This is a genomic window from Paraburkholderia sp. SSBN10T (assembly GCF_056619545.1).
On the sequence record NZ_JBWQQI010000035.1, the window covers coordinates 1 to 56,776 of the forward strand.

General features: G+C 62.1%; 51 protein-coding genes (1 of these 51 cut by a window edge). 36 read left to right on the forward strand and 15 right to left on the reverse strand.

What is annotated here, in order from left to right:
* Positions 1–1,072, forward strand: a 1,072-nt coding sequence (locus tag AC1ECK_RS34275; RefSeq protein ID WP_480327355.1) for a dihydroxy-acid dehydratase domain-containing protein, incomplete at its 5' end; no start/stop codon positions are given.
* Positions 1,073–1,143: 71 nt separating this feature from the next.
* Here AC1ECK_RS34275 and AC1ECK_RS34280 read toward each other — a convergent pair.
* Positions 1,144–1,749, reverse strand: a complete 606-nt coding sequence (locus tag AC1ECK_RS34280) for a short chain dehydrogenase (protein WP_480327357.1) — start codon at positions 1,747–1,749, stop codon at positions 1,144–1,146.
* A 249-nt stretch (positions 1,750–1,998) separates the two neighbouring features.
* Positions 1,999–2,451 carry a DUF3005 domain-containing protein gene (locus AC1ECK_RS34285; RefSeq protein WP_480327475.1) on the reverse strand — a complete coding sequence of 151 codons (453 nt, stop codon included), beginning with the start codon at positions 2,449–2,451 and terminating at the stop codon, positions 1,999–2,001.
* Positions 2,452–2,731: 280 nt separating this feature from the next.
* Here AC1ECK_RS34285 and AC1ECK_RS34290 point away from each other — a divergent pair, with 280 nt between their 5' ends.
* Both AC1ECK_RS34290 and epsC read left to right on the forward strand, forming a co-directional pair.
* Positions 2,732–2,965: a hypothetical protein gene (locus AC1ECK_RS34290; RefSeq protein ID WP_480327359.1), complete on the forward strand. Its 234-nt coding sequence runs from the start codon at positions 2,732–2,734 to the stop codon at positions 2,963–2,965.
* A 104-nt stretch (positions 2,966–3,069) separates the two neighbouring features.
* The gene (gene epsC / locus AC1ECK_RS34295) at positions 3,070–3,996 is read left to right on the forward strand and encodes a serine O-acetyltransferase EpsC (RefSeq protein WP_480327361.1); all 927 of its coding nucleotides are present in this window, start codon (positions 3,070–3,072) and stop codon (positions 3,994–3,996) included.
* A gap of 42 nt (positions 3,997–4,038) precedes the next feature.
* Here the strand turns inward: epsC and folE are convergent, their stop codons facing one another.
* From folE to AC1ECK_RS34315, 4 genes are all read right to left on the reverse strand, one after another.
* Positions 4,039–4,674 (reverse strand): GTP cyclohydrolase I FolE, encoded by a 636-nt coding sequence (gene folE / locus AC1ECK_RS34300; protein WP_480327363.1) that lies wholly within the window; start codon positions 4,672–4,674, stop codon positions 4,039–4,041.
* Between the two features lie 156 nt (positions 4,675–4,830).
* On the reverse strand, positions 4,831–5,754 hold the full coding sequence (locus tag AC1ECK_RS34305; RefSeq protein ID WP_480327365.1) for a LysR family transcriptional regulator: 924 nt from the start codon (positions 5,752–5,754) through the stop codon (positions 4,831–4,833).
* Between the two features lie 113 nt (positions 5,755–5,867).
* Positions 5,868–7,637, reverse strand: a complete 1,770-nt coding sequence (locus tag AC1ECK_RS34310; RefSeq protein WP_480327367.1) for a hypothetical protein — start codon at positions 7,635–7,637, stop codon at positions 5,868–5,870.
* 8 nt (positions 7,638–7,645) lie between these two features.
* Positions 7,646–9,598: a S8 family serine peptidase gene (locus AC1ECK_RS34315; RefSeq protein ID WP_480327477.1), complete on the reverse strand. Its 1,953-nt coding sequence runs from the start codon at positions 9,596–9,598 to the stop codon at positions 7,646–7,648.
* A gap of 915 nt (positions 9,599–10,513) precedes the next feature.
* On the opposite strand from AC1ECK_RS34315, the gene AC1ECK_RS34320 reads away from it, so the two are divergent.
* From AC1ECK_RS34320 to AC1ECK_RS34345, 6 genes are all read left to right on the forward strand, one after another.
* Positions 10,514–11,218 carry a 3-oxoacid CoA-transferase subunit A gene (locus tag AC1ECK_RS34320; RefSeq protein WP_480327369.1) on the forward strand — a complete coding sequence of 235 codons (705 nt, stop codon included), beginning with the start codon at positions 10,514–10,516 and terminating at the stop codon, positions 11,216–11,218.
* 21 nt (positions 11,219–11,239) lie between these two features.
* A complete protein-coding gene (locus AC1ECK_RS34325; protein WP_480327371.1) occupies positions 11,240–11,899 on the forward strand; it encodes a 3-oxoacid CoA-transferase subunit B in 660 nt (219 codons plus the stop codon).
* A gap of 106 nt (positions 11,900–12,005) precedes the next feature.
* Positions 12,006–13,385 carry a 3-carboxy-cis,cis-muconate cycloisomerase gene (locus AC1ECK_RS34330; RefSeq protein WP_480327373.1) on the forward strand — a complete coding sequence of 460 codons (1,380 nt, stop codon included), beginning with the start codon at positions 12,006–12,008 and terminating at the stop codon, positions 13,383–13,385.
* A 4-nt stretch (positions 13,386–13,389) separates the two neighbouring features.
* Positions 13,390–14,181, forward strand: a complete 792-nt coding sequence (gene pcaD, locus AC1ECK_RS34335; RefSeq protein WP_480327375.1) for a 3-oxoadipate enol-lactonase — start codon at positions 13,390–13,392, stop codon at positions 14,179–14,181.
* Entirely contained in the window at positions 14,178–14,567 is a 390-nt protein-coding gene (pcaC, locus tag AC1ECK_RS34340) for a 4-carboxymuconolactone decarboxylase (protein ID WP_480327377.1), read from the forward strand. The genes pcaD and pcaC overlap by 4 nt, the downstream gene beginning before the upstream one ends.
* Positions 14,568–14,655: 88 nt before the next feature.
* The gene (locus AC1ECK_RS34345; protein ID WP_480327379.1) at positions 14,656–16,023 is read left to right on the forward strand and encodes an MFS transporter; all 1,368 of its coding nucleotides are present in this window, start codon (positions 14,656–14,658) and stop codon (positions 16,021–16,023) included.
* Between the two features lie 45 nt (positions 16,024–16,068).
* Here the strand turns inward: AC1ECK_RS34345 and AC1ECK_RS34350 are convergent, their stop codons facing one another.
* The 3 genes from AC1ECK_RS34350 to fdxA all read right to left on the reverse strand — a co-directional run bounded on the left by AC1ECK_RS34350 (position 16,069) and on the right by fdxA (position 18,472).
* Positions 16,069–16,770 carry a TetR family transcriptional regulator gene (locus AC1ECK_RS34350; RefSeq protein ID WP_480327381.1) on the reverse strand — a complete coding sequence of 234 codons (702 nt, stop codon included), beginning with the start codon at positions 16,768–16,770 and terminating at the stop codon, positions 16,069–16,071.
* A gap of 145 nt (positions 16,771–16,915) precedes the next feature.
* A complete protein-coding gene (locus AC1ECK_RS34355; protein WP_480327383.1) occupies positions 16,916–18,016 on the reverse strand; it encodes an NAD(P)/FAD-dependent oxidoreductase in 1,101 nt (366 codons plus the stop codon).
* A gap of 132 nt (positions 18,017–18,148) precedes the next feature.
* Positions 18,149–18,472 carry a ferredoxin FdxA gene (gene fdxA / locus AC1ECK_RS34360; RefSeq protein WP_480327385.1) on the reverse strand — a complete coding sequence of 108 codons (324 nt, stop codon included), beginning with the start codon at positions 18,470–18,472 and terminating at the stop codon, positions 18,149–18,151.
* 265 nt (positions 18,473–18,737) lie between these two features.
* On the opposite strand from fdxA, the gene AC1ECK_RS34365 reads away from it, so the two are divergent.
* The 11 genes from AC1ECK_RS34365 (at position 18,738) to AC1ECK_RS34415 (ending at position 33,041) form a co-directional block, all read left to right on the forward strand.
* Complete coding sequence (locus tag AC1ECK_RS34365) at positions 18,738–20,351, forward strand: 6-hydroxynicotinate reductase (protein ID WP_480327387.1); 1,614 nt, start codon at positions 18,738–18,740, stop codon at positions 20,349–20,351.
* 5 nt (positions 20,352–20,356) lie between these two features.
* Positions 20,357–21,352, forward strand: a complete 996-nt coding sequence (locus tag AC1ECK_RS34370) for a UPF0280 family protein (protein ID WP_480327389.1) — start codon at positions 20,357–20,359, stop codon at positions 21,350–21,352.
* A complete protein-coding gene (locus AC1ECK_RS34375; protein ID WP_480327391.1) occupies positions 21,328–21,918 on the forward strand; it encodes an amino acid synthesis family protein in 591 nt (196 codons plus the stop codon). Before AC1ECK_RS34370 ends, AC1ECK_RS34375 begins: the two co-directional genes overlap by 25 nt.
* Before the next feature lie 79 nt (positions 21,919–21,997).
* Positions 21,998–22,582, forward strand: a complete 585-nt coding sequence (locus AC1ECK_RS34380) for an amino acid synthesis family protein (RefSeq protein ID WP_480327393.1) — start codon at positions 21,998–22,000, stop codon at positions 22,580–22,582.
* 84 nt (positions 22,583–22,666) lie between these two features.
* On the forward strand, positions 22,667–24,652 hold the full coding sequence (locus AC1ECK_RS34385; RefSeq protein WP_480327395.1) for an ABC transporter permease: 1,986 nt from the start codon (positions 22,667–22,669) through the stop codon (positions 24,650–24,652).
* Positions 24,649–25,458 carry an ABC transporter ATP-binding protein gene (locus AC1ECK_RS34390; protein WP_480327397.1) on the forward strand — a complete coding sequence of 270 codons (810 nt, stop codon included), beginning with the start codon at positions 24,649–24,651 and terminating at the stop codon, positions 25,456–25,458. Before AC1ECK_RS34385 ends, AC1ECK_RS34390 begins: the two co-directional genes overlap by 4 nt.
* Positions 25,455–26,168, forward strand: a complete 714-nt coding sequence (locus AC1ECK_RS34395; protein ID WP_480327399.1) for an ABC transporter ATP-binding protein — start codon at positions 25,455–25,457, stop codon at positions 26,166–26,168. The genes AC1ECK_RS34390 and AC1ECK_RS34395 overlap by 4 nt, the downstream gene beginning before the upstream one ends.
* A 79-nt stretch (positions 26,169–26,247) precedes the next feature.
* Positions 26,248–27,447, forward strand: a complete 1,200-nt coding sequence (locus tag AC1ECK_RS34400) for an amidohydrolase family protein (protein WP_480327401.1) — start codon at positions 26,248–26,250, stop codon at positions 27,445–27,447.
* Positions 27,448–27,476: 29 nt separating this feature from the next.
* A complete protein-coding gene (locus tag AC1ECK_RS34405) occupies positions 27,477–27,995 on the forward strand; it encodes a (2Fe-2S)-binding protein (protein WP_480327403.1) in 519 nt (172 codons plus the stop codon).
* Complete coding sequence (locus AC1ECK_RS34410; protein WP_480327405.1) at positions 27,992–31,672, forward strand: molybdopterin cofactor-binding domain-containing protein; 3,681 nt, start codon at positions 27,992–27,994, stop codon at positions 31,670–31,672. Before AC1ECK_RS34405 ends, AC1ECK_RS34410 begins: the two co-directional genes overlap by 4 nt.
* 160 nt (positions 31,673–31,832) lie before the next feature.
* Positions 31,833–33,041 (forward strand): ABC transporter substrate-binding protein, encoded by a 1,209-nt coding sequence (locus AC1ECK_RS34415; protein WP_480327407.1) that lies wholly within the window; start codon positions 31,833–31,835, stop codon positions 33,039–33,041.
* Between the two features lie 92 nt (positions 33,042–33,133).
* On the opposite strand, the gene AC1ECK_RS34420 is transcribed toward AC1ECK_RS34415, so the two are convergent.
* On the reverse strand, positions 33,134–33,385 hold the full coding sequence (locus AC1ECK_RS34420) for a hypothetical protein (protein WP_480327409.1): 252 nt from the start codon (positions 33,383–33,385) through the stop codon (positions 33,134–33,136).
* A gap of 600 nt (positions 33,386–33,985) precedes the next feature.
* Here AC1ECK_RS34420 and AC1ECK_RS34425 point away from each other — a divergent pair.
* The 4 genes from AC1ECK_RS34425 (at position 33,986) to AC1ECK_RS34440 (ending at position 38,222) form a co-directional block, all read left to right on the forward strand.
* Positions 33,986–35,260, forward strand: a complete 1,275-nt coding sequence (locus AC1ECK_RS34425) for a NupC/NupG family nucleoside CNT transporter (RefSeq protein WP_480327411.1) — start codon at positions 33,986–33,988, stop codon at positions 35,258–35,260.
* A gap of 116 nt (positions 35,261–35,376) precedes the next feature.
* Entirely contained in the window at positions 35,377–36,696 is a 1,320-nt protein-coding gene (gene deoA, locus AC1ECK_RS34430) for a thymidine phosphorylase (RefSeq protein ID WP_480327413.1), read from the forward strand.
* A gap of 37 nt (positions 36,697–36,733) precedes the next feature.
* Positions 36,734–37,147: a cytidine deaminase gene (locus AC1ECK_RS34435; protein ID WP_480327415.1), complete on the forward strand. Its 414-nt coding sequence runs from the start codon at positions 36,734–36,736 to the stop codon at positions 37,145–37,147.
* 100 nt (positions 37,148–37,247) lie between these two features.
* Positions 37,248–38,222: a nucleoside hydrolase gene (locus AC1ECK_RS34440; RefSeq protein ID WP_480327417.1), complete on the forward strand. Its 975-nt coding sequence runs from the start codon at positions 37,248–37,250 to the stop codon at positions 38,220–38,222.
* A 311-nt stretch (positions 38,223–38,533) separates the two neighbouring features.
* On the opposite strand, the gene AC1ECK_RS34445 is transcribed toward AC1ECK_RS34440, so the two are convergent.
* Positions 38,534–40,282: a serine hydrolase gene (locus tag AC1ECK_RS34445; RefSeq protein ID WP_480327419.1), complete on the reverse strand. Its 1,749-nt coding sequence runs from the start codon at positions 40,280–40,282 to the stop codon at positions 38,534–38,536.
* A gap of 320 nt (positions 40,283–40,602) precedes the next feature.
* Here AC1ECK_RS34445 and AC1ECK_RS34450 point away from each other — a divergent pair, with 320 nt between their 5' ends.
* Both AC1ECK_RS34450 and AC1ECK_RS34455 read left to right on the forward strand, forming a co-directional pair.
* Positions 40,603–41,013: a HepT-like ribonuclease domain-containing protein gene (locus tag AC1ECK_RS34450; protein WP_480327421.1), complete on the forward strand. Its 411-nt coding sequence runs from the start codon at positions 40,603–40,605 to the stop codon at positions 41,011–41,013.
* Between the two features lie 28 nt (positions 41,014–41,041).
* Positions 41,042–41,383 carry a DUF2314 domain-containing protein gene (locus tag AC1ECK_RS34455; protein WP_480327423.1) on the forward strand — a complete coding sequence of 114 codons (342 nt, stop codon included), beginning with the start codon at positions 41,042–41,044 and terminating at the stop codon, positions 41,381–41,383.
* A 78-nt stretch (positions 41,384–41,461) separates the two neighbouring features.
* On the opposite strand, the gene aptA is transcribed toward AC1ECK_RS34455, so the two are convergent.
* Positions 41,462–42,790, reverse strand: a complete 1,329-nt coding sequence (gene aptA, locus AC1ECK_RS34460) for an omega-aminotransferase AptA (protein WP_480327425.1) — start codon at positions 42,788–42,790, stop codon at positions 41,462–41,464.
* A 256-nt stretch (positions 42,791–43,046) separates the two neighbouring features.
* Between aptA and AC1ECK_RS34465 the strand changes: the two genes are divergently transcribed.
* Positions 43,047–44,450, forward strand: coding sequence for an aminotransferase-like domain-containing protein (locus AC1ECK_RS34465; protein WP_480327427.1), 1,404 nt, complete (start codon positions 43,047–43,049; stop codon positions 44,448–44,450).
* 242 nt (positions 44,451–44,692) lie between these two features.
* On the opposite strand, the gene AC1ECK_RS34470 is transcribed toward AC1ECK_RS34465, so the two are convergent.
* Positions 44,693–45,307, reverse strand: coding sequence for a LysE family translocator (locus AC1ECK_RS34470; RefSeq protein WP_480327429.1), 615 nt, complete (start codon positions 45,305–45,307; stop codon positions 44,693–44,695).
* A gap of 315 nt (positions 45,308–45,622) precedes the next feature.
* Between AC1ECK_RS34470 and AC1ECK_RS34475 the strand changes: the two genes are divergently transcribed.
* Complete coding sequence (locus tag AC1ECK_RS34475) at positions 45,623–46,246, forward strand: HD domain-containing protein (RefSeq protein ID WP_480327431.1); 624 nt, start codon at positions 45,623–45,625, stop codon at positions 46,244–46,246.
* Here AC1ECK_RS34475 and AC1ECK_RS34480 read toward each other — a convergent pair.
* Positions 46,174–47,049 carry an AraC family transcriptional regulator gene (locus AC1ECK_RS34480; protein ID WP_480327433.1) on the reverse strand — a complete coding sequence of 292 codons (876 nt, stop codon included), beginning with the start codon at positions 47,047–47,049 and terminating at the stop codon, positions 46,174–46,176. The two genes, AC1ECK_RS34475 and AC1ECK_RS34480, sit on opposite strands and share 73 nt — an antisense overlap.
* A gap of 231 nt (positions 47,050–47,280) precedes the next feature.
* On the opposite strand from AC1ECK_RS34480, the gene AC1ECK_RS34485 reads away from it, so the two are divergent.
* The 5 genes from AC1ECK_RS34485 (at position 47,281) to AC1ECK_RS34505 (ending at position 53,395) form a co-directional block, all read left to right on the forward strand.
* Positions 47,281–48,048, forward strand: coding sequence for a crotonase/enoyl-CoA hydratase family protein (locus tag AC1ECK_RS34485; RefSeq protein WP_480327435.1), 768 nt, complete (start codon positions 47,281–47,283; stop codon positions 48,046–48,048).
* A gap of 209 nt (positions 48,049–48,257) precedes the next feature.
* Positions 48,258–50,165 carry an asparagine synthase (glutamine-hydrolyzing) gene (gene asnB / locus AC1ECK_RS34490; RefSeq protein ID WP_480327437.1) on the forward strand — a complete coding sequence of 636 codons (1,908 nt, stop codon included), beginning with the start codon at positions 48,258–48,260 and terminating at the stop codon, positions 50,163–50,165.
* Positions 50,166–50,288: 123 nt separating this feature from the next.
* Complete coding sequence (locus AC1ECK_RS34495; protein ID WP_480327439.1) at positions 50,289–51,191, forward strand: EamA family transporter; 903 nt, start codon at positions 50,289–50,291, stop codon at positions 51,189–51,191.
* Between the two features lie 176 nt (positions 51,192–51,367).
* Complete coding sequence (locus AC1ECK_RS34500) at positions 51,368–52,294, forward strand: diiron oxygenase (protein WP_480327479.1); 927 nt, start codon at positions 51,368–51,370, stop codon at positions 52,292–52,294.
* 99 nt (positions 52,295–52,393) lie between these two features.
* A complete protein-coding gene (locus AC1ECK_RS34505; protein ID WP_480327441.1) occupies positions 52,394–53,395 on the forward strand; it encodes a 2Fe-2S iron-sulfur cluster-binding protein in 1,002 nt (333 codons plus the stop codon).
* Between the two features lie 230 nt (positions 53,396–53,625).
* Here AC1ECK_RS34505 and AC1ECK_RS34510 read toward each other — a convergent pair whose 3' ends face one another.
* Entirely contained in the window at positions 53,626–54,399 is a 774-nt protein-coding gene (locus AC1ECK_RS34510; RefSeq protein WP_480327443.1) for an SDR family oxidoreductase, read from the reverse strand.
* A 27-nt stretch (positions 54,400–54,426) separates the two neighbouring features.
* Between AC1ECK_RS34510 and AC1ECK_RS34515 the strand changes: the two genes are divergently transcribed.
* The 3 genes from AC1ECK_RS34515 to AC1ECK_RS34525 form a co-directional block, all read left to right on the forward strand.
* Entirely contained in the window at positions 54,427–54,660 is a 234-nt protein-coding gene (locus AC1ECK_RS34515) for a hypothetical protein (RefSeq protein WP_480327445.1), read from the forward strand.
* Positions 54,647–55,567: a LysR family transcriptional regulator gene (locus tag AC1ECK_RS34520; protein ID WP_480327447.1), complete on the forward strand. Its 921-nt coding sequence runs from the start codon at positions 54,647–54,649 to the stop codon at positions 55,565–55,567. Before AC1ECK_RS34515 ends, AC1ECK_RS34520 begins: the two co-directional genes overlap by 14 nt.
* 184 nt (positions 55,568–55,751) lie before the next feature.
* Positions 55,752–56,776, forward strand: partial view of an oligosaccharide flippase family protein gene (locus AC1ECK_RS34525; RefSeq protein WP_480327449.1) — the 5' portion only. 223 nt of this gene lie beyond the right edge of the window; the window shows 1,025 of its 1,248 coding nt (coding positions 1–1,025); it begins with the start codon at positions 55,752–55,754; its stop codon lies off the right edge, out of view.

A 56,776-nucleotide genomic window follows, 5' to 3' on the forward strand; every position in this document is an offset into this window, starting at 1 on the left:
CGCCTCGATTCCCGCACCCGATTCGCGCCACGCGCAGATGTCGGCGAAAACCGGCATGCGCATTGTCGAGATGGTGTGGGAGGACCTGAAGCCGTCGGACATCCTCACGGCCGGCTCGATCGACAACGCGGTGACGACGTGCCTGGCGCTGTCGGGCTCGACCAATGCGATCGTGCACATGATCGCGCTGGCGCGCCGCGCGGGCATCGACCTGAGCCTGGAGCGCTACGACGCCATCTCGCGGCATACGCCGGTGCTGGCGAACATCCGCCCGACCGGCGCGTACCTGATGGAGGATTTCTTCTACGCGGGCGGGCTGCAGGCGATGCTGGCCGAACTGGGCGAGCTGATCGACCGCACGCAGAAGACGGTGAACGGACGCACGATAGGCGAGAACCTCGAAGGGGCGAAGATCTTCAATGACGACGTGATCCGCCGGCGGGCGACACCGCTGCTGCCGGACAACGGGCTGGCGGTGCTGCGCGGCAACATCGCGCCGGACGGGGCGGTGATCAAGCCGGGGGCGGCCGATCCGAAGCTGCACGTGCATACGGGGCGGGCGGTGGTGTTCCGGGACTACAACGACATGGCGGCACGCATCGACGACGAGGCACTCGAGATCGACGAGAGCTGCGTGATCGTGCTGCAGCATGCGGGCCCGGTGGGAGCGCCGGGGATGCCGGAGTGGGGCCAGTTGCCGATACCGAAGAAGCTGCTGCAAAAGGGCGTGCGCGACATGCTGCGCATCTCGGATGCGCGCATGAGCGGCACGAGCTACGGGGCGTGCGTGCTGCATGTGGCGCCGGAGTCGTTCATCGGCGGGCCGTTTGCGCTGGTGCAGGACGGCGACCTGATCGAACTCGACGTGCCGCAGCGCAGGCTGAACGTGCTGGTGCCGGACGAGGAGCTGGCGCGCCGCAAGGCCGCGTGGGTGGCGCCGGCGCCGCGCTTCACGCGTGGCTACGGAGCGATGCACCAGGTGCACGTGATGCAGGCCAACAAGGGGTGTGATTTCGACTTCCTGCAGCGCGACGGCACGACCCAGGCGGGCGGCGAGCCGGAGATTCACTGAGCGATTCGCTCAGGGCCGCGGGACGTTTGCATCATGTCTCGCGGCCGTTGCATGCCTGATGCCGCTAGGCATTAATAGCCGACGCGGTACACCCGTCCCGTCTGCGCCCCTTCGACGCTACGCACATACGCCTGCGCGGCGCGCTGCGCCGTTACTGCTTCGAAGCCGCGGAAAAACGGCGCGTATGCTTCGAGCGATTCCGTCAGCACGGTTGGGCTCACCACGTTGATACGAATGCCGCGCGGCAATTCGATCGCCGCACCGCGTACGAAGCCTTCCAATGCAAGATTGACGGTGGTCGCGTTCGCGCCCAGGCGGATCGGCTCATCGCCGACAATGCCGCTCGTCAGCGTGAACGAGCCGCCGTCGTTCACATACTGCTGCGCAGTGAGCACGACATTGATCTGGCCCATCAGCTTGTCGCGTAGGCCCACCCAAAACTGCTCGACCGTCATCTCCGGCAGCGGCCCGAAATGCAGCTTGCCGGTGGTGGTGACGACGCCATCCACCTTGCCGATCTCGCGGAACAGCTTTTCGATGCTCGCGGGGTCTGTGCTGTCGACGCGATATGCGCCGCGTGTCGAACCCACCTCGATCACTTCGTTGCGAGCTTTCAATTCAGCGCTCACGGCCTGGCCAAGCGTACCCGTTGCACCAATGACGACGATCTTTTTCATGTGCCACCCTAAATGTTAAATGTGGCCTTCATTGTCCGCATGACGCGCGACGGGAAACAGGGGCTGTGGTTTGCAGGTCCTTAAACTTGGGGTTTCGAATTAGCAAAGTGCAAACCGCAAGACGCGAAGCTCACCGTCACGTGTGCAACCTGTTGCCCTTCAAACGCTGCGCACAACGCGCACCCATGCTGGAGCGGGTTACAGAGCAGGCAATCAAACGCATGTCGCATGCGAAGCCACGCGGCGTACCTATTTCACGCGCTGCAATTCGATCAGGCGCGTGGGCCGCATATGGTTGAGCGCATAATGAATTCGCCCACGGTCCCGACGGCTGCCTGCAGGGCGTGGATCGTCGAACTGATGGTCTTCGTCGTACGCCGCTTGCGGCTCGATCATGCCTTTGTCCACTACCGCATAGCCGGGCTCCAGCGCGAGCAGCAGATGATTGCCGCCCACCCGGCTATCGAAACCGGCAAGGCCGTCGCGCGCTTCAGGCACGCTGTTTACGAGCGTGGCGTTGCTGGTGGTGATCTCGTCCGGCCCAATCGGACTGTATCCGGCGAGCCGTGCTGCTTCGAGATTCTTGCCGTCGGTCCCCACGGTACTGTCGTGGGTGCTGTCGTTGTACAGATCCATGTTGCTTGGACCGCCGACGCCAGATTTGCTAACGGTGTTGGCAGGCTTGCCAGTGTCGCTGTTCATCATGCTTTCTCCTCGAAGACGACATCGGAAACAAACAGCAAAACTTGTTCCCGGGATCCCCGATGCGAGGTGCACACCTTCCGGTTTATGCCTCCCGCGCGCGCCGACATTCTTTTGATTTTTTTTTAATCAAGGCGTATTTTCTACAGAGTATGATCATACTCCGACGAGCAGGCGGGGTTTCAATAAACGGCTTCTGCCAAGCCGTTATTAGAGAGCCGGTGAGAGACGGCGCCGCGCTGCTCGGACCCCTACATGAGGCAGTCAGGGTGGGTGACACATGCACTTCGATGCTGCATTTACACATCGCGGCTACTTACTAAACTGCGCGCCGGCGCGAGCGGGAGACGGAACTTGGCAACCTTATGTGGTGATCTCCCGTTCGAGCGACGGCGAGCTGGTCGCCAACCGGTTTTTCCCGACCGATTTCCGCTTTGTCGACGAAGCCGCCGCGATCGCGCATGCGCGCGACTGGGCGGTGCGCTGGATCGACGCCAGCAGCGTCACGATATGACGCAGCTTGCGTGGATGTAGCGCTGCACGAGCAGCGGGAAAACGCGGTAATCTCTGGGGACAATTCACTCTAACCGTGCTTGCCGCACGGCCGCCGTCCTCACCATGTCAAATCGTCCTTCCCGCAACTGGGGCCTCGAGCAGATCGTCGCGGAGTTGCGCGCCTCGCGCGAGCAACTGCATCGCACCCGCCATCCGCGCGGCATTCGCGAACTGCCGTCACGCGATGCGGTGATCAGTATCGTCACCGGCCTGCGCGCCGCGCTTTTCCCGACCCACTATGGTGCACCCGACCTGACCGACGAGACTGTCGATTATTACGTCGGCCACACGCTCGAAAGCACCTTGCGGTTGCTTGCCGAACAGATTCGCCGTGCTTTGCGCTTTTTGCCCGAACATGGCGAGACACCCGATGCGATGCTCGCCGAGCGCGCCTTCGAAGTGGCGCGCGAATTCGGCAACCAGTTACCGGCTATCCGCGCGCTGCTGGTCAGCGACATCCAGGCCGCTTTTACCGGCGACCCGGCCGCGCAGCACATCACCGAAATCCTGCTCTGCTATCCAGGCGTCTGGGCGATGACGCATCATCGTCTCGCCCACGCGCTGCACCGGCTCGGCGTGCCGCTGCTGGCACGCTTTATCAATGAGATCGCACACTCGGCCACCGGCATCGACATTCACCCCGGCGCGCAAATCGGACCGAGCTTTTTCATTGACCACGGCACGGGTGTGGTTATCGGCGAGACCGCCATCATCGGCGAGCGCGTGCGCGTGTATCAGGCCGTCACGCTCGGCGCGAAGAGCTTTGCGGCGGATGTCGACGGCACGCTCGTCAAGGGCAATGCGCGCCATCCGATCGTCGAAGACGACGTGGTGATCTATGCGGGCGCGACGATTCTTGGCCGCGTGACGATTGGGCGTGGTTCGGTGATCGGCGGCAATGTGTGGCTCACGCATAGCGTGCCGCCGGGCAGCAGCGTCTCGCAAGGCAAGGTTCGCGAAGGCGATCGCAACGACGAAGCGCGGCGCTGATATCGGCACTGCCGCGTCCTCGCTAGCACGCTCGGCCTGGCTTTAAGTATTCGCCACCGCCACGACACCGGGATTGCCGACGATCGAGAGGAACTCGCGGCGGGTCGACGGATCGGTACGAAACGTTCCGAGCATGCGCGAAGTGACCATAGTGACGCCGGCCTTATGCACGCCGCGCGTCGACATGCATTGATGGGCCGCTTCTAGAATCACGCCGACCCCCTCGGGTTGCAGCACTTCGTTGAGCGTATCGGCGATCTGCACGGTCATCTTCTCCTGGATCTGCAACCGCTTGGCGAACGCGTCGACGAGCCGCGCCAGTTTCGAAATGCCCACCACGCGGTGGCCCGGCAGATAGGCAACGTGCGCGCGGCCGATGATCGGCACCATGTGATGCTCGCAGTAACTTTCGAAGCGGATGTCTTTGAGCACGATCATTTCGTCGTAGCCATCCACTTCCGAGAAGGTGCGCGCAAGGAGTTCGCGCGGATCCACCGAATAGCCGGCGAAGAATTCCTCGTACGACCGCACCACGCGTGCCGGTGTGTCCAACAGGCCTTCGCGCTGCGGATCGTCGCCCGCCCAGCGCAGCAGCACGCGCACGGCCGCTTCCGCTTCGTCGCGCGTCGGGCGCCCCTGGGCTTCACTTTGCTTGGTCTTCTTTGCCTTGCTGCTCATCCTTGGTACCTCCGGGTCCGCGTCCGCGCGTTGAATAGTTGAATAGGGGGCAGACGCTGCCAGCCATTGTTCCATGTTTTACGCTGCGGCGTGCGTGGCACAACTTGCGCGAACCCGGCCACCGCTGCGCGACTCCGTTATCCCAAGGTGTGTGGCCTATCTCGGCCATTCGTCCATCGCATCGTTGAACAGTTCGGCGACGATGCCGCGTAGCCAGCCCGCCCGCGGATCGTTATGAAACTTGCGATGCCAGTGCTGCTTCAAATCGAAGCGCGGCAGTTCGAGCGGCGGCTCGACGAGCGTGATGGAGGCGTGCTCGGAGACATACGCAAAGCCGATTGCATGCGGCACCGTGGCGATCAGGTCGGTGCGTGCGAGGATGAACGGCAGGCTCATGAAATGCGAAGTCTCCAGCACCGCACGGCGCCGGATGCGCTTTTTCTCGAGAAACTGTTCGAGGACTTCCTGGCTGCGGCCTTCAGCGCGCACTACCGCATGCCCGCAGGCGACGAACTGCGACAGCGTGAGCGGCTCGCGCGAAAGCGGATGGCCGCTGCGCATCAGGCAAATGAATCGATGCGTGAAGAGGCGCTGTTGAAAGAAGTTGTTGCCGGACAGATCGGGGAAGTAGCCGACCGCCAGATCCACGTCGCCGGATTCGAGGCCGCGTTCGATTTGCGACGGCGGTAGCGAGACCGAACGCAGATTTGCATGCGGTGCGCGTTCGGCGAATAGCTGCAGCAGACGCGGTAGAAATACGATTTCGCCGACGTCGGAGAGGGCGATGGAAAACGTGTGCGTGCTGGAAGCCGGTTCGAAGTCTTGTGCGTCGAGCATGCCCTGCTCGATGCGCAGCAGCGCCTCGCGTGCTGCTGGGATGAGCGCGAGCGCCCGCGGCGTCGGTTCCATGCCACGCGAAGTGCGCACGAAGAGCTGATCGCCGAAGTATTCGCGCAGCCGTCCAAGCGCGGTGCTCACGCGTGGCTGGCTGACGCCGAGGCGTTCCGCCGCGCGGCTCACGTTGCGGGTTTCCTCCATCGCTACGAGGTAGGGGATCAGGTTCAGGTCGAGTTCGGACATGCGGACGGAGACGAGGGAGTATCGGGAAAGCGTATACACCGTACCGCCGAAATCGCACTTTCGTATATTGGGGAAAGCGCCGAGGATGGTTCGATTTTCTGGTTATCTGTGCGTCAGGCGAGCGCGTCGCGCCATTCTTCCAACGCGTCGCGTACTTGCGCCACTACCGTGTCCCACTGGCCTAGCTCCGTTTGCCGGAACAGGCGCATGGATGGATACCAGGGACTATCGGTCCGATTGTTGAGCCAGCGCCAGTCCGCATAGGCCGGCACGAGCACCCAGACTGGCCGCCCGGCCGCACCGGCGAGATGCGCTACCGAGGTATCTACCGTGATTAGCAGGTCGAGCGTACGGAGTATGGCCAGCGTATCGATGAAGTCGTCGATGGCCGGTCCCAACGTATGGATATCCAGCGTATCCGCGAGGCGCTCGCCTTCGCGTTCACGCTCGCCTTTCTGCAAAGCAAACCAGGTCACCGCCGGCAATTCCAGCAGCGGCATTAGCACGTCAAGCCCCACAGACCGGTAACGGTCAAAAATGTAAGTGGAACTCCCCGCCCACACCAGGCCGATGCGAGGCCGCCTTGCATGCTGGTTGGCCGGCGCTGACGCTTCAATGTGAGTTCGCCAGCGATCGATCTTTTCCGATGGTGCGAACAGGTACGGTATCTCCACGCCAGGGAGCATCGACAAATCGAGGCCCATATGTTCTGGAATTCTTAACAGATGCGCCCAGTAGTCGTATGGTCCAGGTGGCATCTCAGTCAGAACAGCCCGCACCGACTGCATGGTCGCCGCCACTGGAGCAACCCGCCCGCTGACGAGCAAATCGACCGTTGCCCCTTGCCGGTGCAGCCATGCGGCGAACCGGATGCACTGTATCTGGTCGCCGCTGCCCTGTTCGCCAACCAGCAGGAACTGTCGTCCCGTCACCGGTTCGCCGTTCCATTGCGGAAACTTCGGAATGGCCAGGCTCTCTCTCGTTTCAGGGAGCGCATAGAACGCTTTGAGCCGTGCCCAGCCTTCTTTGAATGCGCCGCAAGCGAGCTGGAGCGTGGCCAGGTGATATTGCATCACTGGGTTATCCGGCATGAGTCGCGCCGCTTCCAGGCTGTGCGGCAGACTCTCCTCTATCTTCCCGCGGACACTCAGCGCGTGCGCTGCATAGTGATGCAGCGCGGCGCGTGCCGGATCGATCGCGAGTCCCTGGCGGGCAACGCTCAGTGCGTCGCTGAAGCGGTCATTTTTGTAGAGCACATAAGACAGGGCTTCCAGCGCATCGACGTAGTCGGCAAAACGGCTTCTGATCTGCGCGACCGCTTCATCGAGCGGCCCGGTGCGGTTGACCTTTGCCAATGCCTCCACCAGGTCGATCCCGTCTCTCGGATGCGAGGGATCGAGTGCCCAGGCGCGTATCCAGAAGTCCGCTGCGTCTTCTGTTTCCCCGAGTTCCGTATTGATGTGCGCCAGGGCGCGAATCGCGTGATGCAATTTTGGTTCTAGATCAACAGCCCTTTTGTAGTGGACTTTGGCTTCGAGAATGCGGCCCGACTGTCGCAGACAATCAGCGAGGTTGCGGTGTAGCGTCGCCGTGCCTCCCCCGAGATTGATGGCGCGGTGATAGAACGCTTCGGCCTGGATAGGCTCGCCTCTCAATGCAGCAATCAGTCCCGCATGCTCCCACAGTTCAGGGCGATCGGGGGCAGCCAGCACGGCGCGTTCCATATAGGTCCGCGCTTCGTCAATCTCGTCCAGATGCACGCTGGCGAGCGCTGCCCGGTGCAGCGCGTGCGCGTCGTTGGGAGGCGCTGCCAATACCTTTCGGGAATGACTCGCCGCTTCACTCGTGCGCTGCACCGGGAAGACGTTGACGTGTTCGATCATCGCGCCGGCTAGCAGGCAATCATCCCCGGGCTACACATGCCACCTGATTGATCGGGCGGAGTATTGAACGCGCGGATCGTAGCGTTAGCCACCGCTGTCTTGGCTGTCACTCTGGCATACCAGGTTGTCCCGCCACCCATGCGATAACCCACACAGGATGCAGGCACCCCGCCTGTCATGCTCGACGTGCAGTCAGGTGACACCATCGATGCCGTGCCGTCTTTGAGTTCCAACGTTGCGACATCGTTCGACGAAGCCGACTTGAGGTTGAAGGTTGTCGTCCATACGCTGTTGACCTTTAAGCTACGCGGTCCTGATGGAACATCGAGCGAAAAATATTGAACCTCGCCCTTGGCCAACGGGAATCTCAATCCATACAGGGCCGTGTAATCGTCGCCAAGATCGGTGACTAGCAGGGCGGCGACATTGACGAGGCGCGACGTCGTGCTCACCGCTCCATTCGCGTCGGTTGTGGTCAAGGTAATCTGATACCCGCCGGGGAAGTCATAATTCACCACCGGATTGGTGGAACGCGTCACGACCGTGTCGGGCTTCCCGTCGCCGAACTTCCAGCTCCATGAGCGGATTGGCACACCACCCCGTGCTGTCGACAGGTCCGTACAGGTCAATTGCATGAGGTACGGGCTTTGCTTGCAGGTGAAGTCTGCCGCAGCCGGGATCTTTCCGGACTTCGCAGCCGTGACTGCCGCGGTCGCATCTACGATGCCTGGACCGATCGGTTGATCCGGTTTTTTGGGCGTAAACGGCTGGGCGGTTTGCTGGATGAGCGTCCGCATTTCTGCAACGCTCAGAGGCCTGGGGGCGACGGATTGCACCAGTGCCGCCACGCCGCTGACCATCGGCGCGGCCTGCGATGTACCGTCCAGTTGGTTATAGCCTTCAGTGCCAGGTGCGGTCGTCCCATTGTTATAGGTGGACCATATGTTGCTGCCAGGCGCTGCGATATCGACAGTCGGGCCGAAGTCCGAATTCACCCATTTCGAGGAATCGGAATTGATGGCTCCAACCGTAATGACGTTGTGGCAGTTGGCGGGTTGAACGGTCGATGCGTCGGTTGCATAGTTGCCTGCGATGACAACCACCACGGCGCCTCTGCCCGTAGCATCGTCGATGGCGTTTTGCAGCGACGCCTGGCAGGTTCCGCGCGCATAGAGGCTGATGTTGATGACCTTCGCAGGGTTCGGGTTGACTGGCGCATTTGACACAGTGCCGCCCGCAGTCCATCTGATGCCGTCCGCGATGTCGGATATATAGCCGCTGCCACAGTTGTTGACGGTTCGAGCGGAGACCACTTTGGCGGCAGGCGCAATTCCAGCGATACCCACGCCGTTATTTGTGGTTGCAGCCATGATGCCCGCCACATGCGTTCCGTGCCATGTAATCGCGCAGTTCTCTCCGGCCTTGTTGGCCGGTTGCGTGCCGTCTCCGCCTCGGTTGCCGTACGTGCCGGTGGTGAAATCGTAGCCAGGCAGAATGTTCGGGTTCAGATCGCTGTGGCCCACAATGCCGCTATCCACCACGCCGATCACGACCCCTGCGCCGTTCGCTATGTCCCACGCGCCTTCCGCGCGTATCCCCGCTGTGACGACTCCCGGCTTCTGATTCGAACTGAGCGCCCACTGCTTGCTATATAGCGGATCGTTCGGCGTCGATCCGATCGTCATCACCGTGTCGGGTTCAACGGACTCGACGTCAGGGTCCGAAGCGACTGCGCGCATGAATGCCTTGGCTTCCTTGGCGTTCAGTTTGCGCTCTGTTGTGACGACGTCCGATCCGCTACCCATACGTCGCACATGGTGCGCCTTGGCGGGGAAAGCGTTCGCCAGCCTGTCGAGTTTTGCCTGGGCTGCCCTGGTCGAGTCACGCTCCGAGGTGCCGGTTTTGTATCGGACGATGAAGCGGTCGGTAGGCGTATCGGCAGCAATGCTGCTCGTATCCATCTTCAACGACGTCGCCAGTGGGACCGTGCTGGAACTGGCGGCGCTTGCCGCAGCCGCTAACTCGGCTGCGCCTTGCGCGGCTGGCGTTGCTTCGGAAGTCGAAGTATCGCTGCTGCCCCCGCCACACGCGGTAAGCGCGAGTGAAAGCGAAAAACAAGCGCTGCCAGACAAGGCGCGAAGAACGCTTGCTTGCAACCGCGTCGGGTTGACTGTGCCAACTGTGTCGCACAAATCGGTCGGCCCGCCCTTATGTCTCTTTGTTTGCATTGTTCGTTCATCCCTCTCGCGGTTCATCAAGCCGGCTCACCGTCCTCGATGTGAGTTTTGGCGCTGCGGGTTGATATCGTGAGCGCGACCCGCATGCCTATTGGCTGCCAGATTTCGGCAAAGATTTTTAAATCAATATTCCTAACTAATTAATGGGTATTCCGCACGTTGCCTGCCGACGTGCTTCCTCAATGAGTTCGCAAACCACCTTCGCCTACGGCGAATCCTGTAGAGGATAATAATTATCCTGAATAAGATAAAAAATCAGGCGCTTCTTTTCGTTAGTCAGAAGATTTACCTGGTGCGTGAGATTTCGGCTCGCCGCCCGCCAGGGCGTGAGGCGGATGGCGTTCCTGGGGGCGCTCTGTGGGACAGGCTAATCAACCGCCTCGCTGTACATTCCCGCGGAAAAACGGATCATGGATACCCCCGCCTTGACAAGCGGAACAGCCGCCTTTCATAATGCGCCAATGCGTTCGCTAAACGAATCAGTGTTCGTGTAACGAACAAATTGCGCCTTCACCGGATCTGGTAGGCGTGCCATGACCAGGACGTGGAGACCGTCTCGCGTGTGATCCAACACGGTTCGCCGGAGAAGGCGTGCCGCTAAGGCTCGAGCGGCTCGGTGCGTCCCAAAGGGAATCCGACATGATCAACAAGATTTTCGAGTCACTTCAGTCGGCGGTTGCCGATGTCCACGACGGCGCGACTGTCATGATCGGCGGCTTCGGCACGGCCGGCATGCCGTCCGAACTCATCGACGCCCTGATCGAGCAGGGCGCGCGCGAACTCACTATCGTCAACAACAATGCGGGCAATGGCGACATTGGCCTCGCCGCGTTGCTCAAGGCGAAGCGCGTGCGCAAGATCATCTGCTCGTTCCCGCGCCAAACCGATTCCTATGTGTTCGACGCGCTCTACCGCGCCGGTGAAATCGAGCTCGAACTCGTGCCGCAGGGCAATCTCGCCGAACGCATTCGCGCGGCAGGCGCGGGCATCGGCGGCTTTTTCACCCCCACGGGATACGGAACGAAGCTCGCCGAGGGCAAGGAAACCCGCCTGATCGACGGCAAGCATTACGTGCTCGAAGCACCGTTGCACGCGGACTTCGCGCTCATCAAGGCATTCAAGGGCGATCGCTGGGGCAACCTGGTCTACCGCAAGACGGCGCGCAACTTCGGCCCGATCATGGCGAGCGCAGCAAAAACCGCTATCGTGCAAGTCTCCAGGGTGGTGCCGCTCGGCGAGCTCGATCCCGAGGAGATCGTCACGCCCGGCATCTTCGTGCAACGCGTGATTGAAGTGCCGCAAGCCACACATCAAGCCGAGCTTGCTGCTGCGACGGCCGCCTGAGCACACCTGAGGACACCCGACATGAAAAAACTGACCCGCGATGAAATGGCGAAGCGCGTCGCCCAGGATATCCCCGAGGGCGCGTATGTGAATCTCGGCATCGGCGTGCCGACGCTGGTGGCCAACCACCTCGCCGCGGACAAGGAAATCTTCCTGCACAGCGAAAACGGCTTGCTCGGCATGGGCCCGGCGCCCGCGCCCGGCGCGGAAGACGACGAACTGATCAACGCCGGTAAGCAGCATGTCACGCTGCTTACCGGCGGCGCGTACTTCCATCATGCGGATTCGTTCGCGATGATGCGCGGCGGCCACCTCGACTTTTGCGTGCTCGGCGCGTTCCAGGTGTCGGCCAAGGGCGATCTGGCAAACTGGCACACTGGTGCGCCGGACGCGATTCCGGCGGTCGGCGGCGCGATGGACCTGGCAATCGGCGCGAAGCAGGTCTATGTGATGATGGAGCACCTGACCAAGCAGGGCGAGAGCAAGATTGCCGCGCAGTGTTCGTACCCGGTGACGGGTGTGGCTTGCGTGGACCGCATCTATACGGATCTGGCCATGATCGACGTGACCGCGGATGGCCTCGTGGTGCGCGAGATCTTCTCGGATATCGATTTCGACGCGCTGCACAAACTGACCGGCGTTCCGCTGATCGACGGTACCCAGGCCGCACGCGCCGCGTGACCTTGGCGCGGCGTTTGGCGACAATGGTGGCCAACGCCGCGCGCCGCACCGGTCTTGCCATGTACCGCGCGGACCCGATCTCTTTCTCTGTTTTACCGAATCCACCATGCTCGAAGCCAGTGCCCGCCTGACCGGCCTCCTCTGCGGCACGCAGCCGATGAACGACATCTGGTCGCCGCGCGCGACGCTGCAAAGGATGCTGGATGTCGAGGCGGCACTGGCGCGGGCGTCGGCGGCGCACAAGGTCATTCCGCCTGCGGCGGTGGCGGCGATCGAGGCGGCATGCCATGCCGATCAACTCGATGCCGAGACCCTGGCGCGCGACGCCGCGCTCGGCGGCAACCTCGCCATCCCGCTCGTCAAGCAACTGACCGCACGCGTCAAGGCGGCGGACGCCGAAGCGTCGAAGTACGTTCACTGGGGCGCGACAAGCCAGGACATCATCGATACCGCGACCGTCCTGCAACTGCGCGATACCTTCGACCTGCTTGAACATCACCTGCATACCACCTGTGCGGCGCTTGCCGCGCAGGCGCGTAGGCATCGCGCCACGCCGATGATCGGCCGCACCTGGTTGCAGCAGGCCTTGCCGATCACGCTGGGCCTGAAGTTCGCACAGTGGCTCGACGCCTTGCTGCGCTATCGCGAACGGCTCGATGAGCTGCGCCCGCGGGTGCTGACGCTGCAATTCGGCGGTGCGGCCGGCACGCTCGCGAGTTTGCGCGACGCCGCCCCGGCGGTGACCCAGGCGTTGGGTGAAGAGCTCAACCTGAGCGTGCCCGCCGTGCCGTGGCATACGCAACGCGATCGCATCGCTGAAACCGCTGGCTGGCTCGGCATGCTGATCGGCACGCTCGGCAAGATCGCCCGCGATATCTCGCTGCAGATGCAAACCGAACTCGGCGAACTGGCCGAACCGGCCGCGGCCGGCAAGGGCGGCTCGTCGACCATGCCGCACAAGCGCAATCCGGTCGGCTGCGCGGCCGTGCTGAGCGCGGCGACGCGCGCGCCCGGTCTCGTCGCCACCGTGCTGAGCGGCATGGTGCAGGAGCATGAACGCGCCCTCGGCGGCTGGCAGGCTGAATGGGACGCGTTGCCCGATCTTGCCCGCCTCGCAGGCGGTGCGCTTGCCAACATCGAACAGATCGTGAGCGGCCTGGACGTCAACGTCGCGCGGCTCGCGGCCAATCTCGAGGTCACGCATGGCCTGATTCTCGGCGAAGCGGTGATGCTCGCGCTCGGCGACAGCATTGGCCGGCTCGAGGCGCATCATCGGGTCGAGCAGGCGTCGAAGACGGCGGTGCAGACCGGTCTAAGGCTCTTCGACGTCCTCGCGGCCGACCCCGCTGTCACGCAACATCTTTCGGTCGAGCAACTGCAACGGCTGCTCGATCCGGCTCAATATGTCGGTCAGGCGCATGCCTATGTAGACGCCGTGCTTGCGTTGCATTGCGCGCGCGCCGACCGTGCCACTTCTCAGGAGTAACAGAATGCCCTACGCCGCAGTCAACGGCATCGAGCTTCACTATCGGATCGACGGTGACCGGCACGGCCATGCGCCGTGGCTCGTGCTGTCGAATTCGCTCGGCAGCGATATGTCCATGTGGACGCCGCAAGTCGCCGCACTCTTGAAACAGTTTCGCGTGTTGCGCTACGACACTCGCGGCCACGGTCACTCGGAAGCGCCGAAAGGCCCCTATACGATCGACCAGTTGAGCGGCGACGTGCTCGGCCTGATGGATACGCTGAAGATTGCCAAAGCGCATTTCTGCGGTATCTCGATGGGCGGCCTGACCGGTATCGCGTTGGCGGCGCGTCATGCGGACCGCCTTGAGCGGGTCGTGCTGTGCAATACCGCCGCGCGCATCGGCTCGCCGGAGGTGTGGGTGCCGCGAGCCGAACGGGCGCGCAAGGAAGGGATGCTGGCGCTCTCGGAAGCGGTTTTGCCGCGCTGGTTCACCGGCGAATTCATTGCGCGCGAGCCGCTGATGTTCTCCGTGATCCGCGATGTCTTCGTGCATACCGACAAGGAAGGCTACGCCAACAACTGCGAAGCGATCGACGCAACCGATTTGCGTCCCGAAGTGTCCGGCATCAAGCTGCCCGCGCTGGTGATCTCGGGCACGCACGATCTGGCGGCGACGCCGGCCCAAGGCAAAGAACTCGCCGCCACCATTGCGGGCGCGCGTTATGTCGAACTGGACGCCTCGCATATTTCCAACATCGAGCGGGCCGACGCCTTTACGAAGACCGTACTCGACTTCCTCACGGAGCCGCAATGAACGACGATGAACGCTACGAAGCCGGAATGAAGGTGCGCCGTGCGGTGCTGGGCGAAGCGCACGTCGACCGGTCTTTGGCTAACCGTACCGAGCTCACGGAAGAGTTTCAGAATTTCATCACGCGTTATGCATGGGGCGAGATATGGACGCGCGAAGGTTTGCCGCGCCACACGCGCAGTCTTCTGACGATCGCCATGATGGTCGCGCTTAATCGCAGCGAAGAACTCGCGTTGCATCTGCGCGCGGCAAAGAACAACGGCGTGACCCGCGACGAGATCAAGGAAGTGCTGCTGCAGACCGCGATCTACTGCGGCGTGCCGGCTGCCAATTCGGCTTTCCATCTGGCCGACAAGCTGTTCCGCGAAGACGACGCTGCAAAGGCTTGAGTGCCGCGGCGGCGCGCTGTATCGGCTCGATACAAGAAGCACAAGAAGCGCGGGCATCGCACCGCGCTCATGACGACAGGAGACAGCCATGACAGGTACGGCACTTGGCCCCACCCGCACGCTCGACGTGCAGAAATTTATCGACGACCGGCGTTTCTCGCCGTATCAATGGTTCGTCTTGATCCTATGTTTTCTGATCGTCGCAACTGACGGTTTCGATACCGCCGCGATCGGCTTTGTTGCGCCTTCGCTGGCGCAGGAATGGCATGCCACCAAGGCGGCGTTGGCGCCGGTGATGAGCGCGGCGCTGGTTGGCCTCGCGATTGGCGCGCTCGCAGCGGGGCCGCTCGCGGACCGCATCGGCCGCAAGAAAGTGCTGGTGGGATCGGTGCTGATATTCGGCGCGCTCAGTATTGCGTGCGCGTTCGCCGGCTCGGTGACGGAGCTGGCGGTGTTGCGTCTCCTGACCGGCATCGGTCTTGGCGCGGCAATGCCGAACGCCACCACGCTGACCTCCGAATATGCGCCCGCTCGCAAGCGCTCGTTTCTGGTCAACACGATGTTCTGCGGGTTTACCGTGGGCGCGTCGGCCGGCGGTCTGGTCGCGGCGGCGCTGATTCCGCATTACGGCTGGCGCAGCGTGTTCGTCGCGGGGGGCGTCATGCCGATCGTGCTGGGCTTCGTGCTGATCGCCTTGCCCGAATCGATCCGCTTTATGGTGTTGCGCGGCTGGTCGGTTGAGCGGATCGCTGCGGTGCTGCGACGCATTGCGCCGAACGAGTCGTTCGACAACGTACGTTTCGTGTTGCCGGAAGATCCCGCCGTGCAGCGCAAGACCGGCGGCTCCGTGGTGCTTTCGGCGCGGTTCAGGACCGGCACGATCATGCTCTGGATTACATATTTTTCCGGGCTGCTGGTCTACTACATGCTGACGAGCTGGCTGCCCACCTTGATCCGCGATACGGGCTTCACGGTGCGGCAGGCCGCGCTCGTCACCGCGCTCTTTCCGTTTGGCGGCGGGGTCGGGTCGATTGCGGTCGGCTGGCTGATGGACCGTTTCGAGCCGCATCGCGTGATTGCGATTACCTATGTGCTGACGGGCCTGTTCGTGTGGATGGTGGGGCAGCAGTCGGGCAGTCTCGTGTGGCTCGCGGCCATTACGTTCATCGCGGGCGTTTGCATGAATGGCGCGCAGTCGTCGCTACCCACCTTGGCCGCCGCGTTCTATCCGACTAGCGGCCGGGCCACGGGCGTCGCGTGGATGCTGGGCGTCGGGCGCTTCGGCGGCATTCTCGGGGCGTTCTCCGGTGGATTGCTGCTGCAGGCCAACATCGGTTTCAGCACGATCTTTGCGCTGCTGGCTGTGCCGTCGCTGATCGCAGCGGGGGCGTTGATGGTGAAACGCTCCGCCGCGCATCGGGCGGCGGCTGCGGACTTACCGCCGGAAGTGGCCTGAGGAGCGGGCTGAGAAAAGCAGCCTGAAAAGTGGCAACCCGGCCGGCTAAGACGCGTTCTCGCGCGCGATGCCGGCCTCTTCAACGGGCACCTGCGCCAGCACCGCCCGCAACACCGTTTCCTTGATGACCTCGCGCCAGTGCGCGAGCGCCGCCTTGTCCATCAGCGTCTCGCCGAGGAACGCACTCAGCGTGTACTGGTTGGCGTTATAGAAATACCCCAGCGATGCAATCATGATGTAAACATCGCGCGCCGCGATGCTACCGCGAAACACGCCTTTCGCCTTGCCCGCATCCAGCACCTTCTGGACCACGGAGATGGCATAGCCGGAAATATCGCGCAGCTTCGAAGACTTCTTGGCGTGCTTGCCCTGATGCAGATTTTCGCTCGACAGGAGCGTGACGAACTCGGGATGGTCGAGGTAGTACTGCCAGACGAACTCCACCACCTGATGCAGCCCGCGTACCGGATCGTCGAGGTCCAGATCGAGCCGGCTTTCGGCTTCGTTGAACTGCGAATAGATCGTCTCCAGCACTTCGACGAACAACTGTTCCTTGCTGCCGAAGTAGTAGTAGATCATCCTGTCGTGCGAGCGCGCAGCTTTCGAAATGCTCTCGACCCGGCCGCTCGCATAGCCTTGCTTGGCAAACACCTTGATGGCGGCCTTCAGAATCTTGGCGCGCGTATCCTGGGCCTGCTTCGCACGGATGCCGGTGGCGCCCGTCTTGCGGGCGGCAGTTGGACTCATGGGCTGCCTCGATTCTTTCTGTTAGGTTCTGGTGCATCGATACAAAACACAGCGCACAACAGCATGCATATCGCTGCGGGGCGGCAATCTTCGACGCCGGCCCGCTGCCATGATACAGCCGGGACTCGGCCCGGCAAACGGTTCATCAATCGAATACCGGAGATTCGACACCCAGCACCTTATGCAGCTTGGTGCTGGTTGTCGTGTACTGCATATGAATCTTCTTGTCTGGGAAAATATAGGGTGCTGCGCCGAACGCCGCCAGTGCAGCTTCATGGAAGCCGGACAGGATCAATTTCTTCTTGCCGGGATAGGAATTGATATCGCCGACTGCGAAGATGCCCGGCACATTGGTTTCGAACTTCTCGGTATCGACGCCCACCTGTTTGCGCTCGATGTCCAGCCCCCACTGGGCGATCGGCCCAAGTTGCGGGGATAGCCCGAAGAACACCAGAAGGTGATCGAGTTCGAGCGTGCGCGTCACGCCGTCGCCGCCTGTCACCTTGATGCGATGAAGCGCTTCATGATTGTCTTCGAAGCCGCTCACCTGGCCGACAAGAGATTGCATGCGCAGTTCGTCGCAGAGCGCGCGCATTTTCGCTACCGAGGCGGGCGCGGCGCGGAATTCATCGCGCCGGTGCACGAGGATCACGCTTTGTGCGATATCCACGAGATTCAGCGCCCAGTCCAGCGCGGAATCGCCGCCGCCGCAGATCACAACGTCCTTGTCGCGGAACAGTTCCGGATCGCGCACGCGGTAGAACAGTTGCCGTCCGTGGTGCTTGTCGATGCCGCTCACTTTCAGCGTGCGTGGCTGGAACGAGCCTACGCCGGCAGCAATGAAGATGGTCCTGGTGACAAACTCGGTGCCTTTGCTGGTGCGCACGAAAAAGCGCCGGTCTGCCAGACGCTCGACGATCTGCACTTCCTGGCCGAGATGAAACGTCGCGCCGAACGGTTCGATCTGCTTGAGCAGATTGTCGGCAAGCTCTTGCCCCGTGCAGATCGGCACTGCGGGAATGTCGTAGATCGGCTTGTCCGGGTACAGCTCGACGCATTGACCGCCCACTACCGGCAGCGAATCGACGACATGCGCCTTGATTTCCAGCAGGCCCAGCTCGAACACCTGAAAGAGGCCGACCGGCCCTGCACCGACGATCAATGCGTCGGTCTCGATGGGCGATGGCGGTTCGGCGTGGGTGTCCGGCGTGTGGTGAGAGGTGGGGTGGTCAACAACTTCGTTCATGGGTTTCTCCTGCGGTTGGTTGAGTGAGGAACAACGAGGGAACGATGAACCGTGCGCGCATCTGGGTGACGCAGCGGCATGGCGAAATCAGAGTGTTCATAGGCGGTGGTGTTGAACGGGGCATGGCGCGGCTCAACGCTCGAGCAGGTGCAGTTTGTCCGTCACGTCCTTCCAGGCGTCGGCGTCGGGCAAGGGATCTTCGCGTTTGCTGAGCACCGGAAACACGCCGGTCAACTCGGCGTTGAGCGCCGTGAATGCCTGCTGGTCTGCAGGGAGGTCTTCTTCGGCGTAAATTGCGTTGACGGGGCACTCGGCCACGCAAACCGCGCAGTCGATGCATTCGTCCGGATCGATCACCAGCATGTTCGGCCCGGCGTGGAAGCAGTCCACCGGGCAGACGTCCACGCAATCGGTGTAGCGGCAGCGGATGCAGGCTCCTGTCACGACATGAGTCACGGCGAAACTCCTTCTGCACAGGGCTGCGACGCGGAGATTGGCGCGCCGCAACATGATGGGCGACCAGGAAAAGACGTTGCGCAGTCTATTTTGATCGAGTAGATTTCAATCAAGTTTGGTGTAGCAGATACTACACGAACGGTGAGTGACCGCAACATTTTTAAAAATGCGAGCCGCTGCGTGTCACACGAATGTGCCTTGAAACAAGGGCTATTTCGTCAGCCGGGCAGGACCCGTTGTAATGTCGTCGTATGGGAACCCCAACATGACTGAGCATACGAAGGTCGATTTCGGTGCAGACCGCGTGGATGGCGAAACCGCCTCCACGCCCGGTCCCACCGTGCTCGAAAAAGCGGCGCCCCGCAGCGAGCGGATGGCGTCGAACAAGATCGAATGCAATGCCTGTCCGGTGCTGTGCCAGATCTCCGAGGGCCGCACCGGGGCGTGCGACCGCTACGCGAATGCGGACGGACGGCTGATCCGCGTCGATCCGGTGGTGTTCATGACGCGTTCGTCCCTGGTAGGGCCTGGCGCTGAAGAAGCCGCGGCGATCGAATTTGGTGCATCGTCGCAGGCGCATGGCGGCGCACTGACGGATGTTCAGGGCGAGGCGCTGTTCGTGACCGGCGTCGGTGCGTCGTCCACCTACCCAGACTACAAGCCAGCGCCTTTTATCGTTGCTTCGAAGCACAACGACGTCGATATGGTGACGGTCGTCACCGAGGGTATCTTTAGTTACTGCAGTTTCAAGGTCAAGATCGACACCGACCGTTTTCTCGGGCCGGAGCAGGCGAATGTGCGCTGCCAGGGCGAAATGGTCGGCCATGTCACCACCGCCGAATACGGCTCGCAGATGCTGAGCCTCGGCGGTGTCCATCATTTGACGGGCGGCAGCAAGAAAGAAGGCCGCGTGACCTGCGACATGATGCTGGCGCTCGGCAACAAGCAGGCAGTGGAGTTGACCATCGACGGCGGTGCGAGTCTGGTGATCCGCGCCGGCGCGGCGCCCATCGTGGATGGTGTCGAAGAGCAGCGCATGCGGGTGGGTTGCGGCTCCGCCACCATCGGCATCTTTGCCAAACAATGGTTCGGCCATGTCGACGAGGTGGTGGTGGTCGACGATCACATTACCGGTGTGCTGACCGAACATCAGGCGGGGCGGTGTCTCGGCATGACACGTTCGGGTCTGAAGATTCGCGGCCGCAAATCGACGCCGGGCCGCTACTTCCAGGTGGCCAATCCCGGCACGGGTTGGGGCGGCACCGATATTCAGGACCCGCTGGCGATCATTGAAGGCTTCGATCCCACGGTTGCGCGGCCCGGCATGCGCTTGCTGATGGTCTCGACCACCGGCGAGCACGCGCAGTGGTACGAGCTCGACGCCGCACTGGTGCCGCGCATGATGGAGATGCCGGACGCGGTGCGGCGTACCGTGGAGCGTATCGGCGAAAACTGCGAACCGTCACTGGCGACCGTGTTGTTCCTGGGCGGTGCGGGCGGCAGCTTGCGCGCCGGCGCCACGGAGAACCCCGTGTTGCTGACGCGCGCCATCAAGCAGCGGCTCGTGAACGTGACATGTGGCGGTGCGCCGGCCTACGTATGGCCGGGCGGCGGCATTACGGTCATGGTGGATGTGACGCGCATGCCGGACCGTTCGTTCGGTACGGTGCCCACGCCGGCGATCGTCGCGCCGATCGAGTTCACGATGAGCTATGACGCGTACCGCGATCTCGGCGGCCATCTCGATGCCGTGCGTTCGCTCGAAAGCGTGCTGGCGAATGGCCCGGATCATCTCGAAGGAGCGCCGCTGGCACGCCGCACCTTGGCGCGCCACCCCGACAACCCATGGCCGCCCGGCGTGCCGCCGATGCTGGGATGACGCACATGACCGCGACCCGCGCACCGTTGGACGCTACACGCTGGCATTTGCAGCACGGCCCGATCGATCTGATCATCGGCGCGGATGGCGATGCCGCGGCCGTGCGCGCTGCGCATGAGGCTTGCTGGCAGCGCTTTACGACGATCCTCGACGAGTTGGTAGCGGAGCTGCCTGCACTGAGACGGCCGGTGCCGCGCGATGCCTCGAACCGGCCGTGCGAGGGCAGCGTCGCAAGCCGCATGTGGGATGCGTGCTATCCGCACCGCGCCCGCTATATCACGCCGATGGCCGCGGTCGCGGGCAGCGTCGCGGATGAACTGATCGCAGCGTTCGCGCGTCCCGGCGTATCGCGGGCGTTCGTCAACAACGGCGGCGACATCGCGTTGCATCTGGACGAACGGCAGCACTACCGGATCGGCGTGTTCGCGGATCTGGCCGCGTTTGCGCAGACGCGCCCGGCGGGAGGACTCAAGCTCGACGCCAATCTGACGCTTGATGCGGCGCAGCCGGTGCGTGGCATTGCGACGAGCGGCTGGCGTGGCCGCAGTTTTAGCCTCGGCATTGCGGATAGCGTCACGGTGCTGGCCCGCAGCAGCGCCGCTGCTGACGCCGCCGCAACGATGATCGCCAACGCGGTGGATCTGAAGCACGCGGATATCGTGCGTCAGCCGGCGTCCTCGCTGAAAGACGATAGCGACCTCGGCGACCTGCTCGTGACCGTCGATGTGCCGCCACTGCCGCAACCGCTGATCGATTTCGCCCTCGCGCGAGGTGCTCAGGAAGCGGCCCGCCTGCATGAGCAAGGTTTGATTGAAGGCGCCGCGCTGTTTTTGCAAGGACGGGTGCGTGTCGTCGGCATGGCCGCGCCAGGTGCGCTCGCTTCAAGCGCAAAGGGCGGCATGGGCCTGACCGGCGGCGCGAGCGCCGCCCACATTTCCCATAGCGCCCGTCGACCCCATTACCCAACGGAGGCTCCGTGTTCGAAATCCGCCGCGTGCTGACGCACGTCGAAGACATCTTTCATGAGTTTGGGCCACCGCCGGCGCAGCCGTTGCGCAAGGGCGCGATTGCGGCGGTGATGAACAATCCGTTTGCAGGCCGCTATGAAGCGAACATCGAACACGCCATGGAAGCGCTCAAGCCGATCGGCGTCGATCTCGCCCAGCGGTTGCTCGCCGCGATGGCGGTGCCGCACGCCGCCATCGAGAGCTACGGCAAGGGCGCGATTGTCGGTGCGGCGGGCGAGCTGGAGCACGGCGCGCTGTGGCACGTGCCGGGCGGCTATGCGATGCGCGAATTGCTCGAGAAAAACGGCGTGCCGACCAACGCCATCGTGCCGTCGACCAAGAAGGTCGGCGCACCGTCGACCGCACTCGATGTCCCGATGACCCATGTGAACGCGAGCTATGTGCGCAGCCATTTCGATGCGCTCGAAGTTCGCGTGCCCGGCGCGCCGGCCGCGGACGAAGTGGTTTTTATCCTCGTCATGAGCACCGGGCAGCGCGTGCATGCGCGTGTCGGCGGTCTGGCGAAAGAGGCGATCGTCGGCAAGGACGGCCTGCGCTAGGCCGCTGCGACGTCGCGGCCAAGGCAGCAAAGTAATCGCAGCGCAAGCAGCAACAGCGAACCCATACACGGAGAGCGAAATGGCAATCAAGCTTCGCAAGCTGGTAGTGCAGGTGGACGAAACACGCATTGAAATGGGGCAGACGATCGAGCCGCCCACGCGCCGCGCGGTCGCCATCGCCGTGATCGAGAATCCCTACGCGGGCCGCTTCGAGCCGAAGCTCGATGCGCTGATCGATGCCGGGGAAGAGCTCGGCGCGCTGCTCGGCAAGAAGTGCGTCGAGGCGCTGGGCATCGCGCCGGGCGAGGCGCACAGTTACGGCAAGGCCGCGATTGTCGGTGAAGCGGGCGAACTCGAGCATGCCGCCGCGATCCTGCATCCGAAACTCGGCGCGCCGCTGCGCGCAGCCGTGGAGAAGGGCGCGGCGCTGGTGCCGTCGGCGAAGAAGATGGGCACGCTCGGTACGGCAATCGACGTGCCGCTCGGCCACAAGGACGCCGCCTTCGTGCGCAGCCATTTCGACGCCATCGAAGCGCGCGTCGCCGATGCGCCGCGCGCCAACGAGATCGTAGTGGCGGTGGCCGTGACGGCTTCGGGACGGCCGCTGCCGCGCATCGGTGGATTGCAGGCAGGCGAGATCAAAGGGGAAGACGGTTTGCGCTAGATTAATTCGCTGGTACTGTGCTGCTGCGTGAGGTGTGGGCTAACTGCTGCGCATGAGATGGATTGCAAGCCGCTGAGGATTACGATGCTTTCGAATCTGCTGGTACAACTGGTCAACGGGCTCGCCGACGCGTCGACGCTGTTTCTGGTCGCCGCGGGCCTGTCGCTGATCTTCGGCGTGACGCGCATCGTCAACTTCGCGCATGGCTCGTTCTATATGTTCGGCATTTATGTCGCCTATAGCCTCGCGAGCCGCTTCGGTCAGACGACAGGCGGTTTCTGGTTTGCGGTGCTGGCCGCCGCGTTGGCCGTCGCGGTGCTCGGCGCGCTGGTCGAAATGATCGTGCTGCGGCGCATCTATCAGGCGCCTGAGCTGTTCCATCTGCTGGCTACCTTCGCGCTGGTGCTGATTTTTCGCGACGCCGCGCTCTGGCTGTGGGGCCCCGAAGATCTGTTCGGACCGCGTGCTCCGCATCTGGCCGGCGCGGTCGATCTGCTCGGCCATCCGTTGCCTACCTACGATATCGCGCTGATCGTGATCGGCCCGCTCGTGTTGCTGCTGCTCTGGTACGCGCTCACGCGCACGCGCTGGGGCACGCTGGTGCGGGCGGCGACCCAGGACCGCGAGATGCTCGGCGCGCTCGGGATCAATCAGGCGTGGCTGTTTACCGGCGTGTTTTTTGTCGGCGCGTTTCTGGCGGGACTGGGCGGCGCCTTGCAGGGGCCGCGCATGTCGGCGAATCTATCGCTCGATCTGGAGACCATCGGTAACGCGTTTGTGGTCGTGGTGGTGGGCGGCATGGGGTCTATACCGGGTGCGTTCGTCGCCGCGTTGCTGATCGCCGAGATCAAGGCGCTGTGTATCGGCATCGGGCACGTGTCGATTGGCGGGATCGATTTTTCGCTGAGCCGCTTTACGCTGGTGGCGGAGTTTGTCGTGATGGCGGTCGTGCTCGTCGTGCGGCCCTGGGGATTGCTGGGCCGCGCAAGTGCCGCGGTGCGCGGCATGGCCGCGCCGGAAGCGCCGCTGCGGCCTGCGGGCAAGCGTCTGAAATGGCTGGCGGTGGCGGTGCTCGCAGCGCTGCTGCTCGCGCCGCTGGCTGCCAAAGCGTTTCCGTATATGCCGATCCTGCTGGTCGAGATACTGATCGCAGTGCTGTTTGCCACCAGCCTGCACTTCATCATGGGACCGGGCGGCATGCACTCGTTCGGGCACGCGGCGTATTTCGGTCTGGGCGCTTACGGCGCGGCGCTGTTTCTCAAGGTGCTCAACTTGCCGATGGAAGCCGCACTTCTGCTTGGACCGTTGCTCGCGCTCGGCGGCGCGCTGGTGTTCGGCTGGTTTTGCGTGCGTCTGTCCGGCGTGTATCTCGCCATGCTGACGCTCGCGTTTGCGCAGATCGTCTGGTCGGTGGTGTTCCAATGGGACGATGTGACCGGTGGCAGCAACGGCGTGCTCGGGTTGTGGCCGTCGAACTGGCTGTCCTCGCCGGTGGCCTATTACTACCTGACGCTCGTCTGTGTCGTGATTTGCGTCTGGCTGCTGCGGCGCATGCTGTTTTCGCCGCTCGGTTATGCGATGCGGGCTTCACGCGATTCCGGTCTGCGTGCCGAGGCGATCGGCATCGACGTCAAGCGCGTGCAATGGGCATCGTTTGTGATCGCTTCGGTGTTTTGCGGCCTGGCCGGTTCCTTGTACGCGTTTTCGAAAGGGACGATTTCTCCGGAAGTCATCAGCGTGAGCCGTTCCGTCGACGGGCTCGTGATGGTGCTGCTAGGCGGCCTGCAGACGCTGACCGGGCCGATTGCCGGCGCCGCGATATTCACGTGGCTGCAGGACGCCGTGGCGCGTCAGACCGATTATTGGCAGGCGCTGCTGGGCTTTACGATCCTGCTGCTGGTGATCGCGTTCCCGCAAGGCATCGTAGGTTTCATTCGCGAGCGCTTTGGCGACGACGACAGCAGCACGAAAAACGGTCACGCGGGCGGGATGAGCGACGCGCAGCGCAGCAACAGCAGTCCGGTGTCAGCGCCGCCCTCGCAAGCTGCCGCGATGAAGGAGGGTCTATGAGCCTCTTGCGCGTCGCAGGCCTGTCGAAATCGTTCGGCGGTCTCAAAGCCGTCGATGACGTCTCTTTCGAACTCGAAGCCGGTCAACTGCTCGCGTTGCTCGGCCCGAACGGCGCCGGCAAATCGACCTGTTTCAACATGGTCAATGGGCAACTGAAGCCGTCCGCCGGTTCGATCCGCCTCGACGATCAGGAGCTCGTCGGCATGCGGCCGCGCGATATCTGGCGGCTCGGCGTGGGCCGCACGTTCCAGATCGCCGCGACCTTCAATTCGATGACGGTGCTCGAAAACGTGCAGATGGCGCTGGTCTCGCGCGAACGCAAGCTGTTCGGTCTGTGGAAGCCGGCCGGCTCATGGTTCGCCGATGAAGCGTTCAGCCTGCTCGAACAGGTCGGAATGGCCGCCGACGCGCATCGCGCCTGCGGCGTGCTGGCCTATGGCGACGTCAAACGCGTCGAGCTTGCCATCGCCATGGCGAACCGGCCGAAGCTGCTGCTGATGGACGAACCGACCGCCGGCATGGCGCCGAAAGAGCGCAACGACCTGATGGCGCTGACCAAGCGCCTCGTCACCGAGCACAAGATCGGCGTGTTGTTTACCGAGCACAGCATGGACGTGGTGTTCGCCTATGCCGACCGCATGATCGTGCTGGCGCGCGGCAAGCTGATCGCCGAAGGCAGTGCGGAGGCGATCCGCAACGATGCGCGCGTGCAGGAAGTCTATTTCGGCACTGGCAAGACCTTTCAGGCGCATGCGGCGCTCGACTATCACGACGGCCAAAGCGGTCATCGAGGGGCGCTGCAATGAGCGAGCCGATGCTGAAAGTCTCCGGCCTCAACGCGTTTTATGGCCGCGCCCACATCCTGTTCGACGTCGGCCTTGAAGTGGGGCGCGGCGAAGTAGTGGCGTTGATGGGCCGCAACGGCGCGGGCAAATCCACCACCATGAAAGCCGTCATGGGCCTGCTGCCGCGCCGTCAGGGCGAAGTGCGGTTTCGCGGCACCGACATTTCGACACTGCAGCCGTATCGGATCGCCCGCATGGGGATGGGTTTCGTGCCCGAGGACCGGCGTGTGTTCTCCGATCTCACCGTGATGGAGAACCTCGACGCGGGCCGGCAACCGCCGCGCGAAGGCGCGCCGCAGTGGACACCGGACAAGCTGTTTCGCCTGTTCCCCAACCTCGGCGAAATGCCCAAGCGCCCCGGCGCCCAGATGAGCGGCGGCGAGCAGCAAATGCTGACCGTCTCGCGCACGCTGATGGGCAATCCGTATCTGGTGCTGCTCGACGAACCGTCGGAGGGCGTGGCGCCCGTGATCGTCGAGCAGATGGCGAACATGATTCTCGAACTCAAGCGCGAAGGGCTGTCGATCCTGTTGTCCGAACAGAACCTGCACTTCGCCGAGCTGGTCAGCGACCGCGCGTATGTCCTCGAAAAAGGGCAGATTCGCTTTAGCGGCACGATCGGCGAACTCGCGAAGAACGAAACAGTCAGACGCGCTTACTTGAGCGTCTGATTCCTGCGACGCGGTTCACGTATCCGGCGATGTGCCGGCGCCTGGCCGCCTCGGATAGTCGTAGCGAAAGGAGAAGCAGATGGCAGCAGAGACGTTGACGGGGTTGTCGGGCAAGGTCGTCGTGAGCAACATCGGCCTGCTGTTATCGGGCGATATCGACCAGCCGGTTCTCGATGCCGACACGCTAGTGATCGACGACGGCGTGATCGTCGCAGTGGGCAAGGCCAGGGACTGCGACCTCGAGGGCGCGCGCACCACGGTCGATTGCAAAGGCACAGCGGTTGCGCCTGGCCTGATCGATTCGCATGTGCATCCCGTGTTCGGCGACTGGACCCCACGCCAGAATCAGATGGGCTGGATCGAGTCGAACCTGAACGGCGGCGTGACGACGATGATCTCGGCGGGCGAAGTGCACTTGCCAGGACGTCCTAAGGATATTGTCGGCGTAAAAGCACTGGCGATTACCGCGCAACGTTCGTTCGAAGGCATGCGTGGCGCGGGCGTCGGCGGCGGTGTGAAGGTGCTGGCCGGTGCGCCGGTGATCGAAAAGGGCATGGTCGAGGAGGACTTCAAGGAGCTGGCTGCAGCGGGTGTGAAGCTGCTCGGCGAAGTGGGTCTGGGCAGCGTGAAAGCCGGCGAGGAAGCGGGTCAGATGGTCGCCTGGGCGCGCAAGTACGGCATTCAAAGCACGATTCACACGGGCGGCCCGTCGATTCCCGGTTCGGGCCTGATCGACAAGGATGTGGTGCTTGCAGCCGACGCGGACGTGATTGGCCATATCAACGGTGGCCATACCTCGCTGCCGTACCGCCACGTTTGCGACTTGTGCGAGCAATCCACCCGGGCGTTGGAGATCGTCCACAACGGCAATGAGCGCATCGCTTTGCTGACTGCCCGTCATGCGATCGAACTGAAATGCCCTCACCGCATCATTCTCGGCACCGACAGTCCGGCCGGCTCGGGCGTGCAACCGCTCGGCATTCTGCGGATGATCGCGTTGATTTCGAGTCTTGCCGACGTGCCTGCGGAAATCGCCTTCTGCTTCGCAACCGGCAACACGGCGCGGCAGCGCAATCTGCGCCAGGGCTTGATCGAAGTGGGCCGGCCCGCGGATCTGGTGTTCATGGATCGCGCACAGCACACAGCCGGCAGTACGCTGCTTGAAAGCGTGCAGCTTGGCGATATACCGGGTGTCGGCATGGTGATGATCGACGGCCTGATCCGTTGCCGGCGCAGCCGCAATACGCCGCCGGCGACTGAAGTGCCGGTCGTTGTCTAGACGCTGAACGATCCATCGACGCCGCTGCCATGAACCGTCCCGCGAACCGTCCAGTCAACCTCACGCTCCAGGTGAACGGCGCGACGCATGTCGTCAGCGCCTGTATCGATACACCGCTGCTGTATCTGCTGCGTAACGATCTGGCGCTGAACGGTCCGAAATTCGGCTGCGGGCTCGGCGAATGCGGCGCATGTACAGTGCTGCTCGACGGCATGCCGACCCGCTCGTGCGTCACGACGGCACGGGTCGCGCAGGGGCGGGAGATCACCACACTCGAAGGACTGGGCACGCGTGCGGCGCTGCATCCGGTGCAGCAGGCGTTCATCGACGAACAGGCCGCACAATGCGGCTATTGCCTGAACGGCATGATCATGACCGCTAAAGCGCTGCTCGAGCGCGATCCTCATCCGAGCGACGCTACGATTCGCCGCGAGCTGTCGCGCAACCTGTGCCGCTGCGGCACGCATGTCGAGATTCTGCGCGCCGTGCATCGCGCCGCCCAATTGCTGGCGGCGCAGCGCGGCGAGCATGAAGGAGCGCGCGCATGACCGGGCCGGACGTCAGCGTGGATCGTCAGCCGCTCTCGCGGCAGCGGCTCGATGACGCGCAGAACGTGCTGATCGTCGTGCGGCCGCCGCAGGCGCCGGTCAAGCCGGCGCTCGGGCAACCAGGCTCGCGCTCCTCATTCGTGCCGACGACGGCCGATGTGTTCCTCGTGGTACGCGGGGACGGCAGCGTCGTGGCGTTCAACGGACACGTCGATCTGGGCACGGGGATCGGCACCGCGCTCGCGCAGATCGTCGCGGAAGAACTGGATGTGCCGCTGACGCGCGTCTCGATCGTGCTGGGACACACCAGCGAGGTGCCGAACCAGGGCCCGACGATTGCGAGCGCAACAATCCAGATTTCGGCGGTGCCGCTGCGTCTCGCTGCGGCGCAGGCGCGGCAGTATCTTGTAGCGCAAGCGGCGGCGCGCTTTGGCGTCGGCGCCGAGACGCTCGACGTGCGCGACGGCATCGTGCATCGGCGCGGCGAAGACCGGACGCAAGGCATCGGCTATGGCGAACTGATCGCCGGGCGGCGCATCGAGTTGATACTTGCGACGGACACGCCCGTGAAGCCACCCGAGACCTATCGGGTTGTCGGCAAGAGCACCGCGCGTCTCGACATTCCCGCCAAAGCCACCGGCGAGCTGATGTTCGTGCACGACGTGCGCGTGCCCGGGATGCTGCACGGCCGGGTGATTCGTCCACCGTATGCGGGTGTCGCGCAAGGCGACTTTATCGGCAACAGTCTGCTGCACGTCGATGAGGCGTCGGTGAGCGATCTGCCCGGCATCGTCAAGGTCGTGGTGATCCGCGATTTTGTCGGCATCGTTGCCGAGCGCGAAGAGATCGCGCAGCAGGCGGTCAAGCGGCTAGACGTGCAGTGGAAAGCGGTAGAGGGATTGCCGCTGCTCGAAACCAGCAGCGAGGTCGAGGCCGCCTTGCGCGCCAATCCCTCGACGCGCCGCGATCTGGTGATCGAAGGGGACGTCGACGCGGCGCTCGCGCAGGCGGGCAAGACACTCGAGCGCACCTATGTCTGGCCGTTCCAGATGCATGCGTCGATAGGACCGTCGTGCGCCGTGGCGGACTACCGTGACGGCGCGCTCAAGGTCTGGTCCGGCACGCAGAACCCGCATTCGCTGCGCGCCGACCTGGCGCTGCTGCTCTCGCTCGACGAAACGAAGATCGAAGTGGTGCGGATGGACGCCGCGGGCTGTTACGGCCGCAACTGCGCCGACGACGTGGCCGCGGACGCCGCCTTGCTCTCCCGCGCGGTGGGCAGTCCGGTGCGCGTGCAACTTTCTCGCGAAGACGAACACGCGTGGGAGCCGAAAGGTGCGGCGCAATTGATGGATGTGCGCGGCGCGGTGGACGCGAACGGCCAGCTCACGGGCTACGATTTCGCCACGCGTTATCCGTCGAACGACGCGCCCACGCTTGCGCTGTTGTTGACCGGCACGATCTCCTCGCAGCCGCAGGTATTCGAAATGGGTGACCGCACCTCCGTGCCGCCATACGACTACCGCACGATGCGGATCGTATGCGACGACACGCCGCCCATCGTTCGTGCGTCCTGGCTGCGCGGCGTCTCGGCATTGCCCAACACGTTTGCGCATGAGTCGTTCATTGATGAGCTCGCCGAGGAGGCCGGCGTCGATCCGGTCGAATTCCGGCTCCAGCATTTGACCGATCCGCGTGCGATCGATCTGGTGAAAGCGGTGGCTGAGAAGGCGGGTTGGGAAGCGCGTAACGCCGTGCCAAAGAAGGCGGCTCACGACCAGCTAGATGAGCAGCCCGACGACCAACAGGACAACGAATCAGGCGGCGACATCGCACGCGGCAGAGGCTTTGCTTACGCACGCTATGTGCACAGCAAATTCCCCGGTTTCGGCGCGGCGTGGGCTGCCTGGGTGGCTGACGTCGAAGTGAACCGCAAGAGCGGCGAGCTAGCGGTCACGCGCGTCGTGGTCGGTCAGGACACGGGCACGATGGTGAATCCCGACGGCGTGCGTCATCAGATTCACGGCAACGTGATTCAGGCGACCAGCCGCGCGTTGAAAGAGCGTGTGACTTTCGGCGAGAACGCGGTCACGAGCCGGGAGTGGGGTGCGTATCCGATCCTGACGTTCCGCGAAGTGCCCGTCATCGAGGTCGTGATGATGCCGCGCCACGGCGAGCCGCCCATGGGCACCGGCGAGTCGGCCTCGCTGCCCGGCGCAGCGGCAATTGCCAACGCGCTTTACGACGCCACAGGTGTGCGGTTTCGCAGGCCGCCGTTCACGCCCGAGGTCATTCGCGCGGCACTGGCCGATGGACCGGCAGACGCGGCGGCCGCTGCTGCCGCGCGCAGAAAGAAGCGCTGGCGCTTCGGCTTTCTCGGCGCATTGGCAACGGCGGCGGCGGGGTGGCTAGGGATGGCGTCGTTTGCGCCGCAGCCCATTGCACCGATCACACCGCCGCTAGCCGCCTCGTTTGCCCCTGAACTGGTCGCCCGCGGCAAGCTGCTTGCTTCACTCGGCGATTGCGCCGTCTGCCATACCGCGCACAATGGCTTGCCGAATGCGGGCGGTCTGCCGCTCGACACGCCGTTCGGGACGATCTACACCACGAACATCACGCCGGATGCGCAGACCGGCATCGGCACCTGGTCGTTCGAGGCATTCGCGCGGGCTATGCGCCAGGGCATCCATCGCGATGGACGGCATCTGTATCCAGCATTCCCATACACGTCGTTCAAGAACGTGTCGGACGACGACCTGCAGGCGCTGTACGCGTATCTGATGTCGCAAACGCCGGTGCGCTCGCGTCCACCTGAAACCCGGTTGGCGTTTCCATTCAGCGTGCGGCCCATGATGGCCGCATGGAACAGCCTGTTTTTGAAGCGCAATACCTTCACCGAGGATGCGACGCAAACCGCCCAGTGGAATCGCGGCGCGTATCTGGTCAACGGCCTAGGGCACTGCAGCGCGTGCCACACGCCGCGCAACGCCTTCGGTGCCGAGAAAACCGGCGCAGCGTTCCTCGGCGGCGGCGTAGCAGAGGGCTGGGAAGCCCCCGCCTTGACGACGCTCTCGAACGCCCCCGTACCGTGGACCGAAGACGAACTGTTCAGCTATCTGCGCTTCGGCCACGCACCGTTGCATGGCGTGGCGGCCGGCCCGATGGGGCCGGTCGTCAGCGAACTGGCGGCATTGCCGGATAGCGATATTCGCGCCATGGCGAATTACCTCGCCTCGCTCAATCCGGCGGAACCGAACGCGGACCCGCAAGCGTTGGCGCACGAATATGAACAGGTAAGCGAACAGGCGAGCGCTCAGGCCAGCCTCGCAACCCCAACGACATCGAGCCTTGGCGCGCGCCTGTTCGACGGCGCGTGCGCGGCATGCCACCACACGGGTAGCGGGCCGCAGCTATTCGGCGCGCATCCGTCGCTCGCGCTCAACACGAACCTGCACAGCGCCGTCCCCGACAACCTGATCCGCGTGATTCTGGACGGCATCGGCTCGCCTGCGCGGCCCGAACTCGGTACGATGCCGGCTTACCGCGACAGTTTCAACGACGCCCAGGTGGCCGAACTCGTGTCCTACCTGCGTCAACGGTTTGCGGGCGGCAAACCCGCCTGGCAGGACGTCGAAGCGAGCGTAGCGCGGATTCGCGCGGCGCCGCGCGCCGACTGATGCATCGGAAGGCGCTTGAACGTATTGAAACGCACTGGGCCCGCCAAGGAAAGGATTGGTAAGCCGGGCAACGGATTGCCCATACGCTCGCAACGCCGTGCACTAAAGCAGCCGCATCTGCATTCGCATTTCCGCACTCCCACTCATAACGGAGCTACGCATGACCACACGCGCAGGATGGATCTCTCGTCTGACTCTCTCAATGACGCTGTCGCTGACGGCGCTCGGGGCAACCGCCCAGGAGACGATCAAGATTGGCGAAATCAACAGCTATAAGGCCCAGCCGGCCTTTCTCGGTCCTTACAAGAATGGCTGGAATCTCGCGCTCGACCAGGTGAACGCGGCCGGCGGCGTGCTCGGCAAGAAGCTCGAAGTCGTCTCGCGCGACGACAACGCTAACCCCGGCGATACCGTGCGGGTCGCGCAGGAACTGGTGACGGGCGAGGGCGTGCAGGTGCTGTTCGGCGGCTTCCTGTCGAACACAGGCCTGGCGCTCGCCGACTACGCGAAGCAGCGGCATGTTTTCTTCCTCGCCGCCGAACCGCTGACCGACAAGATCGTCTGGGCCGACGGCAACAAGTACACGTACCGTCTGCGTCCGTCCACCTACATGCAGGTTGCGATGCTGGTGCCGGAAGCGCTCAAGCTGCATAAAAAGCGCTGGGCGCTGGTGTACCCGAACTACGAGTATGGCCAGTCGGCGGTGGCGACCTTCAAGAAGCTGATGCAGGCGGCGCAGCCCGATATCGAGTTCGTCTCCGATCAGGCGACGCCGCTCGGCAATCTCGATGCGGGTGCGGTGACCCAGGCGATTGCCGATGCGAAGCCCGACGCGATCTTCAACGTGCTGTTCGGCGCGGACCTCGGCAAGTTCGTCCGCCAGGGCAATACGACGGGACTCTTCAAGGATCGCAGCGTGGTGTCCCTGCTGACGGGCGAGCCGGATTATCTGGACCCGCTTGGCGCCGAGGCGCCGAGCGGCTGGATCGTGACCGGCTATCCGTGGTATTCGATCGATACGGCTGCCAACAAGAAATTCGTCGACGCGTATCAGGCGAAGTATCACGACTATCCGCGTCTGGGTTCGGTGGTCGGATATTCGGCGTTGATGTCGCTGGCCGATGGCCTGAAGAAAGCCGGTTCCACCGATCCTGACAAACTGGCCGCCGCGTTCAAGGGCTTGAACGTCGACACGCCGTTCGGGCCGATCGCGTATCGCGCGCAGGACAACCAGTCGACCATGGGCGCGTTTGTGGGTGTGACCGGCGTGAAGGACGGCAAGGGCGTGATGACGTCGTTCCGTTATATCGACGGTGCGAGCGTGCAACCGTCGGATGCCGAGGTGAAGAAGCTGCGTCCGGCTGATTGAGGCACGCTCATACACACTGAGGTCGCGCACCGGACGAAATCGCCGCGCTGTTGCGCGGCGATTGCGCCGCGATTTGCGTCCACTTTCCTCCGCTATTCCTCCGCGTCGTGCTCGGCGACGAAGCGCCGCAAGTACGCGAGCAGAGCCGCTTCTGCTGCCCGATGATCGGCGCAGCTTTTCGAGCCGGCGTTCTCTTCATCGCCGAACAGGGTGGACGGTGCATTGTGCACGTCCACTTCCTGCCCTTCCCGAAACAGGCGAATCTCGTGGACGTCCCAGGCATATTCGGCGACCCAATGGACGCCTTCGATATGAGTGCCTGCGCGTAAGGTGGCTATCTTCATGCGGCTCTCCCGTCTGGCCGGACAAACCGCGCCGGCCGTTGCTCTAACCATACGCCGTCCGCGCGGATGACGCACGTTTTGGTGGTTTTTTCTGCAATTTCACGCTTGTGGAACCGCCGTCGCGCGAAAAGCCTTGTACTTTATTTTTTTGTTCATCTATAACCTGACCGACAGGACAGGATAGCCGTGCGACAGCCCTTTTCATGCGCGATGCATCGAGCGAATTCCGTGCAACGTAACGGCGGGTTTCGCTGCGCTGCGGCATTCCGCGCCTGGCTGCCTGGCTTGTTGTGTGATGGCCGGATGCGGGCGGCCTGGTGGTGCACGTTATGTGGCACGGCCTGGCGGGTTATAGAAGATCGAAACTAAAGTATGAGGAGGAAGATAGGTATGCGAAGGAAGGTTGCCCCCGCTTCACAGCCCGTTTCACCGCCACGCTTCCACGCAAGCGCCTCACGACAGCGTCGTTCCCCGTAACGCCTCGCTCTGGACCTGCGGCCGTCCCCAAAACAGGCCGCGCGCACTCACGTTAGCGGGCGAGGCCAACCGCCGGCCCGCTTACACCCCTCCGGTCATCCTCATTTCTCTAGCGAGCACAACGTGGATATCGTACGCAGTCTGTGTGGCATTGCTTTACTGTTGCTGATCGCTTATGCGCTGTCGACCAACCGCAGCGGCATCCGTCTGCGCACCTTGGTTCCCGCGCTGGTTGCCCAGGTGGCGATCGGCGCGCTGGTGCTGTTCGTGCCGCTCGGCAGTGCGGCGCTTGCAGCCGCCGCGCGCGGCGTCAATCATGTCTTGCAGATGGGCGACCGCGGCGTGTCGTTCATGTTCGGCGGTCTCGTCGACGAAAAGATGTTTCAGCTATTTGGCGGCGGCGGCTTCGTGTTCGCGCTGCGCGTGCTGCCCATGATTATCTTCGTTACGGCGCTGATTGCGGTGCTGTACCACATCGGCGTGATGAAGTGGATCATCAACGGTCTCGGCGTCGTGTTCGAAAAGCTGCTCGGTGTGACCCGCGTCGAGGCCTGTTCGGCAGTGGCGACGATCTTCCTCGGTCAGAGCGAGATGCCCGCCTTCGTCAAGCCGTTTGTGCGGCAGATGACCGGCGCCGAGCTGTTTGCAGTGATGTCGAGCGGCATGGCTTCGGTCGCGGGGTCCGTGCTGGCCGGCTACGCGGGCCTGGGCGTCAACCTCGAGTATCTGCTGGCTGCGTCGTTTATGGCCATACCCGGTGGCTTGCTGTTTGCAAAGTTGATTTTTCCGACCACCGAGGCGAGCCGCGTCGTGCTCGAGGGACTCAGTTTCGACGAGAAGCGTTCGGCCAACGTGATCGAAGCGGCCGCAGCGGGAGCCGCGATTGGCCTGCGCATCGCCATCAACGTCGGGGCGATGCTGATTGCCTTCATTGGCCTGATTGCACTGCTGAATTCGACTGTCAGCGGCATTGCCGGTCTGTTCGGCCATCCGCAGATCACACTGCAAAGTATGCTGGGTTGGGCGTTCGCGCCGGTTGCATGGTTGATCGGCGTGCCGTGGCACGATGCGCCGCTGGCCGGCAACTTCATTGGCGAAAAGCTTATCCTCAATGAGTTCGTGGCGTACGTGGATCTGTCGCCGTACCTCAAGGGCGCACAATCGGTTGCTGCAGCCGGCTTGCAGGTACTGGATCCGAAGACGCTGGCAATCGTCTCGTTCGCGTTGTGCGGCTTTGCCAACTTCTCCTCGATCGCTATTCTTACAGGGGGCTTTAGCGCGGTGGCCGCGGAGCGCCGCGCCGAGGTGGCGCGCTATGGCTTGCGCGTCGTGGCGGCCGCCACGCTGTCGAACCTGATGAGCGCGGCGATTGCCGGTATTTTCCTGACATTTCATTGAAGCATGCAGGCTTCGTGCGGCATGGCATGCGAACCATGCCGCGTGGCGCCTCACAAGCAGCAGTTGCACCGTTGTCGTAACGCCAGGGTCTCCTACATTTTGCGAGGTTGATCGTCATGTCGTTGACACAGGAAATCATTCGCAAGAAGCGCGACAAGCAACCGCTTAGCCGCAACGAGGTCGCCGAGTTCGTGCGAGGCATCGCCGACGGCAGCGTCAGCGAGGGGCAGGTGGCCGCGTTCGCGATGGCGGTGTACTTCAACGACATGAGCGTCGACGAATGCGTAGCCTTGACGCTGGCGCAGCGCGATTCGGGCCAGGTGCTGGCCTGGCACGACTACGATCTGCCGGGCCCGCTGATCGACAAGCATTCGACAGGCGGCGTAGGCGATCTCACTTCGCTGCTGCTCGGCCCGATGGTGGCCGCCTGCGGCGGTTTCGTGCCGATGATCTCGGGGCGCGGCCTCGGCCACACCGGCGGGACGCTCGACAAGCTTGCCTCGATACCCGGCTATAACCTGGTGCCGGAAACGCGAGAATTTCAGCGCGTGGTCCGCGAGGTCGGCGTGGCGATCATTGGCCAGACGGCGCAACTTGCGCCGGCCGACAAGCGCATCTATGCGATCCGCGACGTGACGGCGACGGTCGAATCGGTTGCGATGATTACGGCCTCGATCCTCTCGAAGAAGCTCGCGGCAGGGCTGGCCGCGCTGACCATGGACATCAAGGTCGGCTCGGGCGCCTTCATGCCGAGCTATGAAAAGTCGGTGGAGCTGGCACGCAGCATCGTCGACGCGGGTAACGGCGCCGGCATGAAAACGACCGCCGTGCTCACCGATATGAATCAGCCGCTCGCGTCGTGTGCGGGCAACGCGCTGGAGGTCCGCTACGCGATCGAGTATCTGACTGGGCGCATTCGTCCGCCGCGCGTTCACGAGGTCACGCTGGCGCTGGCCACACAGATGCTCCTGCTGGGCGGCCTCGCCGCCGACACGGCGGAGGCCGGCGCCAGGTTGAACGCCGCGCTCGATTCGGGCGCGGCCGCGGAGCGTTTCGCGCGGATGGTGCACGCGCTCGGCGGCCCGGGCGACTTGCTGGACGCACCCGGGCGCTATCTTGGCGAAGCGCCGGTCGTGTTGACGGTCGCCGCGCCGCGCGCCGGGTATGTGACGCGCATCGATTGCCGGGCGGCAGGATTGATCGTGGTCGGCCTCGGTGGAGGCAGAAGACGTCCTGAAGACGGCATCGATTATCAGGTCGGTTTGACAGACCTCGTCGAACTCGGACAATACGTCGAGGCGGGCGCTCCGTTGGCGCGGATTCACGCCCGCGATTCGTCCGCAGCCCAGCAAGCGGCGCGTGACATCCTGGCAGCCTGCACGCTGGCGGACACTCGCGCTGCCGTGCCGGCCAGCGTGTACGAACTGATCGACTAGCGACTCGGCAGAGTGCTGGTCCCGATGCGGAGGAACAATGAAGCACGCACATCTGATTGACGAGGCACGCAAGGCACGCGAGCGTGCCTATGCGCCTTATTCGGGCTTTCTGGTCGGCGCGGCGGTGGAGACCCACGACGGCAAGATTTTTCATGGCTGCAATGTCGAGAACGCCTCGTACGGCCTGTGCAATTGCGCGGAACGCACGGCGCTGTTTAGTGCGGTGGCGGCCGGTTATCGTCCGGGGCAGTTCAAGACGCTGGCGGTGACCGGCAAGACCGACGGACCGATCGCGCCGTGCGGCGCCTGCCGCCAGGTGATGATCGAACTGGGCTCGCCGCAGCTCGAGGTTGTACTGACCAATCTGGACGGCAAGGTGGAAGTGACCAGTGCCGGTGCGCTGCTGCCGGGTGCGTTTTATCTTGAGTCTGGCGGCTCGTCCGCCGCTTGACGACGCGCGCCGCGTTTTCGCGTTTAGCACGCGCAACAGCCCCGGCTCGCCCGGCTTGCGCTGGGGCCTTTTTCTTTGCACACAACGTGAGTGTCAAATCATGCACAAGGTAATTTTCGACACGGACCCCGGCGTCGACGACTCGATGGCGCTGGTGTTTCAGACGCGTCATCCAGAGATCGAACTGATCGGCGTGACGTCCGTGTTCGGCAATGCAACGATCGAAACCACCACGCGTAGTGCGGTTTATCTGGTCGAGCGGTTTGCGAAACCCTCGGTCGTGGTGGCACGCGGGGCGGCTAGGCCGCTGCGCAGGGCGGCACCCGAGCCGATCCCGCATATTCACGGGTACAACGGGCTGGGCGACATCGACTTGCCGGAGCTGCAAGACGATGGCCGTGGCCGCCTCGACGCGAGGCCGGCGCATCGCTTCATCATCGACGAGATCCGCAAGCATCCGCATGAGATCAACCTCATCGCCGTCGGACCGCTGACCAATCTCGCGCTCGCGTTGCAGGAGGATCCCGAGATCCAGCACCTGGTCAAGCAGGTCATCATCATGGGCGGGGCGTTCGGCATCAACGGCGTGTTGGGCAATGTCAGTCCCTGTGCAGAGGCGAATATTTCCGCCGATCCGGATGCGGCCGATCAGGTCTTTGCCGCGGCCTGGAAAGTCACGGCGGTGGGACTCGACGTGACGCAAAAGGCGGTGATGAGCACGGCGTATCTCGACCGCCTTCGTCAGAACGGCGGCGCGGATGGACAGTTCATCTGGGACGTGTCGCGCCACTACGAGCAGTTCCATATCGAGAGTTCGGGCGTGCACGGCATCTATGTGCATGACTCGTCGGCGGTGGCCTGGTTGGTGGCGCCCGAGCTTTATCAGATCAGACGCGGGGCGGTGCGGGTCGTGGTGGAAGGGCTGGCGGTTGGCCAGACTATTCAGAAGCCCGCGACGATGGGCGTGCCCGCGCCGGACTGGGATACGTTCACCCAGCAGGATGTCTGCGTGGATGTGGACGTGGAGGGTTTTTTGAAGCTTTACTACGAGACCATTGTCGGAAAGGCTGCATAACCCGGGCCTTGGATCGCGCGGGTGCCGCCGGTTGTGCTATGCGCCGCTGGCGGCCGATGGCTAGGAAGCGGCAGTTTACGGGCGCGGGTGAGCCGCAACAAGCACATGTGGCGCTAGGGCTGTCCGGCTCAGTTCGGCCAAAAGCGGATAATCACCCCAAGGCGCGGATCGTCAACAAACGACCTTTGCGGTCCTTTGGCCTATCGCTAACGAACGAATCCTTCGGAAGACATCCCGGCATCGCGTAACAGGCAACATTCAAGGCCCGATAAGCCTGACTGACTTTTCAATGAGACGTCGTTTTTTGCGCGTCAGGGGACCGCGTCGTCAGTACGCGCCCATTCAATCTCCGCATGCGCATCCCAGTGACGAAGCGCTTTCACGTGCCCCTCCTTAAGGACGAATTCGAACGTGACGTCGGGAAACGCACTGCTGCGAAATTGCAGGCCTCCGAAGGTTTCGAGTACGCTCGCAGGTTCGCCCGGAATGGATATCAAGATGTCGCCGTCACGATTTAATTGGACGCCGATCCTGATGCCGAAAGGCGTCTCGTACGTACCAACCAGTTTTGCAAGCAACTCCGCATCAGGACGTATCGGCCGACGAACGAACACGGCCTCGGCCTCGTCAAGGCGCATCACCACGCGATCAATGTCGCCCAAAGCGCTAGTAAGGAATAAAACTGACCATCCGCCGTCTGCCTCGTCATCAGGGGTGTCAAAGCGGTCGTAATGGAAGTGATTCAGGGGCTGGTTGATATGGCGAAAACCAAACTGAAGTCGCGTGCCGTCAGTCGTTATATGGAGCCGTCCGTATGCAGGATGCTCGTACGAGCCGACATAATCTCGCAAGTCATGTGATGGGCGCGTATTGGGCACTTCGCGCGGCACCGAGCGTGCTCTCGCCTCACGCATCGTATTCTTTTCCTTTACTGCAAACTCGTACAGACGCGCCGTCCAGTCTGTCTCGTCGAGACCAAGCGCGCGACTATAGAGGTCAAAGCCGATCGCATTGCTGAGAGGTGCGCAATGGTCGCCGATCACGAACACGGAGATGCCGATCTTCTCTTTCGGCAGATATGAAACCTGCGAATGGAACCCTCGCAAGGCGCCGCCGTGGCTCGTCAATAGATGACCGCGAAATACCGCCGTTATGCGCCCCATGCCATAGATGCCGTTTAGATCGGATTCAAAGCCGAGGACATCGCTCATTTCGTTCGGCCACGGCAAGCCGGGAGCGAGCGTCGCGTTTAGAACGCCAGCGGGGATCAGTTGCTTGCCGTCGATCAGGCCGTTATTCATCAACATGATCGACCAACGCGCGATGTCGTCCAGACTCGCGACGATGCTGCCCGCCGGGCTGCAGTCGTCGTCTTTCGGCGAAGGCAGTTGCCAAAATTCATCGCTGTCGCGTCGTTCGGAGAAAGGTAGGGCGTAGTCCCCTTGGCGATCTGCTTTAGCGTCCCCGTATGTGAACAACGTCCGGTGCATACCGAGTGGGGTCAAAATCTCGTCCCGGACGAATTGATGCCACGGCTTTCCGCTTATCAACTCAATGATGTGGCCAACCGCTTCGTACATCATGTTGTTGTAGATGATCCGTGATCGGAGCGGAGCGATTGGCTTCATGAAGCGGATGCGCTCGAAGAGGTCTTTCGTCGAATTATCCGATTCGTACCAGATCATGTCATAGCGAGGCACGCCGGTTTTGTGTCCGAGCATGTCGCGTAACGTGACAGCCGCATCAAGTGACTGGTCGTAAAACCGAAGACTGGGAACTGCATAGCGAATCGGCTCATCGAAGGTTAGCAGCCCACGTTCGACGAGCAACCCTGCGGCGATCGCGGTAAAAAGTTTTGTGTTCGATGCAATTGGAAACAGCGTCGATGCGGTAAACGGCAGCGCATTCGCAGCGTCGCGATGACCGTAGCCTCGCGCTGACACTACCTCATCGTTTCTGACAATGCTTACGCCGATCCCCGGCGCGTGCCAGTCGCGCACAAGTGTTTCGACGTACGCATCGACGTCGCCCAAACCTGACTTGCTCGGATCGCTCAGCATTGAACTTCCTTTCAATTGAATGAAAATGTATAAACGCAGAGCTTCTTGTGAAAACGTGTAACCATAACTGACTTTAGTTTGACACGCTGGCGTTGAATCGCCTGTCCTCGACACGCCCAAGGAATTGGGCCCCTTTAAATGGTCTGATTGACTACCGTCTAAAGCCGGACGAGCGTCTGCTTTGGAGAGTCACGAAAGTCCGCTCCGGGACGGAATATGCCTTTCGCATAGCCGTCGCCGGTGAGGGATCGCGCGATCAGTTGATCGGGCAGAGTGCGGCCACTTTCTCAGGGCCTAGGTTTTGGTCGAGGCGGTCCCGTATGAATGACAGGCAGCAGTTGAGGTTGGCCGACTATCTGGACCATATGTTGGAAGCCGCACGGTTTGCCCAGCAACATATCGCTGGTGTCGAAAGAGAAGATTTTCTCGGCGACAAGATGAGGCAGCAGGCGGTGATGATGAACCTCGTCATCATCGGCGAGGTCGCAACGAAAATCCGCGAAGGCTTTTTTGATTTCATCCACACCAAACCGAGTCCCGCGCTACCGTGGAACCAGATGATCGGTATGCGGAATCGGGTGGCGCACGGCTATTTCGACGTGGATCTTGAAATCGTTTGGGACATCGTGACGAAGCACCACCCTGTGATAGATGGCGAAGGTGAATGCGCGTACGCGTGGGATTGGCAAGACTGGCTGCAAGGAAGTTTTCCGCGCGACTGCGGTTTCTAATGGAAAACGGGGAAACAGGGATCGATTTATGATGCGTTCGGAAATTACGCGGGACGGTTGGGAGCTTGATGATGCAGAGGTCATTGCTCAGGCGCACCCATCTACATTCTGGTTGCCTGAGCGTGACCGACGGGAGGGTCTTGTCGCCGGGGAGACGGTGAAGTTGATTTTCCGCATTCGAACCGTGGACGAGTCTGGAACTGAAAAAATCAACGTTGAGCGTATGTGGGTAACGACAGAGCGCGTCGAAGGTGGTTTTTACTATGGAAGGCTCGACAACAACCCGCTATGCACACGCGATATGACCGCTGGATTTGAGGTGACCTTCCAGTCCCGTCATGTCATCGCGATTTGGGATTCAAACGACTAGGAACGAAGAAATTGAAATGGCTGCCGGCCGCGCCGCCAGCTCACGGGCAGCGGCACGATGCCGCCACCCGTCAAGCCGTCACTGAACCGTAGCAAGCACGTCCCGCACAGTCTTGAAGATGTGCTGAATCTGCTCTTCACTGATAATGAGCGGCGGCGAAAACGCGAGAATATCGCCCGTAAACCGAACCAGCACCCCAGCCTCGAAGCACTTAACGAAAGCCTCATAGGCACGTGCGCCCGGCGCCCCGTCGCGCGGTTCGAGTTCGATCCCGGCAACCATGCCGAGATTGCGAATGTCCTTCACATGTTTGGCATCGCGCAGCGCGTGAGCGGCCGTCTCGAACGCCGGCGCGAGCGACGCCGCACGCGCAAACAGATCTTCGCGGCGATAGAGATCAAGCGTCGCCACGGCCGCGGCAGCCGCCGCCGGATGCGCCGAATACGTATAGCCGTGGAACAGCTCGATCGCACCTTGCGCGCCGCTATTGACGATGGTGTCGTGAATCGTGCGGCTGGCGGCCACGGCGCCCATCGGGATGGCGGCGTTGTTGATGGCTTTCGCCATGGTCAGCAGGTCCGGCGTGATGCCGAAATACTCGCTGGCCGTGGCTTTCCCCAGGCGTCCAAAGCCGGTAATCACTTCGTCGAAAATCAACAGAATGCCGTGCTTGGTGCAGATGTCGCGCAGTTTCTGCAGATAGCCTTGCGGCGGAATCAGCACGCCCGTGGAGCCGGCCACCGGCTCGACGATCACCGCGGCGATCGTCGACGCGTCGTGCAGCGTGACGATGCGCTCGAGCTCGTCTGCCAGATGCGCGCCCCATGCGGGCTGGCCCTTCGAGAATGCATTGTGTTCGAGATTGTGCGTGTGCGGCAGATGATCGACGGACGGCAGCAGCGCGCCCGAAAAAATCTTGCGGTTCGGCGCGATGCCGCCCACGGAAATGCCGCCGAAGCCCACACCGTGATACCCGCGCTCGCGGCCGATCAGACGCGTGCGCTGACCCTCGCCACGCGCGCGATGATAGGCCAGTGCGATCTTGAGCGCCGTATCCACCGACTCCGAACCCGAGTTGGTGAAGAAAATCCGGTCGAGGCCGGCGGGCATCAGTTCGGCGACCTTCGCGGCCGCTTCGAATGCGAGTGGGTGGCCCATCTGGAAGGTCGGCGCGAAGTCGAGCGTGGAAAGTTGCTCGGTGACCGCGGCGACGATCTCGTCGCGGCTGTGGCCGGCGTTCACGCACCAGAGGCCGGCGCAGCCGTCGAGCACCTCGCGCCCGTCCGTTGCGCGGTAGTACATGCCCTTGGCCGATTCCAGCAGGCGCGGCGCAGCCTTGAACTGGCGGTTGGCGGTGAAGGGCATCCAGAAAGACGACAGATCGTCGATGACGGGGCGCGAAGTCATGGTTTTCTCCTCGAAGTGGTCCCCCAAGGCGACTTCCTTCAAGCGGAGGAAATCCCTGTGGGATGGGGCGTTGCGAAACTGTAGCGTCCGCTGTTAAATGGCGGACATAAACAGTTGATGCACTGCGCTGCTAACTGTGCAGGCGAAGTTGCGTTAACTGTGTTGGTTATCTATGGGCATTCGCGTGCTTCGTCGCTTGTCCGATTGGGTCCAGTTGGGTCCGTTTTGCCTCACTCGCACCATAGCGTGCCTCGCCATGATTGAACTTGAACTGGAACGCGACCGCCGCACCGCGCCTACCCTCGTCGAGCAGCTCGTCCAGGGCTTTGCGCGCGCCATCGAGGCGCAATCGCTGCGGGCGGGAGCCCTGCTGCCGTCGGTGCGGCAACTGGCGTCGAGCCATGAACTGAGCACCTTCACCGTTACAGAAGCATACAACCGTCTGGTTTCCATGGGGTTGGTGGTTGCCCGGCGCGGCTCGGGCTACCGGGTGGCGCCGCGGGCGCAGGCCGCCCGCGCGAGCGCGACCGACTGGCAGCCACCCAGCCTCACCGCCACCTGGCTGCTCTCCGATGTGTTCGCCGATCATTCGGTGCCGATCAAGGCGGGCGGCGGCTGGCTGCCGAACGAATGGATCAACGAAAGCGGCCTGCAGCATGCGCTGCGGGCCATGAGCCGGGTGCCGGGGCCGCGTATGGGCGATTACGGTCATCCGTACGGATTTGCGCCGCTGCGCGAGCGCATTGCCGGGCAACTCGACCGGCACGGCTTGCCGGTCGAAGTTTCGAATGTGCTGCTGACGCAAGGCGCAACCCAGGCGCTGGATCTGATTGTGCGCACGCTGCTGCGGGCGGGCGACGTGGTGCTCGTCGAAGACCCGGGTTACTGCAACCTGCTGCAGATTCTCAAGCTGGCGGGGCTGGTCGTGTACGGCGTGCCGCGCACGCCGGCGGGCGTCGATACCGAGGTGCTCGAAGCGCTGGTGGCCGAGCACCGGCCCAAGGCGATCTTCGTCAATACGACGCTGCAGAACCCGACCGGCGCAAGCTTCGGCATGGCGGCGGCGTTCCGCCTGCTGCAGATTGCCGAGCGGGCACGCATGTGGGTGATCGAGGACGACGTGAGCCGTGAACTCGCGCCGCCGGGGGCGCCTCTGTTTGCTGCGATGGAAGGCTTGCAGCGGGTGCTGTATGTGGGCGGCTTCTCGAAGACCGTCACACCGGGGCTGCGTTGCGGCTATGTGGTGGCCGAGCGCGACGTGCTGCGCGAACTGGCGCGCACGAAGATGGCGGTGGGGCTGACGTCGTCGGAGACGATCGAGCGGATTGTCGACAAGGTGCTGCTGGAAGGGCGTTACGCGCGTCATGTCGAGGACGTGAACGAGCGGCTCAAGGCTGCGCATGCAGTGGTGGAAGAGCGGCTCGATGCACTGGGGCTCGAGCTGTTTCATCGGCCGCGGGCGGGGCTGTTTTTGTGGGCGCGCTTGCCGATTGAAGCCGAGCGGGCCGGGGCGGTCGCGACGGCGGCGCTCGCGCACGGCATCTGGTTGGCGCCGGGGTCGTATTTCAGACCGGATGATGCGGCCAGTGCGTGGTTTCGGTTCAATGCACCGTATTCGACTGAGGATGCGTTGTGGAGGTTTATTGAGCGGGTGGGGTGAGTTCCGGTTCAACCAGAAAGACCCGCGATGCCTACTTCGACGCTTGCAGCAATTGCTGCCGCAACACAGCCGTGATGCTGGGCTGACGCTCGCTTTCCAGCATGCCGATCACTCGCCGCAGTGGCCGGTGCGGCAAGTGCAATGCGATCAACGCGTGGTCACGGGGCTAGGCGATGTGCTTGAGCAGCGGCACGACAGAAACATAACGATGCAGGAGCCGCTTGCACAGGCTCCTGCCTTGACTAGCTCAGCAAACGCGCTGCAATCGGATACAGCGTCATCACGAGCAGCAGCGCCATCGCCACATTGAAGATGCGCAGCCGCTTCGGGTCCGCGAGCACTTGCCGCATCGCCGTGCCGAAACCGGCCCACAGACAGATGCATGGAAAACCGATCACGTAAAACAGCACGGCCATCAACACGACATTGGTGCCGAAGTTCTCGCTGACGTGAACCGTCGTCGCGGCAGTCAGCACCATCATCCATGCCTTCGGATTGACCCACTGGAAGGCGATGGCCTCGTAAAATTTCATGGGGCGGCGCTCGCCTTTGCGCAATTTCACTTCGCCGGACGTGCCGATCTTCCACGCGAGATACAGCAGGTAGGCGACGCTGGCAATTTCCAGCGCCGAGTACAGCAGAGGGAAACGGTGAAACGCTTCGCCGAGCCCGAAACCGACCGACAGCATCAGCAACACGACGCCCGCGCTAATGCCGAACAGATGAGGCAGGGTGCGGCGAAAGCCGAAATTGACGCCTGAGGCAAGCAACATGGTGTTGTTGGGCCCCGGCGTGATGGTGGTGACGAGCGCGAACAGGATGCCGGCGGGCAGCGCGCTCAGGGATTCGAAGGACATGGGTGGCTCCGGTGTCGATGCGTTTTGAAGCAGTTTATCGATTCGGGCCAGTACAGTAACGGTACAGATTGGATCATGGTGTCCGGTACAGATGGGGCGGGCTTGCCTCTGGGCGCCGCGGCGTGGTTCCGGGTTCCCAGATGATCGATCAGTGCGAATATCATGCGGATCGACGCGGTGCCGGAGCACCGGAAATATTCGATTAAGATAAGGATCTAAATTTTTTCGCTTCCAGATGATTAATTTAATGCAAGGCGAATTAAACGAAGGCTCCTTTCTTATATGCATTTCGAATTTAAACGCGGAAGAAAAGATATGACTGTTATTGCAGAAAATGTCGCTCAGATTGTCTCGCTGCTAGGTCTCGCAGAGAAACTGAAATGCACGATGCGACATAGTTGGACTTCAGACGGACGTCATGAAAGTGTCGCGGAACACACGTGGCGTATGTCGTTGATGGCGATGCTCGTGTCGAAGTATCTGGACAAAGAGATAGACGAACTGAGAGTCCTGAGAATGATTATTGTCCACGATCTGGTCGAGGCGATCAGTGGAGATGTTCCCGCGTTCGATGTGATCAACGACAGCGAAAAAAAGCAGCGCAAGCAGCAAAGCGAACGGGAATCCATGCAGAAGATCCGTTCCATGCTGCCGCCCGGACTCGGACAGGAAGTAGAGACACTCTGGAACGAGTTCGAGACGGCCGAGAGTTACGAGGCCAAAGTAGCGGTCGCGCTGGATAAGCTCGAGGCCCAAATGCAGCACAACGAAGCTGATATCTCAACGTGGCTGGAGGTGGAGCGCGGGATGACGTTTCGGCTTGGAAAATTTACCGCTTTTGACTCTTTTCTAGACACTTTCCGCCGTCACATCGAAAACGACGGGGCGGAGAAACTGATGTCCGCAGGCTTCGACATCTCCGGATATCGCACGCCCTGAAGATCGTTGCAGGACGGTGCGCTCGGTTCAGAGTCGTTGGGCGAAAGTGTGAGCTCGCGGTATCGAGCAAGATACCGGACCGGTGCATCACCGAGAAGAAGTTTGAACGCGGCGGAAAAAGCGCTTGTACTGCTGTATCCGAGATCGGCGGAGACATCTTTGACGCTGGCTCCCATGCTCAACCGGGACAAAGCCTCGAGCACGCAAATCTGCTGCTTCCAGACCAGGAAACTGGCGCCGGTTGCCTCACGGAACTGCCGTGTGAAAGTCCGGCGGCTCATATTGGCCATGCTGGCCATTTCGTCGATCGAGATGGCCTGATTGGGCGCATTGAGCATATGCCGGCACGCTTTAAAGAGCCGCGGGTCTTGCGGCAGCGGCACATTCAACGGTAGCCGCGGCATGCCGCTCAACTCATCCAGCAGAATCGCTTCCAGGCGTGCACGTCGCGCGCTGGCACCCGGCGGCAACGCCAACATGGCTTCGAACAGGTGCCTAAGTAAAGCGGAAACGCCATATACCTGGCAGTAAGCCGGCAGGGCGGCAAACCGGGCCGCTAAATCCCCAATAAATGTATTCAGCATGGTCACCGCACCGTGCATGTGCATTTCGTGGCCGACATTGGCGGGAACCCAGATCGCCCGTTGCGCGGGGACGATCCAGTTGCCGTTATCGGTAAACATCGAGATGCCGCCGGTTGCCGCATAGGCGAATTGTCCTTCCTCGTGAGTGTGCCGGGCGAACACATCCCCGGGCCCGAACGTGCGCGTGGTAACAACGACCCCAGTTAGCTCGTCTTTCATCTTTGCTCGCCGTAGTTCGTTTGCCGTTCGGCCAATCGTTCCGTCAAATCAGAAGTCACGCCAGGCGCCATCAGGTGCGGAAAAGGAGTAATTTAAAATGCATCAAACTCATCGTTTGGCCACGCGATAAGCATGGCCCGATTTTGACATAAGAACGCCCGATTTCGCAACGTTGCCCGGTGAATTGCACGCTAGTATCACGCTTCAATATTCACACGGGGTTGGTAATAGATGGAAAGCACTTTTATTAAGGTATCTCGACAGCAAAATATTTTGCTGGTCGGACTCGATCGGCCGGAAAAGCGCAATGCAATGCCCAAAGCCGTGATGTTGGGATTGCACGAAATATTCTCGAATATTCCGGACGATGTCGGCGCCGCAGTACTTTACAGCACCGGCCAGCACTTCTGCTCGGGGCTCGATCTCGGCGAAGTCAAAGGGCAGTCCGTTATCGATTGCTTTAATTTTTTCAGGGAATGGCAGGACCTCTTCCAACTGATCCAGTTTGGCAAGGTGCCGGTGATTGCGGCCATTTCCGGCGCGGCGATCGGCGCTGGGCTCGAAATCGCGACCGCCTGTCATATTCGCGTGATGGACGAGTCCGCCTACTTTTCGTTGCCTGAAGGCGCGCGTGGACTCTACGTCGGGCTTGGGGCCTCGGTTCGTTTCCCCCGGCTCGCGGGCACGGCATTGATGATGGACATGATGCTGACCGGACGCCCGCTCGCAGCAGCGGAGAGTGTCTCTCGCGGGGTGGCGCAATATCTCGTTCCGGTCGGCGCAGCCGTGGATAAGGCGGTAGAACTTGCGGCGCTCGCCGCCCAGAACCTGCCGATGACGAATCACGCGATTATTCACGCGCTGCCGCGCATTGTCGAACAGGGGCAGGACGAGGGCCTGTACACCGAAGCGTTGATCGCATCGGTTGTTCAGTCGGGTCCGGAAACAGCGGCGCGAATGGAGACATTCCTGAACCGGAAGAAGTCTGGGTCCCGCTGAGTAAAGGTAGCGCGGGTAGGGCGAGGCGTCCAGATCAGGTTTGCTGTCCAGGAGCCAGGTGCGAGGCGGCAGCAGCGGCCGGGTCCGGTTTCGCCGGGTGAGGCTGGAACCAGGACACACAGGACCGAACAGGCAACCGAGGCCAGCATCGTTCCTCGGCTTTGCGAAAAATTTTCATTAGCGGTTATTAAATAATTTGGGATCCTAATATGTGCGGATATGTTGCAATTTTTTCCAGGGAGCCGCGTGAATTCAAGGCGGATCAACTCGATGCGGCGATGGCGGCGATTCATCATCGCGGCCCGGACAGCCAGGCGACCTGGTTCGACCCCGCAGGGCGCGTCGCATTTGGCTACGTGCGTCTCGGACTGGTGGGGCTGAGCAACGGCACCCAGCCGATCGTGGCGGACGAAGGCGACTTTGTCATGATGGTCAACGGCGAGTTTTACGACTACGCCCGCATCCGGGTGGAACTGGAAGAGCAAGGATGCCGCTTCAAGACCTCGTCCGATAGTGAAATCGCCTTGCATCTGTACCGCCGTCATGGTGTGCGAGGACTCAAGCAGTTGCGCGGAGAATTCGCGATCCTGATCTACGATCGTCTCCGTGAAACGCTGTTTGCCGTTCGAGACCGAATTGGTGTGAAGCCGCTGTATTACGCCGAGCACGATGGAGCGCTTTACTTCGGCTCCGAGGTCAAGGCGATGGTGGCAGCGGGTCTGCCGGCGCAATGGGACCACGAATCCTACGCGAGTCGCGGTTTCATTCTGCGAGATCGGACGCTGTTCAATGGCGTTCGTAGCGTCAAGCCAGGCACCTTCCTGCTGGCGGACAACTGTGGCCTGCAGGAGAAGACGTACTGGGACTGGCAGTTCCCCGCCCGCGCTGACATCGATCACGAGCAGTCAGAGGCGTCGATGATCGAGTACGTGCGCAGCACCGTCGAACAATCGGTCCAGCTTCGCTTGCATGCCGACGTGCCGGTGGGCGTCGCGTTGAGCGGGGGGCTGGATTCGTCCGCCATGCTCGGTCTCGCGACGGCCTTGACGGGTAAGTCCCTGCAGGCGTTCCACCTGTCTTTTGAGGGCGCAGACGGATACGACGAGCGCCGCTATGCAGAAATAGCCGCGAAGCACAACGGCGCCGAACTTCATGTGCTTTCGGTCAGTCAGGACGATCTCGCCGATCACTTCGAAGATACGCTGTGGCATACGGAAATACCGTTCTCGAATGCACATAGCATTGCTAAATACATGCTCTGCAAGTTTATCCAGAGCAAGGGCATGCGCGCAGTGCTGACGGGGGAGGGGGCGGACGAGGTGTTCGCCGGCTACCCTCACTACCGGCGCGATATGGTTCGATTCAACAACGACCACCAGGACCAGGGCGAAATCCAGCGTCTTGCCGAGCGAATGGCGGGTCAGGGCGACCGCTTCCTCGAAGACCCGACCGACGATGTGCAGTGGGTCAACAACAACCTCGGCCACAGCATCTCGTGGATCGAAACGCAGTCGGCGCTATTTCGGCCTTTGCTTGGCCTCTATAAGGACGGCTACCGCGAGGGCCATGCACACGCATCGCCTTACCGGCAGTTCTACGACCGGCTCGGAGGCCCAGCTTTCGACGATTGGGACCCGGTCAACAAGTCGCTCTATGCGGTTGCCAAATCGAGCCTGCCCAACCTGGTGCTGACGACCCTCGGTGACCGTCTGGAGATGTCCGGCAGCCTTGAAGGGCGGCCGCCGCTTCTCGACCATTGCGTCGTGGAAGCCGCAGCTACGCTGCCTGTGTGGATGAAGATTCGCGGCGGTGTCGAGAAATATGCCTTGCGCGAAGCCATGCGTCCGTATTTGCCGCAGGAAATCTATGACCGGAAGAAGCAGTACTTCCGTGCACCACCGTCCCTGTTGCATCCGACATCGAAAATGTTCCAACTGGTCGCGGACACCTTGTCCAGCCCGTTGCTGACCTCGCTGCCGTTCTTCGAACCGTCGCGCGTGCGCGACTTCCTGGGGATCGCCAAGTCGCTGCCGGAAGCACAGCGCGCAGCAGCCGACCACATCCTGATGGAGATCGCAGGACTCTGTTTGCTGCAAAAACGCTTTGCGCTGCGCTAGTTGCGCTTGACCGGCCTTCCCGTGTGTTCACGCACTCGAGCACCACCGCGGGGCCGGTCTTTTGGCAGCCTGGCCGCGCGTGCCTCACGCGACGCCGCAGAATTTCTTTTACCTGGAGAAAGCATGGATAAGAAGCACCTTGCCCTCGCGTTGTTAGTCACATTCGTATGGGGTATCAATTTTCCGATCACCAAGCTCGGACTCGACTCAGTGGACCCGTTTGTACTGACCGGTGTCCGTTTCGCACTGGCCGCCATTCCATTGGTGTTCTTCATTCGCAGACCATCGGTTCCCTTCGGCTACGTTGCGGCCTACGGGCTGATATTCGGCGTCGGCATGTGGGGGGCGATCAACTACGGTATCGCAGCGGGTGTCGCGCCCGGCATCGCCTCGCTGATTATCCAGTTGAGCGCATTTTTTACGATGTTCTGGGGCGCGTTGCTGTTTCGCGAGACCTTGCGCCCCGCGCAGTGGATCGGCGCGATCGTGGTTCTGTTTGGACTGGCTGGAATTTTCCTCGCACAGAACGGCGCCCATCAGATCTTCGGGATCGCGCTGATCGTGGTGAGCGCGATTGCATGGAGCATCGGCAACGTGATCATCAAGAAGTCCGGGGTGAAGGAGATCTTCTCTTTCATGGTCTGGGCTAGCCTGTTTCCGCCGGTCCCGTTGTTGCTTGGAACATGGTGGCTGGAAGGGGCGCATCCGTTCGTGACGAGCTGGCACAACATCGACGGTGTGGCCTTGTTCTCGCTGGCGTTCCAGGTGTACCTCGCGACGCATTTTTCGTACTGGGGCTGGAACTCGCTGATGAAGCTGTACCCGGTTTCGACGGTCGCGCCGTTGTCGCTGATGATTCCGGTCTTCGGCATTACCACTTCCATGTTCCTGATTGGGGAGCAGCTTCATCCGGTGGAGCTGGTATCGATCGTGGTGATCATCGTGGGCCTGGCTATTGGGATTTACCGGCGCAGCAGCGCGCCGGGGGTGGCGAGGCCGGCTGCCCCGTCCGCATCGAAGGCGTGACGCAGCCGTAGAAGGTTCATTGCCCGGCACGGTGCGGCAGCAAGGAGGCTGTGCGCCGTGCAGGGGCCGCAGCGCGCCATTTGATTTTTCGCAACCGTTGCGTTGTCTACCAATTTAGAACACGGCCGGCGTTATCACGTACGGCAGGATTTCTTACCCTTTCGCAGAGTGACCACATGCTTACCGACGACATTGCTGAATCGAGTCACGTAAAAGAGACGTTGAGGAAACTATCTTTGCTCTGGCGGGACCGGGCCATGGTCAATCAAGGCCCAGTGGATCACACCTCGATTGCCTTCGACCCAGAAAAGCCGGATTTCGCGGAGTCGCTTCTGCCGTTCCGCTCGCATCCACGATGGCTGGATGCGCAACCGGCACTGAAGAGTGCCGTGCTGTCGTACGCCTGGGCGATTTACAACCTGAAGACTGTGTATGTCGAGTGCGACATCGTTACGCCGGCTTGCGAGGATCTCATCAAGTCGCCGGTCGGCAACGGGCAGGCGAGATACGAGTTGCAGCAGGTGATGAGCGAAGCGTTACTCGACGAGGCGCTGCATACGAAGATGTCGGTCAGCGCATGCAACTACATTTACCAGCATCGAAAGTTGCGGCCTGTCGACTACACGGATTTCAATCTCGTGACGTGGCAGTCGCGGCTGGTCGGCCAGTGCGGTTCGGAATGGGAGCGCCGCCTCACGCGCTTTGCTATCGCCTGCGCAAGCGAGACATTGATAACAGACTATTTGCGCACACTCTCCGACGACGCGATCGTGCAGCCTTTGTGCAGAGAGGTAACGCGTGCTCATGCAATCGACGAGTGGGGACATTCCAGCGTGTTCAGCGTCGCCGCGGAGCATATCGTCGGCTCGCTGTCGAACCATGAACGATCCTACTTTGCCGGTGTGATACCGAAAACAGTCGAGATGTTTGCCGACAACGAGATGGGCGCATGGGCGGCGGTATTGACCCACCTTGACTTCCCCCACCGCGAAGAGATCGTTCACGATTCGGCAAAAATTGGCCAGGTCAAGGTGTACCAGGATTCGGTCATGACGTTGCTGGACAAGCTTGGCTTGCCCACACAGCCGGACTGGTCCGGCTAAGCACGAGCAGATTCGACCCTGGACGAAACGCGAAAAACAAAGGCACGAGAGAACCAGATGAAAGGGCCCCTTCATTTCAGATGTGAGAACGTTGTTCGAATGTCGAATTCCGTCAATGCATACTGGCTCCGCTTACTGGATGCAGAGCGTTATGACGAATGCGATTACGGCAAACACCTGTTGCTGAAGTATCCGGACGCGGCAAACCGAGTACAGCAGCGCAGCTATTCGATTGCCGGAAGACCGGATAAGGATCTCATCGAGATAGCAGTTAAACGGCACCCGGGCAATGGCGTATCGGCGTCGATCCATCAGTCGCTGACGCAAAATTCCATGCTGATCGCCGATAACATATCTGGCGTGCTGACGGGCAAATCCTTGTTGCGCTACCGTAGCGTGCTGATGGTGTGCGGTGGCGTGGGGGTGACGTTGCCCCTGGGGCTTGCTCGGGGCTTGGCGGCATTGTCGGATCAGGGTGTCGAAGTCCCCGAGGTGCATCTGATTGTATGCGTGCCGCAACTGGGCGACCTGATTTACTTCACCGAGCTATTGGCGTTACAAGCCAAGCATGCGTGGCTGTCCGTGGCAACGTTTGTCACGCGGGAGCAGGTTCGCCCGGGTATCTCGTACCTGATGTCGGGCCGGCCGGACCCGGTTGGATTCGCCGACAGGATGCCGGCACCGGAGGCGGTCGTGCTCTGCGGCAGCGGTCCGTTCGTGGCGGACTGGGAACACAAGATTCGCAGCACCTTCCCGGCCGCGGCAATCCTGGATCAGCACCGATCGGACCCGGGCGGCGTGGAGACTGTGCTATCGCGACAGATCTTGCCCGAGAAACCCTGTACCTTGCTGCTCGCGGGCAGCAACCGGGCGGTGGCCGGCTCGCGCGACGATACGCTGCTGCAAACGCTCGAGGCAAATGGCGTGGTGGTGCCCAATCAATGCCGGATGGGCATCTGTGGACGTTGCAGCGTCCGGCTTATCGAGGGTGAAGTCGAGTCGTCGTCGGAAATTGGTTTGTCGAATCGCGAACGCGAGCGGGGATACCGTCTCGCGTGTTGCAGCCGCCCGGTCGGCGAAACCGTGACGCTGGAGCTTTAAGCGCATGGGTGAGGCAGGGCAAAAAAAGACCTGCTCGCCCAAGGGAAGGCGGCAGGTCGAGAACTGACAAGTTGACTTATCGGGGGATAAGTGAGGCAAAATGTAATACAAAAGAAAGTTAAATGTAAGTATTGATCGGAGTAAATAGAATAGAAAAGTGCGCAGCGGAACCGTCCGCTGCGTGACCTACACCTCGCCTCTAGCAGAACGGAGCGGCCCTGTTCGCCCGCTTACTTGGTCGTATAGCCGCCGTTGATCAGAATCGTCTGCCCTGTGATCCACCACCCGTCGCTGACCAGATGGCGGATGAACGGCACCACATCCTCGATGTCGGTCAAACCCGTCTTGGAGAACGGCGAGAGCGCGGCTGCGGTCTTGTGATAAGCCACCGCGTCTGCGCCTTCGGCGGGATAGAAGAACGGCGTGTCCATCGGTCCGGGGCCGACCGCCGTCACGGAGATGCCGCGCGCGCCAAATTCCTTGGCCGCCGCCCGCGTGAAATGCTCGACCGGCGCCTTGGTGCCCGCATAGGCTGCGTAAAACGGTGTGAACGCGCCGAGCAGCGAGGTGACGAGCGTGACGACCTTGCCGTTGTCGTTCACGTGCTTGCCTGCCTCTTTGAGAAAGAAGAAGGCAGTCTTGGTGTTCACCGCCGTCATTTCATCGTATTCGGCTTCGCTGATCTCGGCGAACGGCTTCTTCAGCACCTTGCCCACCGTATTGATTGCGATATCGGGACGGCCAACGGCGGCGACGACATCCGAAAACAGTTTCTCGACCGCGCCGGCTGAGGTCAGGTCGGCCTGAAAGGCAACCGCCTTGGCGCCCGCCGCTTCGATCGCGGCAAGCGTCGTGTCCGCTGCGGCCTTCGAGCTCGCGCTGTTGAAGTGGATCGCAACCGCCTTGGCTCCTTGAGCGGCGAGATCCCGCGCAATGAGTCCGCCGAGATTTTTCGCCCCGCCCGCAATGATGACGGTTTTGCCTTTGATGCTGTGCTGTGCCATGTCCATCCCCAGTATTGAAGCCGCACCATGCAGCTTCTCATCCTGCTGGATGATATATTCCAGGAAAATCATTTAAACCTACTGTTTCTGACATCACTGGTCAGAGAAATCGAACAATTTAAGGGCTATCTGGACATGACGGTGAATCGGATCGGCGCCGCGCATGCATGCCGGAGTGACGGACGGTATTCCGTGCCGCAAGCTCGATACGGCATCGAGTTGCGCGCTCGCGAAGGGGAGAGTGAGCGTGGATCGTATTGACCTGTTCCGCGTTTTCGCGCGCGTTGTCGAGTGCGCGAATTTCACGCGCGCGGCGGACACACTCGGCATGCCACGCTCGTCGGTATCCGCCGCGATTCAGGAACTGGAAGGCCGGATAGGCGCGCAATTGCTGCATCGGACCACGCGCAAGGTGTCGCCGACCCAGGACGGCGCCGCGCTCTATGAGCGCTGCCTGCGCCTGATTGCCGATGTCGAGGAGACCGAGAATCTGTTCCGCCAGACGTCGGTTGGACCGAGCGGCGTGCTGCACGTCAACGTGCCGGGCCGCATAGGCCGGCTGATCGTCGCGCCCGCCCTGCCGGCATTCCTCGCGGCCTATCCGAAGATCGACATTACCCTCGGCATGACCGATCGCGCGATCGACCTCATCGAAGAGCGCGTCGACTGCGTGCTACGCGTCGGTAAGCTGCAAGATTCCGGCATGATCGCGCGTCCCATTGGCGATCTGCGACTGATCAACGTTGCCAGTCCGCTCTATTTGTCAAATCACGGTACGCCTCGCACTCCCGGCGACATGGCAAGCCATCAGGTCGTTCGGTATGCGTCGCCGTCGAGCGGCCGGGTTGCCCCCTGGGAATGGCTCGACGGCGAGATCGTCAGGACGGTGACGACGCAAGGCCGCGTGACCGTCAACAGCGCCGAGGGGTATATCTCATGCTGCCTTGCGGGACTTGGCTTGATCCAGATTCCTGCCTACGACGTGGAGCGGCATCTGCGCGCCGGCGAACTGATCGAGGTGATGCCGGAGTACCGGGCTGCGCCGATGCCGATGACCTTGCTCTATCCGCATCGGCAGCATCTGTCGCGCAGGGTTCAGGTGTTCGCCGACTGGCTCGATGCGCTGCTGAAAGGGCAACTCGTCTGCGATTCGCGCGGACGTGAGTGAGCGCGCTCGCTTGTAGCCGATACAACACGCGGGCCGAATCTGACAGGCAGTTGGCGTCCGCAGGCGAATACCGCGGGTTACCTTGAGGGACGATGCGCGCTCGTCGATGGCGCGGCGCGCGTATGGCGGCGGCGCGCATTGCGAAGGCGCGTACTGCGACGCGACACAAAAAAGGGGATCAAGATTGCGGACGTTGAGACTACCGGCGTTCTCAGTCAGAGGGGGGCTGGGTTCCAGCGCGGCGACATGGGTGCTGTTGCAGCAGGTGCTGTTGCGTGGCCTCGTGGCCGTGAAGTTTCTCATGATCGGCCGGATTCTCGGACCGGAGGCGATCGGCAGCGTGAGTGTCGCATTGTTCGCGGTCGCGATTGGCGAAGCGCTCTCGGACACCGGGTTGTCGCAGGCGGTCATTCAGGGGCAGGTTGCGCCGACGCGCGATGAACTCGGCTCCGTCTGGACCACGCTCGCCACCCGCGGCGTATTGATCGGCGCAGCGCTCGTCGCGCTTGCGCCATTAATGAACAGTCAGTTTCATCTGGGTGGCGCGCTGCTGTTGTTGCAGCTTGCCGCGCTCCTGCCGCTATTGCGCGGCATCGCGTCGCCGTCGTATTACGTCGTGCAGCGCGAGCGGCGCTTTCAGCATGTGGCGTGTATCGAGGTATCGGCGGCATTGCTTGATTGCTGCACCGGCCTCGCGTTAGCCGTCACCGGCGCGGGCGCATGTTCGTTGCTGATCGGGATGATAGTCGGCGAATCGCTGAAGACCACGCTGACGTGGGCCACGATGAAACCGCGTCCGCCGATCCGCCTGCGCTGGTCGGGCATCGGTCATTACATCAACTTCAGCCGTTGGATCTGGGCGGGTAGCGTCGTCAATCTGATGCTCAACCAGTTCGACAAGGTGATGGTCGGCAAACTGCTGGGACCGGCGCAACTGGGCGCGTATCAGATGTCGTCGCGGCTCGCGCAGATGCTGCTCGCCGATGCGGCGATCGCGATGTCGCAGTACCTGTTCCCAACTTTCGCCGCGCGTCATCGCACCGATCCGCAAGCCTCTGCGCGCCTTTTCAGGCGCTATATCGGTGTGATCGCGCTGGGTCTTGCGGTGATCGTTGTCGTGCTGCGGCTCGCCGCGCCAATGCTGTTCTCGCTGGTCCTCGGACCGGCGTGGCTGCCCGCAGTGCCGCTCTTCAGGATCTTCGTGATCAA

What these genes read in the sequence shown, in the direction of transcription:
- AC1ECK_RS34280 (WP_480327357.1), bottom strand. Translation starts at nt 1,749, where the DNA reads ATGAAAAAGATCGTCGTCATTGGTGCAACGGGTACGCTTGGCCAGGCC.
- AC1ECK_RS34285 (WP_480327475.1), bottom strand. Translation starts at nt 2,451, where the DNA reads ATGAACAGCGACACTGGCAAGCCTGCCAACACCGTTAGCAAATCTGGC.
- AC1ECK_RS34290 (WP_480327359.1), top strand. Translation starts at nt 2,732, where the DNA reads ATGCACTTCGATGCTGCATTTACACATCGCGGCTACTTACTAAACTGC.
- epsC (WP_480327361.1), top strand. Translation starts at nt 3,070, where the DNA reads ATGTCAAATCGTCCTTCCCGCAACTGGGGCCTCGAGCAGATCGTCGCG.
- folE (WP_480327363.1), bottom strand. Translation starts at nt 4,674, where the DNA reads ATGAGCAGCAAGGCAAAGAAGACCAAGCAAAGTGAAGCCCAGGGGCGC.
- AC1ECK_RS34305 (WP_480327365.1), bottom strand. Translation starts at nt 5,754, where the DNA reads ATGTCCGAACTCGACCTGAACCTGATCCCCTACCTCGTAGCGATGGAG.
- AC1ECK_RS34310 (WP_480327367.1), bottom strand. Translation starts at nt 7,637, where the DNA reads ATGATCGAACACGTCAACGTCTTCCCGGTGCAGCGCACGAGTGAAGCG.
- AC1ECK_RS34315 (WP_480327477.1), bottom strand. Translation starts at nt 9,598, where the DNA reads ATGGATACGAGCAGCATTGCTGCCGATACGCCTACCGACCGCTTCATC.
- AC1ECK_RS34320 (WP_480327369.1), top strand. Translation starts at nt 10,514, where the DNA reads ATGATCAACAAGATTTTCGAGTCACTTCAGTCGGCGGTTGCCGATGTC.
- AC1ECK_RS34325 (WP_480327371.1), top strand. Translation starts at nt 11,240, where the DNA reads ATGAAAAAACTGACCCGCGATGAAATGGCGAAGCGCGTCGCCCAGGAT.
- AC1ECK_RS34330 (WP_480327373.1), top strand. Translation starts at nt 12,006, where the DNA reads ATGCTCGAAGCCAGTGCCCGCCTGACCGGCCTCCTCTGCGGCACGCAG.
- pcaD (WP_480327375.1), top strand. Translation starts at nt 13,390, where the DNA reads ATGCCCTACGCCGCAGTCAACGGCATCGAGCTTCACTATCGGATCGAC.
- pcaC (WP_480327377.1), top strand. Translation starts at nt 14,178, where the DNA reads ATGAACGACGATGAACGCTACGAAGCCGGAATGAAGGTGCGCCGTGCG.
- AC1ECK_RS34345 (WP_480327379.1), top strand. Translation starts at nt 14,656, where the DNA reads ATGACAGGTACGGCACTTGGCCCCACCCGCACGCTCGACGTGCAGAAA.
- AC1ECK_RS34350 (WP_480327381.1), bottom strand. Translation starts at nt 16,770, where the DNA reads ATGAGTCCAACTGCCGCCCGCAAGACGGGCGCCACCGGCATCCGTGCG.
- AC1ECK_RS34355 (WP_480327383.1), bottom strand. Translation starts at nt 18,016, where the DNA reads ATGAACGAAGTTGTTGACCACCCCACCTCTCACCACACGCCGGACACC.
- AC1ECK_RS34365 (WP_480327387.1), top strand. Translation starts at nt 18,738, where the DNA reads ATGACTGAGCATACGAAGGTCGATTTCGGTGCAGACCGCGTGGATGGC.
- AC1ECK_RS34370 (WP_480327389.1), top strand. Translation starts at nt 20,357, where the DNA reads ATGACCGCGACCCGCGCACCGTTGGACGCTACACGCTGGCATTTGCAG.
- AC1ECK_RS34380 (WP_480327393.1), top strand. Translation starts at nt 21,998, where the DNA reads ATGGCAATCAAGCTTCGCAAGCTGGTAGTGCAGGTGGACGAAACACGC.
- AC1ECK_RS34385 (WP_480327395.1), top strand. Translation starts at nt 22,667, where the DNA reads ATGCTTTCGAATCTGCTGGTACAACTGGTCAACGGGCTCGCCGACGCG.
- AC1ECK_RS34390 (WP_480327397.1), top strand. Translation starts at nt 24,649, where the DNA reads ATGAGCCTCTTGCGCGTCGCAGGCCTGTCGAAATCGTTCGGCGGTCTC.
- AC1ECK_RS34395 (WP_480327399.1), top strand. Translation starts at nt 25,455, where the DNA reads ATGAGCGAGCCGATGCTGAAAGTCTCCGGCCTCAACGCGTTTTATGGC.
- AC1ECK_RS34400 (WP_480327401.1), top strand. Translation starts at nt 26,248, where the DNA reads ATGGCAGCAGAGACGTTGACGGGGTTGTCGGGCAAGGTCGTCGTGAGC.
- AC1ECK_RS34405 (WP_480327403.1), top strand. Translation starts at nt 27,477, where the DNA reads ATGAACCGTCCCGCGAACCGTCCAGTCAACCTCACGCTCCAGGTGAAC.
- AC1ECK_RS34410 (WP_480327405.1), top strand. Translation starts at nt 27,992, where the DNA reads ATGACCGGGCCGGACGTCAGCGTGGATCGTCAGCCGCTCTCGCGGCAG.
- AC1ECK_RS34415 (WP_480327407.1), top strand. Translation starts at nt 31,833, where the DNA reads ATGACCACACGCGCAGGATGGATCTCTCGTCTGACTCTCTCAATGACG.
- AC1ECK_RS34420 (WP_480327409.1), bottom strand. Translation starts at nt 33,385, where the DNA reads ATGAAGATAGCCACCTTACGCGCAGGCACTCATATCGAAGGCGTCCAT.
- deoA (WP_480327413.1), top strand. Translation starts at nt 35,377, where the DNA reads ATGTCGTTGACACAGGAAATCATTCGCAAGAAGCGCGACAAGCAACCG.
- AC1ECK_RS34435 (WP_480327415.1), top strand. Translation starts at nt 36,734, where the DNA reads ATGAAGCACGCACATCTGATTGACGAGGCACGCAAGGCACGCGAGCGT.
- AC1ECK_RS34440 (WP_480327417.1), top strand. Translation starts at nt 37,248, where the DNA reads ATGCACAAGGTAATTTTCGACACGGACCCCGGCGTCGACGACTCGATG.
- AC1ECK_RS34445 (WP_480327419.1), bottom strand. Translation starts at nt 40,282, where the DNA reads ATGCTGAGCGATCCGAGCAAGTCAGGTTTGGGCGACGTCGATGCGTAC.
- AC1ECK_RS34450 (WP_480327421.1), top strand. Translation starts at nt 40,603, where the DNA reads ATGAATGACAGGCAGCAGTTGAGGTTGGCCGACTATCTGGACCATATG.
- AC1ECK_RS34455 (WP_480327423.1), top strand. Translation starts at nt 41,042, where the DNA reads ATGATGCGTTCGGAAATTACGCGGGACGGTTGGGAGCTTGATGATGCA.
- aptA (WP_480327425.1), bottom strand. Translation starts at nt 42,790, where the DNA reads ATGACTTCGCGCCCCGTCATCGACGATCTGTCGTCTTTCTGGATGCCC.
- AC1ECK_RS34465 (WP_480327427.1), top strand. Translation starts at nt 43,047, where the DNA reads ATGATTGAACTTGAACTGGAACGCGACCGCCGCACCGCGCCTACCCTC.
- AC1ECK_RS34470 (WP_480327429.1), bottom strand. Translation starts at nt 45,307, where the DNA reads ATGTCCTTCGAATCCCTGAGCGCGCTGCCCGCCGGCATCCTGTTCGCG.
- AC1ECK_RS34475 (WP_480327431.1), top strand. Translation starts at nt 45,623, where the DNA reads ATGACTGTTATTGCAGAAAATGTCGCTCAGATTGTCTCGCTGCTAGGT.
- AC1ECK_RS34480 (WP_480327433.1), bottom strand. Translation starts at nt 47,049, where the DNA reads ATGAAAGACGAGCTAACTGGGGTCGTTGTTACCACGCGCACGTTCGGG.
- AC1ECK_RS34485 (WP_480327435.1), top strand. Translation starts at nt 47,281, where the DNA reads ATGGAAAGCACTTTTATTAAGGTATCTCGACAGCAAAATATTTTGCTG.
- asnB (WP_480327437.1), top strand. Translation starts at nt 48,258, where the DNA reads ATGTGCGGATATGTTGCAATTTTTTCCAGGGAGCCGCGTGAATTCAAG.
- AC1ECK_RS34495 (WP_480327439.1), top strand. Translation starts at nt 50,289, where the DNA reads ATGGATAAGAAGCACCTTGCCCTCGCGTTGTTAGTCACATTCGTATGG.
- AC1ECK_RS34500 (WP_480327479.1), top strand. Translation starts at nt 51,368, where the DNA reads ATGCTTACCGACGACATTGCTGAATCGAGTCACGTAAAAGAGACGTTG.
- AC1ECK_RS34505 (WP_480327441.1), top strand. Translation starts at nt 52,394, where the DNA reads ATGTCGAATTCCGTCAATGCATACTGGCTCCGCTTACTGGATGCAGAG.
- AC1ECK_RS34510 (WP_480327443.1), bottom strand. Translation starts at nt 54,399, where the DNA reads ATGGCACAGCACAGCATCAAAGGCAAAACCGTCATCATTGCGGGCGGG.
- AC1ECK_RS34515 (WP_480327445.1), top strand. Translation starts at nt 54,427, where the DNA reads ATGCAGCTTCTCATCCTGCTGGATGATATATTCCAGGAAAATCATTTA.